The organism is Rhizobium sp. KNZ2-6A, assembly GCF_056755475.1.
The window spans coordinates 1-55,829 of sequence record NZ_JBNDIC010000034.1 but is presented as its reverse complement, the minus strand read 5'-3'; the positions used below and the strand labels follow the sequence as shown (position 1 = coordinate 55,829).

The 55,829-nt window shown below is 60.0% G+C and carries 53 protein-coding genes and 1 tRNA gene (1 of these 54 running past the window's edge); 23 read left to right on the top strand and 31 right to left on the bottom strand.

Annotated elements, in window-relative coordinates:
* The 4 genes in view from ACPYOP_RS21910 to ACPYOP_RS21895 are tightly spaced (at most 4 nt apart) and all read left to right on the top strand, a layout consistent with a single transcriptional unit that may run on beyond the window.
* Positions 1 to 467, top strand: the 3' portion of a protein-coding gene (locus ACPYOP_RS21910; RefSeq protein ID WP_481412414.1) for a MarR family winged helix-turn-helix transcriptional regulator. 10 nt of this gene lie to the left of the window's left edge; only the last 467 of its 477 coding nucleotides appear in the window; its start codon lies beyond the left edge, outside the window; the stop codon is at positions 465 to 467.
* Positions 464 to 2,536 carry an FUSC family protein gene (locus ACPYOP_RS21905; protein ID WP_481412413.1) on the top strand — a complete coding sequence of 691 codons (2,073 nt, stop codon included), beginning with the start codon at positions 464 to 466 and terminating at the stop codon, positions 2,534 to 2,536. The genes ACPYOP_RS21910 and ACPYOP_RS21905 overlap by 4 nt, the downstream gene beginning before the upstream one ends.
* Before the next feature lie 4 nt (positions 2,537 to 2,540).
* Entirely contained in the window at positions 2,541 to 2,750 is a 210-nt protein-coding gene (locus ACPYOP_RS21900; protein WP_481412412.1) for a DUF1656 domain-containing protein, read from the top strand.
* Entirely contained in the window at positions 2,747 to 3,637 is an 891-nt protein-coding gene (locus ACPYOP_RS21895) for an efflux RND transporter periplasmic adaptor subunit (RefSeq protein ID WP_481412411.1), read from the top strand. The genes ACPYOP_RS21900 and ACPYOP_RS21895 overlap by 4 nt, the downstream gene beginning before the upstream one ends.
* A 30-nt stretch (positions 3,638 to 3,667) precedes the next feature.
* Here the strand turns inward: ACPYOP_RS21895 and msrQ are convergent, their stop codons facing one another.
* Positions 3,668 to 4,324 (bottom strand): protein-methionine-sulfoxide reductase heme-binding subunit MsrQ, encoded by a 657-nt coding sequence (gene msrQ, locus ACPYOP_RS21890; RefSeq protein WP_481412427.1) that lies wholly within the window; start codon positions 4,322 to 4,324, stop codon positions 3,668 to 3,670.
* Entirely contained in the window at positions 4,321 to 5,271 is a 951-nt protein-coding gene (msrP, locus tag ACPYOP_RS21885) for a protein-methionine-sulfoxide reductase catalytic subunit MsrP (protein ID WP_481412410.1), read from the bottom strand. Before msrP ends, msrQ begins: the two co-directional genes overlap by 4 nt.
* 340 nt (positions 5,272 to 5,611) lie before the next feature.
* Here msrP and ilvD point away from each other — a divergent pair, with 340 nt between their 5' ends.
* Positions 5,612 to 7,450, top strand: a complete 1,839-nt coding sequence (ilvD, locus tag ACPYOP_RS21880; protein WP_481412409.1) for a dihydroxy-acid dehydratase — start codon at positions 5,612 to 5,614, stop codon at positions 7,448 to 7,450.
* Between the two features lie 226 nt (positions 7,451 to 7,676).
* On the opposite strand, the gene ACPYOP_RS21875 is transcribed toward ilvD, so the two are convergent.
* Entirely contained in the window at positions 7,677 to 8,024 is a 348-nt protein-coding gene (locus ACPYOP_RS21875; RefSeq protein WP_481412408.1) for a lysozyme inhibitor LprI family protein, read from the bottom strand.
* A gap of 174 nt (positions 8,025 to 8,198) precedes the next feature.
* Between ACPYOP_RS21875 and ACPYOP_RS21870 the strand changes: the two genes are divergently transcribed.
* On the top strand, positions 8,199 to 9,602 hold the full coding sequence (locus ACPYOP_RS21870) for a DegQ family serine endoprotease (protein WP_481412407.1): 1,404 nt from the start codon (positions 8,199 to 8,201) through the stop codon (positions 9,600 to 9,602).
* Positions 9,599 to 10,915, top strand: coding sequence for a replication-associated recombination protein A (locus tag ACPYOP_RS21865; protein WP_481412406.1), 1,317 nt, complete (start codon positions 9,599 to 9,601; stop codon positions 10,913 to 10,915). The genes ACPYOP_RS21870 and ACPYOP_RS21865 overlap by 4 nt, the downstream gene beginning before the upstream one ends.
* A gap of 9 nt (positions 10,916 to 10,924) precedes the next feature.
* Here the strand turns inward: ACPYOP_RS21865 and ACPYOP_RS21860 are convergent, their stop codons facing one another.
* The 6 genes from ACPYOP_RS21860 to ACPYOP_RS21835 form a co-directional block, all read right to left on the bottom strand.
* Entirely contained in the window at positions 10,925 to 11,257 is a 333-nt protein-coding gene (locus tag ACPYOP_RS21860; RefSeq protein ID WP_481412405.1) for a DUF1883 domain-containing protein, read from the bottom strand.
* Between the two features lie 97 nt (positions 11,258 to 11,354).
* Positions 11,355 to 11,624, bottom strand: a complete 270-nt coding sequence (locus tag ACPYOP_RS21855) for a hypothetical protein (protein ID WP_481412404.1) — start codon at positions 11,622 to 11,624, stop codon at positions 11,355 to 11,357.
* A 33-nt stretch (positions 11,625 to 11,657) separates the two neighbouring features.
* The gene (locus ACPYOP_RS21850) at positions 11,658 to 11,852 is read right to left on the bottom strand and encodes a hypothetical protein (protein WP_481412403.1); all 195 of its coding nucleotides are present in this window, start codon (positions 11,850 to 11,852) and stop codon (positions 11,658 to 11,660) included.
* 144 nt (positions 11,853 to 11,996) lie between these two features.
* Positions 11,997 to 12,938, bottom strand: a complete 942-nt coding sequence (dapA, locus tag ACPYOP_RS21845) for a 4-hydroxy-tetrahydrodipicolinate synthase (RefSeq protein ID WP_481412402.1) — start codon at positions 12,936 to 12,938, stop codon at positions 11,997 to 11,999.
* Between the two features lie 8 nt (positions 12,939 to 12,946).
* Positions 12,947 to 13,174, bottom strand: a complete 228-nt coding sequence (locus tag ACPYOP_RS21840; RefSeq protein ID WP_481412401.1) for a hypothetical protein — start codon at positions 13,172 to 13,174, stop codon at positions 12,947 to 12,949.
* A gap of 179 nt (positions 13,175 to 13,353) precedes the next feature.
* Positions 13,354 to 14,370, bottom strand: a complete 1,017-nt coding sequence (locus ACPYOP_RS21835) for a ketopantoate reductase family protein (protein ID WP_481412400.1) — start codon at positions 14,368 to 14,370, stop codon at positions 13,354 to 13,356.
* Positions 14,371 to 14,611: 241 nt separating this feature from the next.
* On the opposite strand from ACPYOP_RS21835, the gene ACPYOP_RS21830 reads away from it, so the two are divergent.
* The 5 genes from ACPYOP_RS21830 (at position 14,612) to ACPYOP_RS21810 (ending at position 20,905) form a co-directional block, all read left to right on the top strand.
* A complete protein-coding gene (locus tag ACPYOP_RS21830) occupies positions 14,612 to 16,531 on the top strand; it encodes a hypothetical protein (RefSeq protein ID WP_481412399.1) in 1,920 nt (639 codons plus the stop codon).
* Between the two features lie 190 nt (positions 16,532 to 16,721).
* On the top strand, positions 16,722 to 18,170 hold the full coding sequence (locus ACPYOP_RS21825) for a hypothetical protein (RefSeq protein WP_481412398.1): 1,449 nt from the start codon (positions 16,722 to 16,724) through the stop codon (positions 18,168 to 18,170).
* Positions 18,148 to 18,966: a hypothetical protein gene (locus ACPYOP_RS21820; RefSeq protein ID WP_481412397.1), complete on the top strand. Its 819-nt coding sequence runs from the start codon at positions 18,148 to 18,150 to the stop codon at positions 18,964 to 18,966. The genes ACPYOP_RS21825 and ACPYOP_RS21820 overlap by 23 nt, the downstream gene beginning before the upstream one ends.
* Positions 18,966 to 19,898: a hypothetical protein gene (locus ACPYOP_RS21815; protein WP_481412396.1), complete on the top strand. Its 933-nt coding sequence runs from the start codon at positions 18,966 to 18,968 to the stop codon at positions 19,896 to 19,898. Before ACPYOP_RS21820 ends, ACPYOP_RS21815 begins: the two co-directional genes overlap by 1 nt.
* Complete coding sequence (locus tag ACPYOP_RS21810; RefSeq protein ID WP_481412426.1) at positions 19,892 to 20,905, top strand: OmpA family protein; 1,014 nt, start codon at positions 19,892 to 19,894, stop codon at positions 20,903 to 20,905. The genes ACPYOP_RS21815 and ACPYOP_RS21810 overlap by 7 nt, the downstream gene beginning before the upstream one ends.
* 18 nt (positions 20,906 to 20,923) lie before the next feature.
* Here ACPYOP_RS21810 and ACPYOP_RS21805 read toward each other — a convergent pair whose 3' ends face one another.
* Positions 20,924 to 22,546, bottom strand: a complete 1,623-nt coding sequence (locus ACPYOP_RS21805; RefSeq protein ID WP_481412395.1) for an ABC-F family ATP-binding cassette domain-containing protein — start codon at positions 22,544 to 22,546, stop codon at positions 20,924 to 20,926.
* 332 nt (positions 22,547 to 22,878) lie between these two features.
* Here ACPYOP_RS21805 and ACPYOP_RS21800 point away from each other — a divergent pair, with 332 nt between their 5' ends.
* Positions 22,879 to 23,643, top strand: coding sequence for a class I SAM-dependent methyltransferase (locus ACPYOP_RS21800; RefSeq protein WP_481412394.1), 765 nt, complete (start codon positions 22,879 to 22,881; stop codon positions 23,641 to 23,643).
* 302 nt (positions 23,644 to 23,945) lie between these two features.
* Positions 23,946 to 25,013, top strand: coding sequence for an alpha/beta fold hydrolase (locus ACPYOP_RS21795; protein WP_481412393.1), 1,068 nt, complete (start codon positions 23,946 to 23,948; stop codon positions 25,011 to 25,013).
* A gap of 34 nt (positions 25,014 to 25,047) precedes the next feature.
* Here the strand turns inward: ACPYOP_RS21795 and ACPYOP_RS21790 are convergent, their stop codons facing one another.
* The 5 genes from ACPYOP_RS21790 to ACPYOP_RS21770 all read right to left on the bottom strand — a co-directional run bounded on the left by ACPYOP_RS21790 (position 25,048) and on the right by ACPYOP_RS21770 (position 33,618).
* Positions 25,048 to 26,049, bottom strand: a complete 1,002-nt coding sequence (locus ACPYOP_RS21790) for an acyltransferase family protein (protein WP_481412392.1) — start codon at positions 26,047 to 26,049, stop codon at positions 25,048 to 25,050.
* A 443-nt stretch (positions 26,050 to 26,492) separates the two neighbouring features.
* Positions 26,493 to 30,299: a vitamin B12-dependent ribonucleotide reductase gene (locus ACPYOP_RS21785; RefSeq protein WP_481412391.1), complete on the bottom strand. Its 3,807-nt coding sequence runs from the start codon at positions 30,297 to 30,299 to the stop codon at positions 26,493 to 26,495.
* Between the two features lie 770 nt (positions 30,300 to 31,069).
* Entirely contained in the window at positions 31,070 to 31,567 is a 498-nt protein-coding gene (gene gpt / locus ACPYOP_RS21780; RefSeq protein WP_120663721.1) for a xanthine phosphoribosyltransferase, read from the bottom strand.
* Between the two features lie 316 nt (positions 31,568 to 31,883).
* Positions 31,884 to 32,729: a universal stress protein gene (locus ACPYOP_RS21775; protein WP_481412390.1), complete on the bottom strand. Its 846-nt coding sequence runs from the start codon at positions 32,727 to 32,729 to the stop codon at positions 31,884 to 31,886.
* Between the two features lie 115 nt (positions 32,730 to 32,844).
* Positions 32,845 to 33,618, bottom strand: a complete 774-nt coding sequence (locus ACPYOP_RS21770) for a competence/damage-inducible protein A (RefSeq protein WP_481412389.1) — start codon at positions 33,616 to 33,618, stop codon at positions 32,845 to 32,847.
* Positions 33,619 to 33,867: 249 nt separating this feature from the next.
* Here ACPYOP_RS21770 and wrbA point away from each other — a divergent pair, with 249 nt between their 5' ends.
* A complete protein-coding gene (gene wrbA / locus ACPYOP_RS21765; RefSeq protein WP_481412388.1) occupies positions 33,868 to 34,467 on the top strand; it encodes an NAD(P)H:quinone oxidoreductase type IV in 600 nt (199 codons plus the stop codon).
* 224 nt (positions 34,468 to 34,691) lie between these two features.
* On the opposite strand, the gene ACPYOP_RS21760 is transcribed toward wrbA, so the two are convergent.
* From ACPYOP_RS21760 to ACPYOP_RS21750, 3 genes are all read right to left on the bottom strand, one after another.
* The gene (locus ACPYOP_RS21760) at positions 34,692 to 34,973 is read right to left on the bottom strand and encodes a hypothetical protein (protein WP_481412387.1); all 282 of its coding nucleotides are present in this window, start codon (positions 34,971 to 34,973) and stop codon (positions 34,692 to 34,694) included.
* Positions 34,963 to 35,316: a hypothetical protein gene (locus ACPYOP_RS21755; protein ID WP_481412386.1), complete on the bottom strand. Its 354-nt coding sequence runs from the start codon at positions 35,314 to 35,316 to the stop codon at positions 34,963 to 34,965. The genes ACPYOP_RS21760 and ACPYOP_RS21755 overlap by 11 nt, the downstream gene beginning before the upstream one ends.
* Positions 35,317 to 35,524: 208 nt before the next feature.
* Positions 35,525 to 35,610, bottom strand: a tRNA-Leu gene (locus tag ACPYOP_RS21750).
* 355 nt (positions 35,611 to 35,965) lie between these two features.
* Here ACPYOP_RS21750 and ilvA point away from each other — a divergent pair.
* Positions 35,966 to 37,216: a threonine ammonia-lyase gene (ilvA, locus tag ACPYOP_RS21745; protein ID WP_481412385.1), complete on the top strand. Its 1,251-nt coding sequence runs from the start codon at positions 35,966 to 35,968 to the stop codon at positions 37,214 to 37,216.
* Positions 37,217 to 37,253: 37 nt separating this feature from the next.
* On the top strand, positions 37,254 to 37,592 hold the full coding sequence (locus ACPYOP_RS21740; RefSeq protein WP_481412384.1) for an HlyU family transcriptional regulator: 339 nt from the start codon (positions 37,254 to 37,256) through the stop codon (positions 37,590 to 37,592).
* Between the two features lie 112 nt (positions 37,593 to 37,704).
* Here ACPYOP_RS21740 and ACPYOP_RS21735 read toward each other — a convergent pair whose 3' ends face one another.
* A complete protein-coding gene (locus ACPYOP_RS21735; protein WP_481412383.1) occupies positions 37,705 to 38,481 on the bottom strand; it encodes an SDR family oxidoreductase in 777 nt (258 codons plus the stop codon).
* A gap of 105 nt (positions 38,482 to 38,586) precedes the next feature.
* Here ACPYOP_RS21735 and ACPYOP_RS21730 point away from each other — a divergent pair, with 105 nt between their 5' ends.
* Positions 38,587 to 39,168: a TetR/AcrR family transcriptional regulator gene (locus tag ACPYOP_RS21730; RefSeq protein ID WP_481412382.1), complete on the top strand. Its 582-nt coding sequence runs from the start codon at positions 38,587 to 38,589 to the stop codon at positions 39,166 to 39,168.
* A 53-nt stretch (positions 39,169 to 39,221) separates the two neighbouring features.
* Here ACPYOP_RS21730 and ACPYOP_RS21725 read toward each other — a convergent pair whose 3' ends face one another.
* Positions 39,222 to 39,836, bottom strand: a complete 615-nt coding sequence (locus ACPYOP_RS21725; protein ID WP_112340986.1) for an FMN-dependent NADH-azoreductase — start codon at positions 39,834 to 39,836, stop codon at positions 39,222 to 39,224.
* A 136-nt stretch (positions 39,837 to 39,972) separates the two neighbouring features.
* On the opposite strand from ACPYOP_RS21725, the gene ACPYOP_RS21720 reads away from it, so the two are divergent.
* On the top strand, positions 39,973 to 40,941 hold the full coding sequence (locus tag ACPYOP_RS21720) for a LysR family transcriptional regulator (protein WP_481412381.1): 969 nt from the start codon (positions 39,973 to 39,975) through the stop codon (positions 40,939 to 40,941).
* Positions 40,942 to 40,987: 46 nt separating this feature from the next.
* On the opposite strand, the gene ACPYOP_RS21715 is transcribed toward ACPYOP_RS21720, so the two are convergent.
* Positions 40,988 to 42,976 (bottom strand): bifunctional 2',3'-cyclic-nucleotide 2'-phosphodiesterase/3'-nucleotidase, encoded by a 1,989-nt coding sequence (locus tag ACPYOP_RS21715; protein ID WP_481412380.1) that lies wholly within the window; start codon positions 42,974 to 42,976, stop codon positions 40,988 to 40,990.
* Positions 42,977 to 43,113: 137 nt separating this feature from the next.
* Positions 43,114 to 43,473, bottom strand: coding sequence for a PilZ domain-containing protein (locus ACPYOP_RS21710; RefSeq protein WP_481412379.1), 360 nt, complete (start codon positions 43,471 to 43,473; stop codon positions 43,114 to 43,116).
* 162 nt (positions 43,474 to 43,635) lie between these two features.
* Between ACPYOP_RS21710 and ACPYOP_RS21705 the strand changes: the two genes are divergently transcribed.
* Positions 43,636 to 44,439, top strand: coding sequence for an endonuclease/exonuclease/phosphatase family protein (locus tag ACPYOP_RS21705; RefSeq protein WP_481412378.1), 804 nt, complete (start codon positions 43,636 to 43,638; stop codon positions 44,437 to 44,439).
* A gap of 6 nt (positions 44,440 to 44,445) precedes the next feature.
* Here the strand turns inward: ACPYOP_RS21705 and ACPYOP_RS21700 are convergent, their stop codons facing one another.
* Positions 44,446 to 44,907: an Lrp/AsnC family transcriptional regulator gene (locus ACPYOP_RS21700; RefSeq protein WP_481412377.1), complete on the bottom strand. Its 462-nt coding sequence runs from the start codon at positions 44,905 to 44,907 to the stop codon at positions 44,446 to 44,448.
* 152 nt (positions 44,908 to 45,059) lie between these two features.
* Between ACPYOP_RS21700 and ald the strand changes: the two genes are divergently transcribed.
* Positions 45,060 to 46,178: an alanine dehydrogenase gene (gene ald / locus ACPYOP_RS21695; protein WP_481412376.1), complete on the top strand. Its 1,119-nt coding sequence runs from the start codon at positions 45,060 to 45,062 to the stop codon at positions 46,176 to 46,178.
* 6 nt (positions 46,179 to 46,184) lie between these two features.
* On the opposite strand, the gene ACPYOP_RS21690 is transcribed toward ald, so the two are convergent.
* The 5 genes from ACPYOP_RS21690 to ACPYOP_RS21670 form a co-directional block, all read right to left on the bottom strand.
* Positions 46,185 to 46,694, bottom strand: coding sequence for a DUF1203 domain-containing protein (locus tag ACPYOP_RS21690; protein WP_481412425.1), 510 nt, complete (start codon positions 46,692 to 46,694; stop codon positions 46,185 to 46,187).
* 79 nt (positions 46,695 to 46,773) lie between these two features.
* Positions 46,774 to 47,388, bottom strand: a complete 615-nt coding sequence (locus ACPYOP_RS21685) for a GNAT family N-acetyltransferase (RefSeq protein WP_481412375.1) — start codon at positions 47,386 to 47,388, stop codon at positions 46,774 to 46,776.
* Entirely contained in the window at positions 47,343 to 48,200 is an 858-nt protein-coding gene (gene sseA, locus ACPYOP_RS21680) for a 3-mercaptopyruvate sulfurtransferase (RefSeq protein WP_481412374.1), read from the bottom strand. The genes ACPYOP_RS21685 and sseA overlap by 46 nt, the downstream gene beginning before the upstream one ends.
* A 66-nt stretch (positions 48,201 to 48,266) precedes the next feature.
* Positions 48,267 to 49,004 (bottom strand): alanyl-tRNA editing protein, encoded by a 738-nt coding sequence (locus ACPYOP_RS21675; protein ID WP_481412373.1) that lies wholly within the window; start codon positions 49,002 to 49,004, stop codon positions 48,267 to 48,269.
* Positions 49,005 to 49,008: 4 nt separating this feature from the next.
* Positions 49,009 to 50,049 (bottom strand): cysteine synthase A, encoded by a 1,041-nt coding sequence (locus ACPYOP_RS21670; protein ID WP_481412372.1) that lies wholly within the window; start codon positions 50,047 to 50,049, stop codon positions 49,009 to 49,011.
* A 295-nt stretch (positions 50,050 to 50,344) separates the two neighbouring features.
* Here ACPYOP_RS21670 and ACPYOP_RS21665 point away from each other — a divergent pair, with 295 nt between their 5' ends.
* Together ACPYOP_RS21665 and ACPYOP_RS21660 are read left to right on the top strand one after the other, a co-directional pair.
* Positions 50,345 to 51,175 (top strand): SDR family NAD(P)-dependent oxidoreductase, encoded by an 831-nt coding sequence (locus ACPYOP_RS21665; RefSeq protein WP_481412371.1) that lies wholly within the window; start codon positions 50,345 to 50,347, stop codon positions 51,173 to 51,175.
* 246 nt (positions 51,176 to 51,421) lie between these two features.
* Positions 51,422 to 52,534 (top strand): sn-glycerol-3-phosphate import ATP-binding protein UgpC, encoded by a 1,113-nt coding sequence (locus tag ACPYOP_RS21660; protein WP_481412370.1) that lies wholly within the window; start codon positions 51,422 to 51,424, stop codon positions 52,532 to 52,534.
* Between the two features lie 159 nt (positions 52,535 to 52,693).
* On the opposite strand, the gene ACPYOP_RS21655 is transcribed toward ACPYOP_RS21660, so the two are convergent.
* The 3 genes from ACPYOP_RS21655 to ACPYOP_RS21645 all read right to left on the bottom strand — a co-directional run.
* Positions 52,694 to 53,608, bottom strand: a complete 915-nt coding sequence (locus tag ACPYOP_RS21655) for an ABC transporter permease subunit (RefSeq protein WP_481412369.1) — start codon at positions 53,606 to 53,608, stop codon at positions 52,694 to 52,696.
* 7 nt (positions 53,609 to 53,615) lie between these two features.
* Entirely contained in the window at positions 53,616 to 54,500 is an 885-nt protein-coding gene (locus ACPYOP_RS21650; RefSeq protein ID WP_481412368.1) for an ABC transporter permease subunit, read from the bottom strand.
* Between the two features lie 100 nt (positions 54,501 to 54,600).
* A partial coding sequence (locus tag ACPYOP_RS21645; RefSeq protein WP_481412367.1) for an extracellular solute-binding protein occupies positions 54,601 to 55,829 on the bottom strand: 1,229 nt, incomplete at its 5' end.

Genomic DNA, 55,829 nt, shown 5'->3' with positions numbered 1-55,829 from the left:
CAAACGCCCTGCAACGCATATTCACCGCCAACTTGTTAACCACCGGCCGTCAATGGCGCCGGGCTGTCGATCTTGCGCTGAGCTCCCACGGCATATCCGAGGCGGTGGCCGCGCCGCTGCTTTGGATCGGCCGCCTGGGGGGAGGCGTGCGGCAGGTGGTGCTCGCCACTTATGTCGGCATCGAAGGCCCGTCTCTGGTTCGGCTGATCGATCACCTCGAAAGCATGGATCTCGTCATCCGCAAGGATGATCCGACGGATCGGCGCGCCAAAGGCCTGTGGCTGACGCCGGAGGGCGAAAAGCTGGCGTCCCGCATGGAAGATGCGCTCGATGAGCTGCGCGGCAGGATTCTTGCCAATGTCGACCCTGCAGATATCGAAGCTGCGGTTCGCGTCCTAAAGGCGTTCGAAGAATTCGAATCGCCGAAGACCGGCGATGCGGAGCCGGAGCGGGAGAAGGTCCTATGAACATCCCATCCTGGCGCGATTGGCTGTTTTCCTTCAAAGCCTTCACGGCGGCGATCATGGCGCTGTTCATTGCGCTGTCCCTGGACCTGCCGCGTCCCTACTGGGCGATGGCCGCCGTCTATGTGGTTGCCAATCCCCTTGCCGGAGCAACGAGCTCCAAAGGGCTCTATCGTGCTCTCGGCACGCTCATCGGCGCCACTGCATCGGTGATCCTCGTTCCGCTCTTCGTCAATGCGCCGGAGCTGCTCTCCGTCGTCGTTGCGCTATGGACCGGCACCTTGCTGTTCATTTCGATGCTCGATCGTACCTCGCGCAGCTATGTCTTCATGCTGGCCGGCTATTCGCTGCCGCTGATCGCGCTGCCGACCGTCGGCGCGCCCGAAACCGTCTTCGATGTGGCGCTTGCCCGCTCCGAGGAAATCATCATCGGTATCGTCTGTGCAAGCGTCGTCAGCACCATCATTTTTCCGAGCAGCGTCGGCACGGTGCTCGGCCAGCGGATAAGCTCCTGGCTGGATGATGCCGGCACCTGGGCGGATGAGATCCTGCGCGGCGAGGGGGCTTCGCCCGCCACTCCCTTGAAGCGCCAGAAGCTTTCCGCCGACGTTTCCGGCCTCGATCTCGTCATCAGCCAGCTGCGTTATGATGCCGGCAGCCGCGATATCGTCAGGCATTCGCGCGAGCTGCGAGGCCGCCTGCTGATGTTGCTGCCGCTCTTCTCGTCCCTCGCCGATCGCCTGCACGCGCTGAAAGCCGGCGGAAAACCGCTGTCGCAGGAGCTTGTCGCGGTTTTGAACGATGTGGCCGATTGGCTCGGGCAGGGCGGTCGTTGCAAGGCCGACGATACCGCCGATGGACTATCGGGGAAGATCGAGGAATTGCAGCAGAGCGACATCGATCTCGGTTGGGATGATCTCGTCCGGTCGAGTGCTCTCGATCGCCTGAAGGAAATCGTCGATCTCTGGCAGGACTGCCTGACGCTGCGCGACCAGATCGTCTCCGGCCAGCAGGTCGGCACATGGCGTCCTGCTTTCCGTCACCGCAACGTCGTCGCTCACATCAGGCACTATGACTATGGCCTGCTGGCCTTCTCGGCCGGTGCGGTTATCGTCGGCATTGCCGTTGCCTGCTTCTTCTGGATCTATTCGGGATGGCAGGATGGCGCGGGCTTCGTCACCATGGCGGCGGTTGCCTGTTCGTTTTTCGCCTCGCTCGATCGGCCCGCACCCTTCATCACCTCGATGTTCGTCTGGTGCGCCGTGAGCCTCGTCATCGCTTGCGTTTATATCTTCGGCATATTGCCGTCGATCTCAGGCTTCGAAATGCTGGTGTTGGTCTTCGCGCCGCCCTTCTTGGTGATGGGGCTGTTGATACCGCGGCCGCAGACCAACATGCTCGCCATGCTGCTGGCGGTGAACGGCGCTACCTTCATCGCGCTGCAGGATCGCTATACGGCCGATTTCGCCAGCTTCGCAAATAGCGCCGTTGGGGCTCTCGCGGGCGTGGGCTTCGCTCTGGTCTGGACCTTGCTCACTCGCCCCTTCGGAGCCGAACTTGCCGCCTGGCGGCTGGTAAGGGCCGGCTGGAGAGATCTGGCCGAAACCGCGGCGGGCATCCGTCGTGCCGACCATGAGCGCCTGTCCGGCCGCATCCTCGACCGCCTCGGCCAGCTCGTGCCACGTCTCGCGGGCATCGAGGATCGCGAGCTAAAGAAGGTCGACGGTTATGCCGATGTCCGTCTCGGCTTCAATGTGCTGATGCTGCAAAAGGAGCGTGGCCAATTGAAGCCGGCCGCTGCCGCATCCGTCAGCGAAGTCCTGATCGGCGTATCGGATTTCTATCGCTCGAGATTGAAGGCCAAGCGGGCCATCGATCCTGCCAACGACCTGCGCGTGTCGATCGATCATAGTCTCGAGGCGGTCGCGCAGGAAAAGCGCCACTCCAGTCGGGCGAGCCTCGATGCGCTGGTCGGCCTTCGCCGCGCGCTCTTTCCGCACGCCGAACCGCCGGCGAGTTGGCGACCGCCCTTATCGGATATAACCCAACCTCATCCCATTGCCGCCGAGTAATATCATGCCCGCAGAATTCGATCTTTATGGCGTCTATATCCCGCGCCTTCTCGTTCTCATGTTTGTGACGCTGTTTGCCGTCATCGTCCTTCGACGCCTACTCGCCTGGATCGGAGCCTACACTCTGGTCTGGCATCGCGGCCTCTTCGATCTCGCCCTTTACGTCCTGCTGCTCGGCGCCGTCTCCTCCGTCTCTCGTTGGTACTTCACATGAACGCGTTCAAACTCATCGGCCGCGTGGCCGTCACTCTCTTCTTCGTCGTTGCCGCCGTCTATGTCGGCCGCCAGCTCTGGGGCCATTACATGGACGAACCCTGGACGCGCGATGCGCGCCTGAGGGCCGATGTCGTCGGCATTGCGCCAGATGTCTCAGGTCTGGTCAGCGAAGTCCTCGTCAAGGACAACCAAATCGTCAAAAAGGGCGATGTCCTCTTCCGCGTCGATCGCGATCGTTTCGCCATCGCCCTCGAGCAGGCGGATGCAGCCCTTGAAAGCAGCAAGGCCGCTCTCGATCAGGCGCGCCGCGAGAACCAGCGGCAGGCGCGCCTCGGCGATGCTGCCTCCCTCCAGCAGAAGGAGCAGGCGCAGACCACCGAACAGCAGGCTGAAGCCGCTCTCCGTCAGGCGACCGCCAATCGCGATCTCGCACAGCTGAACCTAGACCGTTCCGAGATCCGTGCGACCGTCAACGGTACGATCTCGAACTTCGGCCTGCGCCCGGGGGACTATGTTTCGGCCGGCACCGCCAAGGTGGCGCTGATCGATACTGATTCTCTGCGCGTCGAAGGCTATTTCGAGGAAACCAAGCTGCCGCGCATCCATGTCGGCGACGAGGTCTTCATCCACCTGATGGGGCAGGCCGAGAAGCTGACCGGCCATGTCGAAAGCATCGCCTACGGCATTGAGGACCGCGAGCGTACCTCCGGCAGCCTGCTTGCCAATATCACGCCGACCTTCAGCTGGGTGCGCCTGGCACAGCGCGTGCCGGTGCGCATCGCGCTCGACAAGGTGCCCGACGGCACGAAGCTGATTGCCGGCCTGACGGCAACCGTCGAGGTGCAGGAGCAGGGCCAGGCAAAGATCGCCAGCACCGCTGAATGACCATCACTGGAACAGGCAGAGCGGCCGCCTTCAGGCCGCTCTGGAACTGGAAGCCGCGGCCGGCCTGCGCGCGGCCCGGCGTTTCTCCATCATGATCGGCCTGTAGGATCTGTAAAGGATCATGGCGATCAGCAGGCCGATATAGATGAACTGTTCCAGCGATAGCACCTTGGTCGATAGCGCAAAGTGCAGGGCACCGCAGGCGGCGATGATATAGACGAGGCGATGCAGCCAGATCCATTTCTTGCCGAGCCGTTTGATCGAGAAATTGTTCGAGGTCACGGCAAGTGCCAGCAGCATGACGAGCCCCGCCATGCCGAACATGATGAAGGGCCGCTTCAGAACATCGTCGATGACAGCCTGCACATCCAGCGCCTGGTCGAGGACCATGTAGACGGTCAGGTGCATCAGCGCGTAGTAGAAGCAGAGCAGGCCGAGCGCGCGACGATAGCGCAGATAGTTCCAGCCGAAAAGATCGCGGAACGGCGTGACCACAAGCGTCAAAAGCAGGAAGCGGATCGCCCATAGCCCTAGGAAGAGCTCGAAGGTCTTCACCGCGTCGGCGCCGAGCTGGTCCGTCGCGCCGAGATAGAACTCCCATGCGGCCGGCAAAAGCCCGACAAAATAGAGCGCCCAGACGGAGGCGGATTGCCAGCGCTTGGGCAGAGCGAAGGAGAGGGCCATCAGAAATTCACCCTGAGATCCATGCCGGTATAGAGGCTGGCGACCTGGTCGGCATAGCCGTTGAAGGGCAGGGTGGGGTGGCGATTGGAGCCGAAAAAGCCGCCTTCGCCGATGCGACGCTCGGTCGCCTGGCTCCAACGCGGATGATCGACGGCCGGATTGACGTTGGCGTAGAAGCCGTATTCCTGGCTATTGGTGGCCTGCCAGGTATTCAGCGGCTGCTTGTCGGTGAGCGTGATGCGGACGATCGACTTGATGCCCTTGAAGCCATATTTCCAGGGCACGACGAGCCGGATCGGCGCGCCATTCTGGTTCGGCAGGGTCTCGCCGTAGAGCCCGACGGCAAGCAGCGTCAGCGGGTTGCGCGCCTCGTCCAGACGCAGGCCCTCGACATAGGGCCAGTTCAGGGATTGCAACAGGCCTGATTGCCCCGGCATCTCGTCTGGTCTGACAACAGTCTCGAAAGCCACGAATTTGGCGCTGCCCTGCGGTTCCACCTTGTCGAGCAGGGCGGAAAGCTGGAAGCCGTCCCAGGGAATGACCATAGACCAGGCTTCGACACAGCGCATGCGATAGACGCGCTCTTCCGGCGGAAATTCCTTGATCAGCGCGTCGATATCGAAGGTGCCGGGCTTGTTGACCATGCCGTCGACCTTGACCGTCCAGGGACGCGGCTTGAACTTGCCGGAGAGGCTGGCAGGGTCGGACTTGTCGAGGCCGAATTCGTAGAAGTTATTGTAGGTGGTGACGTCCTTGATCGGCGTCAGCTTCTCATTAACCGTATAATTGCTCTTGGTCGCCGCCAGCGCCTCGGCCATCGCAGCCTTGCCGCCGATGGCCGCCATGCCGATGCCGGCGGCTGCCGCCGTCAGGAAGCCGCGGCGCTTGAGATAGATCGAGTGGGGTGTGATCTCGGAAGATGCGATTTTGGGCGGGCGATAGGCAGCCATGGAACAATTCCTCTATGCGATAGCAGCTTGGATATAAGCGATACGCAGCAGACGCGGATTTTGTTACACTCTTAGGCCGGCATTTCTTTGGAAGTGAAAGCAACTTTTTGTGTGCGCTTGTGATCGGGCTGCTTCGTCCCCAATTGTGGTCGTACGACTTGTTTGCCCGGACTTGGCCCTTGCCAGGCAGCGTACCGGATTCGCTTGAGTTGATAGTGACAGTATCGCACGATTGGATTAGGACAATTCCAAAAAGCGGAGTTGCCGGCGTTCCCTTCGGCCCTAAACCTCGGGCCCTGCCGACGCCGCGCAAATTCCAGGATGACGAGGAAGAGACACCATGCCAGCTTATCGTTCCAGAACCACCACCCACGGCCGTAACATGGCCGGTGCGCGCGGCCTTTGGCGCGCCACGGGTATGAAGGACAGCGATTTCGGCAAGCCCATCATTGCGGTGGTCAACTCCTTCACCCAGTTTGTGCCCGGCCACGTCCACCTCAAGGATCTCGGCCAGCTCGTCGCGCGCGAAATCGAAGCGGCTGGCGGTGTTGCCAAGGAATTCAACACCATCGCCGTCGACGACGGCATCGCCATGGGCCATGACGGCATGCTCTATTCGCTGCCCTCGCGCGAGCTAATCGCCGACAGCGTCGAATACATGGTCAACGCCCATTGCGCCGATGCCATGGTCTGCATCTCCAATTGCGACAAGATCACGCCCGGCATGCTCATGGCCTCGCTGCGCCTGAACATCCCGACGGTCTTCGTGTCCGGCGGCCCGATGGAAGCCGGCAAGGTCGTCCTGCACGGCAAGAAGCATGCGCTCGATCTGGTCGACGCCATGGTTGCCGCTGCCGACGACAAGATCAGCGACGAGGACGTCCAGGTCATCGAGCGCTCCGCCTGTCCGACCTGCGGCTCGTGCTCGGGCATGTTCACCGCCAATTCGATGAACTGCCTGACCGAGGCGCTGGGCCTGTCGCTGCCCGGCAACGGCTCGACGCTCGCCACCCATGCCGACCGCAAGCGCCTCTTCGTCGAAGCCGGCCACCTGATCGTCGATCTCGCTCGCCGCTACTACGAGCAGGAGGATGCATCCATCCTGCCGCGTTCCGTCGCCTCCAAGCAGGCCTTCGAGAATGCCATGGCGCTCGATATCGCCATGGGCGGCTCCACCAACACGGTTCTGCACATTCTTGCCGCCGCGCATGAAGGCGAAGTCGATTTCACCATGGCCGATATCGACGCGCTGTCGCGTCGCGTGCCGTGCCTCTCCAAGGTCGCGCCGGCGAAGAGCGACGTCCACATGGAAGATGTGCACCGCGCCGGCGGCATCATGTCGATCCTCGGCGAGCTCGATAAGGGCGGCCTGATCAACCGCGATTGCCCGACGGTTCACGCCGAAACGCTCGGCGACGCCATCGACCGCTGGGACATCACCCGCACCAACAGTGAAAGCGTGCGCGAATTCTTCCGCGCGGCTCCGGGCGGCATTCCGACCCAGGTTGCCTTCAGCCAGAACGCCCGCTGGGAGGAGCTCGACACCGACCGCGAAAACGGCGTCATCCGCTCCGTCGAGCATCCCTTCTCCAAGGATGGCGGTCTTGCCGTCCTCAAGGGCAATCTGGCGCTGGATGGCTGCATCGTGAAAACAGCCGGCGTCGATGAATCGATCCTGAAGTTCTCCGGCCCGGCCAAGGTCTTCGAAAGCCAGGACGCTGCCGTCAAGGGCATCCTCAGCAACGAGGTCAAGGCCGGCGACGTCGTCGTCATCCGCTACGAAGGCCCGAAGGGCGGTCCCGGCATGCAGGAAATGCTCTATCCGACGAGCTACCTGAAGTCGAAGGGCCTCGGCAAGGCCTGTGCGCTGATCACCGATGGCCGCTTCTCCGGCGGCACTTCCGGCCTCTCGATCGGCCATGCTTCGCCGGAAGCGGCCAATGGCGGCACGATCGGCCTGGTGCGTGAGGGCGACATGATCGACATCGACATCCCCAACCGCACGATCAACCTGCGTGTCGATGACAAGGAGCTTGCCGCTCGCCGCGAAGCCCAGAACGTTAGGGGTTGGCATCCGGCCGAACCGCGCAAGCGCAATGTCACTACGGCGTTGAAGGCTTATGCGGCCTTCGCAACCAGTGCGGACCGCGGCGCCGTTCGCGATTTGGGCGGAAAATAACCAAGTCTCTTCGCCCCGTCCTGAGCTTGTCGAAGGGCGGGGAGAAGTTGGACTCGAACGGCAGAGCATGGCTCGGCTGTGAGAGGACGGATGAGGGGCTTCGAGCTTTATCGCAACGGCAGGGTTTGCCTGTCCCTGCGTTTGCCCCTCACCCTAACCCTCTCCCCGCAGGCGGGGAGAGGGGACTTGCCCAATGAAACTATCAAAACCATTGCAAACCAAGCCCTTACAGCGGCCGATTGATCTGCTTGTACGCGTCGTTCAGCTCTTTCTGGCGCTCCTGGTAGGACACAGTCAGGCAGCCGACATCGGCTCCGCAAGCCTGCCGCTTCTTCAACCATTCCGTCTGCTGGTCCTGCATCGTGCCGCGCGCGCCCATGGCAAGAAGGCCGGAGAGCAGGTCGAAGGTCGTGACCATCCTCACGTCGGCATCGTTGAGCGCCCGTACCTCGCATATGGTCTTTTCGTCCGGCTTCAGGTTCTGCGCCTCGCAATCGAAGCTGGCGGCATAGGAGGTGCCGGCCATAGCGGAGGAGATGGCGAAGGTGGCGGCGGCAAGATGGATCGATCGCATGTTTGGCTCCCTTTGACGATTCCCAACGCGAAATGCATGACAGCATGTTTTTGTTCGGCGAGCCTGTTTTTTATCGCTGCAAACTTCCATTTGTGCTTCATGGTTCCGCCCTCTTTTCTTTCTAGCGTCGGGCGCTACAACGTTGTTTAAAGAGAATTAAAAAGGGAAATTTCCATGCATGTCCTCCTGAAGCGCACTGCCGTTTCGATGATTGCTCTCGTCATGGCGATGCCGCTTTCCGCTGAGGCTCAGACGGCAAAGACGCTGCCGGAAAGCCAGACGCAGATGCAGCTTTCTTTCGCCCCGCTGGTCAAGCAGACGGCCGGCGCTGTGGTGAACGTCTATGCCGAGCGCGTCGTGCAGCGTCAGTCGCCCTTCGCGGGCGATCCCTTCTTCGAGCAGTTTTTCGGCCAACGCATGCCGAATCGCACCGAGAAGCAGTCTTCGCTGGGCTCCGGCGTTATCGTGGAGGCGAATGGCACCGTTATTACCAACAACCACGTCGTCGATGGTGCCGACGACATCAAGATCGCCCTTTCGGACGGCCGCGAGTTCCCCTGCAAGGTCGTTCTGAAGGATGATCGCGTCGACCTCGCGGTGCTGAAGATCCAATCGAAGAATGAGAGCTTCCCGGTTCTGCCGCTTAGCGATTCCGATGGTATCGAGGTCGGCGATCTCGTGCTCGCGATCGGCAATCCCTTCGGCGTCGGACAGACGGTGACCAGCGGTATCGTTTCGGCGCTTGCCCGCAATCAGGTAAAGAACGAAGTCGGCTTCTTCATCCAGACCGATGCTTCGATCAACCCCGGCAATTCCGGCGGTGCGCTCGTCAACATGACGGGCCAGCTGATCGGACTGAATACGGCGATCTTCTCCCAGGGTGGCGGCTCCAACGGTATCGGCTTTGCCATTCCCGCCAATCTGGTCAAGGTCTTCCTTGCCGCCGCCGATCGTGGCGACAAGTCCTTCGAGCGGCCCTATATCGGCGCCACTTTCGAGCCGGTAACATCCGACGTCGCCGAAGCGCTGGGCCTGGACAAGGTGCGCGGCGCATTGGTGACCAAGGTGGTCGATGGCGGCCCGGCGGCCAAGGCCGGCCTCAAGCCGGGCGAGGTGATCACGGCGCTGAACAATATCTCTATCGAGCATCCCGATGCGCTCGGCTATCGCCTGACGACGGCCGGCCTCGGCGCGACCGTATCGCTGACCGTGCTCGATAACGGCAAGGAACATCAGACCACGATGACGCTTGCCGCCGCGCCTGAATCCATCCCGCGCGATGAGCGGGTGATCGAGGGCAACAATCCTTTCTCCGGCGCAACCGTTGCCAATCTTTCGCCGCGGGTTGCCGATGATCTGCATCTGCCGCCGGATTCCACGGGCGTCGTCATCGAAAGCCTGAAGCAGAACTCGCCGGCCGATCGGCTGGGATTTGCCGCGCGCGATATCGTTATTTCCATCAATGGCGTGGCGATCAATACGACCGAGATCCTGCAGCGGACCGTCACGTCAAACCCAAGCTTCTGGCGCGTCGAGATCGAGCGTGACGGCCAGCGCATCCGGCAGTTCTTCCGATGAGCGATGACCTGTTTGCACCGCGGATACCGGAGGAGGTCGCCAACAAGCGGCCTCTCGCCGATCGTCTGCGACCGCAAACGCTGGCCGAAGTCACCGGCCAGGCCCATCTGACCGGCGAGGACGGCGTGCTGCGCCGGATGATCGAGGCGGGTTCGCTGGGATCGATGATCTTCTGGGGGCCTCCCGGCACCGGTAAGACGACCGTTGCCAGGCTGCTTTCGGGCGAGGCTGGTCTCGCCTTCGAACAGATTTCGGCGATCTTCTCCGGCGTCGCCGACCTGAAGAAGGTATTCGAGGCAGCGCGGTTGCGCCGCATGGATGGCCGCCAGACCCTGCTGTTCGTCGACGAGATCCATCGCTTCAATCGCGCCCAGCAGGATAGCTTCCTGCCAGTCATGGAAGACGGCACCGTCATTCTTGTGGGGGCGACGACGGAAAATCCCTCCTTCGAACTCAATGCCGCTCTCTTGTCCCGCGCCCGTGTCCTCACATTCCGCTCCCATGACGAGGAAAGCCTGGAGGAGTTGTTGCGCCGGGCCGAAACGGTGGAAGGCAAGCCGCTGCCGTTGACGGACGATGCGCGCGCGAGCCTGATCGGCATGGCCGATGGCGATGGCCGTTCGGTGCTGACGCTGGCCGAAGAGGTCTGGCGCGCCGCGCGCAAGGACGAGCTTTTCGATCCCGACATGCTGGTCAAGATCGTCCAGCGCCGCGCCCCGGTCTATGACAAGGCGCAGGATGGGCACTACAATCTGATATCCGCGCTGCATAAATCGGTTCGCGGTTCCGATCCGGACGCCGCTCTCTATTATCTCGCCCGCATGTTCGATGCCGGCGAGGATCCGCTCTATCTCGGCCGCCGGCTGGTGCGCATGGCGGTGGAGGATATCGGGCTTGCTGATCCGCAGGCGCTTGTCATCTGCAATGCCGCCAAGGATGCCTATGATTATCTCGGGTCGCCGGAGGGTGAGCTGGCTCTGGCGCAGGCCTGCGTCTATCTCGCGACCGCCCCGAAATCCAATGCGGTCTATACTGCCTTCAAAGCTGCAATGCAGGCCGCCAAGCAGAATGGTTCACTGCTGCCGCCCAAGCATATCCTCAATGCGCCAACCAAGCTGATGCGCACCGAAGGCTATGGCGACGGCTATCGCTACGACCACGACGAGCCCGACGCCTTTTCAGGTCAGAACTATTTTCCGGAGAAGATGGGCCGCCAGACCTTCTACGATCCGCCGGAACGCGGTTTCGAGCGGGAAATTCGCAAGCGGCTGGAGTGGTGGTCGAAGCTGCGCAAGGAACGCGGCGAGCGCTGAGGTCCGGTATCACCGGCCGCTGGCGGTTTCCTGTGGTGCTTTCTGCATGCGGGGAGCCGGTGCCGCATCGACGATCTTCACGCTCGATTCAGCCAGTCCATTGTGGCCTTCCATGTCGACGACGAGATGCCAGTGGCCGGATTCCGGAATGGTGAGCCGAATCGGGGATTTCTTGGCGACGCCGCCGATAAACTGATGCTTGAGGGTTTCCGTGAAGCGCTCGAAATTCGCGCCATTCATCAGCCTGACATTGGCGATGGCCGAGAGGGTGATTTCAATCACCGTTCCCACGCGCTGTTCCCTAAGATCGTAGTGGCTGTAACGGAAAGCAGGCTTCGACATGGTTTTCTGTTCTTTGGATATCTGGCCGAGAGTTTAACTGAGGGCGGGTTAAGGAAGCGTTCGGCGGGATACTGTCGAAGCCTGCTAGGGGCTAAATTTAGTGCAGATTGGACGAGGCTGGCGCGAAACCGTCCAGGTCGAGGATAGCGCCTTCGGGCGCATGGCAGATGTCGGCAGGATTGTGGTTGCATTCCTCGGCGGCGAAGTGCAGGGCCGCGGCCTCGTTGCGGAACAAGCCGCCGACGAGGCCCTGTCGATCCTGAACGATCCAGCTGCCGCGGCGGTCGCGCCCAATGATGAAGCGGGCCGGAGCCGGCGAAATCGGGTTATGAGCCGAGCGGCGCTGAATATGCTGTGCGTTTGCCATTTCTTCTTTCCTCTTGGATCTCTTCGGTTTCGCTCAGTGTCCGGTCAGGTGCAGCACAATTTGCAGTGCGCCGGCGATCAGGAGGACAAGTCCGAGGCGCGGAGCGACGGAGCGAAGCCCGTTCAGCAATGCGTCCGAAGAGATGGGCCACTCGCTTCTTGTGATGGCCGCCCTGCGAGGGCGTTCGAGGGGATCGGCGGATAGGCCGGTATGCATATGGCGTGACATCATAGCTCCTTTCAGTGTCACCAGCACCGCCGGTCCGATAAGGCCAATTCCGGTGCTACGCTGTTGAATCTATGGGGGAGTTGCTAGGTTTTCCATTTGCCTGAAACGGCAAAAATATAAAAATCTCATAGGGATTGCGCAGTTTCACAATCCCAGGCGATAGGCATGGCGCGAGGCGAAGCGGCCGCTGCCGTCGAGCTGAAACGGTGTGATTGCCGCTTGGATGGCCGAAGCCGTCTCGCTGGTGACGCCGACCAAGGGCAGGCGTACGTCCGCCTCGATATCCCTGACCAGTGACAGGGCGTGCTTGACCGTCGCCGGTTCGCTTTCGCGGGCCAGCGCACTGAACAATGGCTGCAGGCGCTCGTCGATGGATTGAGCTGCGCTGGTGTTGCCGCACGCAGCCGAATGCTGCATGGATCGAAAGAGACGCGGAACGATATTGGCCGCACTGGAAAAGCAGCCATGGCCATGCGCAGCGGTGAAACCGAGCGCGCTGGCATCGTTCGACGTAAAGAGCCCGAACCGTTCCGGCAGCATGGGCCGCCAGAGATCGATGCGCGAGACGTCACCGCTGCCGTCGGCGATTCCTATGATTCCTGGAATCTCCGCCAGCCGTCCGACCGTTGCCGGAGCAAGGTCGGTCGCCGTATGCGATGGCTGATTATGGACGATGATGGGCAGCTCCGTTTGCGCAGCAAGCTGCTCGAAATGGTGGGTAATCCCTTTCTGTGTCGGCTTGGAATAATAGGGAACCGTCGCCAAGGCTGCATCGGCGCCAAGCCGCTGCGCCTGTATCGTTTCCTTTATGGTCGTCGCCGTATCGTTGGTTCCCGTTGCAACAATGACGGGCACCTTGTCTTCGGAAAGTTCGACGCAGATTTCAATGGCGCGGGTTCGCTCGGCTTCCGTCAGCGTCGGGCCTTCGCCCGTTAGCGAACAGACCAGCAGCCCGTCGATGCCGCTCAATAGCTGCCATTCCACATGCGCCATCAAGGCGACGCTATCGAAAGCGCCATCATGAAACGGGGTAATAAGGGCGGTGATCACGCCGCCGATGCGTCTCTGAAACGTCGGACTGCCCATGCTGTGTCTCAGAGGTAATGCAGTACGATGAAGAGCTCCAGGCCGCCGAGAAGCAGACCAAAGGCGAACATGGCCTGAAAGGTGCGCTTTTCCCGGACCTGGCGATTGCCAAGCGGGCGCTGGCGCCGGCCTTTTATGCTTGGGGTCGATGCCGCAACGCGGTGATGTCTCTCATCGCTGTTGTGAACGAGGACGCGGATGGATTCCGTCAGATTGGGTGCGTGCGTGTCGAGCATGGGTCTATCTCCATATTCCACCGCAAGCGTAACGCCGGCCTCCATAGGAAATCCATTCGAGGTGAAAGGCGAAGAAGTAAGTGAAATATAAAGATGCGGCCTCCCCGGATTTTGCCCGGCAACTGGCCCGTGGCCCGCTGCCGGAAAGGAGGATGTCGTTGGCGGCAGTCGACCGCCAGCTAGGCAGCATCCTGCTGGTTCTTTTGGTCGAGCTGCGTCACCAGCGCCAGGATGGTCGCCGAGACAGGCGTCGGCACACTGGCGAGCTTGCCGAGCGAAACGACGACACCGACGAGAGGCGTGATTTCCAGTGCCTTGCCAGCAAGCAGATCCTGCAGCATCGAGGTGCGCACAGGCCCGATCTGCCGCGAGCGCTCGAGGCGCTCCTCGACCGACATGGCGATATGCGATCCTAAAGCCTCAGCGACAGCTTTCACCTCCCTCATCACCTGGCCGACCATGGCTGCCAGCGCCGGATCATCCATAATGTCCGACATCAATCCGCGGGTCAGCGCGCTGATCGGGTTGAAGGCGGCGTTGCCCATCAACTTGCTCCAGATATCGTCGCGAATGCGCGTGGAAATGGAGATGTTGACGCCTGCCCTCTGCAGCAGTGCCGCGATGGCTTCTATATCGGCCGTCGTCTCGCCGGATGGCTCGCCCAGGATGAAATGGCCGTTGTTTGCGAGCTTGATCTCACCTGGCCCGACGACTTCCGCGCCTTGATAGGCAACGCAGCCGATCACACGCTTCGGCCCGATCAGGCGCCAGAGATCGCCGTTCGGATCGAGCTCCTCCATCTGGTGCTCCGCATGGCCGCTCTGCCTGTCCCGGTGAAAATACCACCACGGCACGCCGTTGAGGATCATGACGACGCGGGTGCCCGAATGCAGCAATTTCGCAATGCCGGGGACGGCTGCGGCAAGCTGATGGCCCTTGAGCCCCGTGATGACGAGATCCTGCGGCGGCAGCTCGCCCGCATCGGCCGTTGCCGTCATCCGCGCCACGAGAGGGCTGTCTGCGCCGGCTTCCCAGAGGCGTATGCCGCCAGCGCGAATGGCCTCCAGGTGAGCTCCGCGTGCGACGACAGAGATCTGCGTCTCTGCTCCCTGGGAGGAAGCGAGCTTTGTGGCGATGGCGCCACCCAGCGCGCCGGCGCCGTAGACACAGATGTTCTTGAAGGGAGAGGATGTCATGGCTTCATGCTCCGAATGAGATCGCGTGCTCAGAAGAGATATATCGCGCTTTCGATTTGGCGAAGGGTCTTTCCGGTTTCAGGCAATTGGAATTGAAAATCGCCGAACCTTCCTCCACACTACGAACTTATGGAAATTTCACTATGCTCGCCCGAGCGCGAGTGAAATCAATCCGGCAAATGAAACTGCTTCCCGGTTTTTTCTGCCGGCATCGGTCGATGCGGATGTCGTGAACAGGATCATGTTTTCACTGCATACATTTGGCGGCCTCAGGCTCCTGGGCAGCGACGGTCGCCAAGTCGCCTTTCCCGAAAAGGGCCTGTTGATCCTGACCTACCTGATGGCGGAGCCGGCGGCGCGCGCGTCGCGCAGCGCGGTCGCCCGGCTTTTATGGGGAGATGACAATAGCGGCGCGCAGGTCAATCTGCGCAAGCTGGTTTCGCGGATAAGGGGCCGCCAGGCAGCTCTCGGCAGGTCGTTCCTTCGTTTCAGCGAAACGATCGTCGAGCTCGAAGCACCTCCGGAAGCTATAGACTTGCCGCTTGCAAACGCGGAGCAGGCCGCGCCGGTCACTGCGCGGCTAAAGGTGCTGATGAAAGCGCTCGAGGCGGAGTTCCTGCCGGAGGTCGATTGTCAGAGCGCGGTTTTCTTTCACTGGCGAAAGGCGCAAAGGCGCCGCCATGTCGATATGCTGAAGGAAACGCTGACTGCCGCTGAGGCCCAGGTGAGCACCAAGAAGAATGCCGCACTGGTGAAGGAGGCCGCGCTTCTGATCCTCGGCGTCGATCCGGAGGATCGGAATATCCATCGCATCTTGTTGCGGATATTCGAAGCCACCGGGGAGGTGGAGCACTTCAGGCGAATATTCGAGCAGCGTTCAGAGTTGTTGGCGTCATGGTCGGCGCGGTGGCGGGACGCTTCGGCAGGTGAGGTCGCCGCAGGCGCTCTTCCCAGCAGTCGGGTGTCGGGCAGGGCGCCGAAGGCGCGCATCCCCCTAATTCTCCTGCCATCCTCGGAAAAGCAAGGCGCAGGATACGACGCCTCATCGCTGGTGGGCGATATCACTGTCGGCTTCTGCGCCTTGGAGAGTCTCGATATTGCGGATCGCTGCACGGCGGTCCGGGTCGGCAGGGTTGGGCAGCGTGCCGTCGCAACGTTCGATCGATGGGATCGCTCCTATAGTATCGAGATGCGCCTCAGCGCTCGTGATGACGGACCATTGTTGTTTTCGCAATTGGTCGATGCCGCCAGCGATGAGGTCGTCTGGGCGGAGCGCATCAATCTTGGACAGTCCTCTCCGGAACAGCAGAGGCAGACGATCACGCGCCATATCGTGCTGTCCCTGGCAGGGCAGATCGAACGCCGGGAGATGATGAGGTCTCACTTCGAAAAGGACCTGACGGCCCATCGGCGCTATCTCGCCGGAAAGCGCCACCTTGCTCGTCTCTCGGTGCCGAGCCTGCAGGAAGCACGGGTGGAGCTCAAAGCCGTGCTGGAAAGCAGCGGCCATTTCGCCCCTGTCTTGAGTTCCATTGCGCGGACCTATTCCAAGGAATGGGTGCTGACATCGGGTAGCGACGCGGCCCTGCTGGACGAGGCCGAGGACTATGCGCTACGGGCCATTGCGGCCCGTCGCGATATCGCCGACGGCTATCGCGAGTTGGGCATGACGAAGACCTTAAAGCGGGCAGACGACGAGAGCATAGAAGCCCTGAAACTGGCCGAAGCCCTCAATCCGGGTCACGCCGGCATCATTGCCGACCATGCCGAAGCATTGCTGCATTCCTCGCGGCCGGATCTTGCGCTGAAGAAGATCGAATGTGCCATCGCGCTCAACCCGGCCAGTCCCGACACTTATTTCTGGACCGCTTCGGTCGCCAGCTACACGCTCGGCCGCTTCGAGGCTGCTCTCGATTATATCGGCCGGATGGCCGATTCACGCTTGGCGGACAGGATTTCCGCGGCGAGCCTGGCAATGCTCGGAGAAGAGGAAAGGGCGGGCTTCTTCGTCCGGCGGGTTCATAATACCTATCCGGATTTCGATATCGATCGCTGGATTTCCGTCGTGCCGTTCAAGGAGCAATGGCAACGCGATATCTATCGCGAAGGGCTGCAACGCGCCGGTTTCTGGAAACCTGTTTCGAATTCGGTCCAGGCGTAGCAGCGATCCTTCGCGCAAGGATGATTGCCGCGATTGATATAAGTGTTTTCCTATCACTATTAGGCTCGGGCTAGTCTTTACCACAATCGCATCCTAACCTTAGCTAGATCGCGCTGGACCAAGGACAACCGGTGCGGTATCGATTTCTCAATTGTCCTTTCTAAGTTGATGAATTCGCCGGGGAAGATCGTTGCGTTTCGAAGCCCTCAACCGTCTCTGGGACAGCGTTCGGGAGACCAGCCATGATTTCCGCGCCTCGACAGACGTTTTTCCCGTCGTCGACATCGAAAAGCTCGGTGCGACCCTTGATCTGAAGGAAAAGGGCGCCGCCGCCGGGCGCCAGAACAGGCCGCCGCCGGATGCGCAGTCGCATGACGAGACGGAGCAGCGCGTCGTCGCTTGGGTCGAGGCGGAAAAGAAGAGTTCCTACCAGATCCTCGAAGACCAGTTTCAGACCTTCGACAGCCGTCTCCGCAACCTCGATTTCGAAGGCCAGTTCGGGTTGATACGCCAGGCAAATGCTTCCAGCATATCCGATTTCAAGGCGGAGGTGGCAAGTGGCGTCGACGAGCTGCATGGCCTGCGCCGCAAGCTGAAAACCGCCGAGGACGAAATGGTGAGCTTCAAGGCCACGCACAAGCTGCAGCGCGCCGCAAAGGTTTCCAGCAGGGCGGCATGGGGCTTCAAGGTTTCGCTGATCGTCTTCCTCGTGCTTATCGAAATGGTGATGAACGGCAGCTTTCTCGCCAAGGGAAGCGAGCAAGGCATCGTCGGCGGCGTGACGGAGGCGGCCGCCTTCGCCTTCCTGAATATCGGCACGGCGCTGATGTTCTCCTTCTTCTGCGTCCGCTTCCTCGTGCATCGGTCCTTCGCGCTGAAGCTGCTCGGTCTGCTCGGGCTTGTCGCCTATGTCGCCCTGGCATTAGGCATCAACATCGTGCTGGCGCATTATCGCGAGGTCTCGGCCACGATCCTGAGCGGCGCCGGCGCCGAGGTGATACAGCGCCTGAAGGTAGCACCGCTCGGACTGCAGGAGCTGAATTCCTGGATGCTCTTTGCCATTGGCCTGATGTTCTCGCTCGTCGCCTTCATCGACGGCTGCTATCTGACCGATCCCTATCCGGGCTTTGCCGGCGTACAGAAGCGTCTCGACGCGGCGAGGGACAATTATATCGACCGCAAGCTCGATCTGATCGAGGACCTTCGCGAGATCCGCGACGAGCACAATAGCAAGATCGAGGAGATCATCCGCGACCTCTCGCTGCGCCGGCAGGAGACATCAGCCATCGTCGCCCATCGCGCGAGGACCGCAGGCCTTTTTGCTGAACATCAAAACCATCTCGAGCGCGCCGCCAATGTGCTGCTCACCTCCTACCGCGATGCCAACCGGGCTGCACGTACCGAGCTGGAGCCATCCTACTTCAAGGATGCCTACAAGATGGAGCGCCTGACGCCTGTCATACGCAGCGAAGAGGAATGGGACGACAAGGTTCTGGGCTCGCGCATCCAGGGTGCGCAGACGGAGCTTTCAGAGCAGATCAAGCGGATTGGCGAGGAATTCGAGCGCGCCATCGAGAAATACCACCAGCTCGATAATCTTTTCCCGGAGAGCATCCTTGGCTCGACGCAAGCGGCGTAGCCGGCGCGGCGGATCCGCCGGTCTCATCATTGCAACGGTTTGCCTCGCGGTCCTGTCCCTCGGGATCGTCGGCGCCTATGGCTGGCTGCGCTACAAGGCGAGCGGCAATATCGCCATCGACCAGGCGTCGCTCTGCCCGGTGGACGGCCCAAAGGCGGAAACGGCCATCCTGCTCGATGTCACCGATCCGATAGCAGACACGACGGCGCTCGATCTACGCAACCAGTTCCAGAAGATCGTGACTGATGTGCCGATCGGCGGCGCGATCGATATCTATGCGCTCACCGAGAAGGAGGGCGAGCTGATCCAGACCTTCCACGGCTGCAATCCGGGAAGCGGTGCCAATGTTGACGAATGGACAAGCAATCCGCGTCTGGCACAGGCACGGTGGGAGAAGGGGTTCCAGAAGCCGCTCGCCGATATCGCCGGCAAGCTGACCGCGGGCGAGTCCGGCAGGCTGTCGCCCATCATGGCGGCCATCCAGAAGATCAACCTGGAAGTCTTTGCCAATGCGCCCTCCGGCCTGCCGAAGCGCCTCTACATCGCCTCCGACATGATCGAGCACACCGCCGCCTTCTCGAACTACCGGGATGGCGTCTCCTATCAGAAATACCAGCACAGCCCGGCAAACGACCAGTTTCGCACGTCGTTGAATGGAGTCACGGTCAAGATCCTTGCCTTTCAAAGGCCGAACATGAAGTTCAGCATGGAGGATCTTGCGGACTTCTGGGCGCAATGGATCAAGAACAGTAACGGTGATTTCGGCGGTTTCGTGCGGTTGGAGGGGATACGCTGATGGCTGGCACCGACGCCAGATATCTCATCCGGGATTATGGGCCGATGGCGCTTTTCGCCTCCATCACCATCGGCGGCATGATTTTCATCTGGTCATCGAAGCTCATGGGCTGGTCGCTGCCTGTCGTGACCGGCGTGCCGCTGGTGTTGATGGGGATCTACTTCCTCGTGTCGCTGGCGGTCGCAGGGTTCCGGCTGCATAACGAGCAGGCGGGCGACAATCTCTACTACATGGGTTTTCTCTTCACCCTCTCGAGTCTCGGCGTATCGCTCTATCTCTTTGCTGGCGAAACATCGATCGAGACCGTCGTCCGCAATTTCGGTATTGCCGTTACCTCGACCATCGCCGGCGTGACGCTGCGCATCCTCTTCAACCAGATGCGGCGCGACCCGCTCGACATCGAGCGCAGCGTCCGCCATGAGCTTGCCGAGATGACGCGGCGTGTACGCACCGAACTCGACTCGTCGTCTCGCGAATTCTCCCACTACCGGCGTGTCAGCAACCAGATGCTGTCGGAAGGGTTCGAAGAGATCGCGCGGCAGGCCGAGCGCAACGGCCAGGAGATCAACAAGATCCTGGAAATGCTGGCAAAGCAGGCCGTGACCCCGATCAACGACGCCGCCGCGCAGTTGACGGCGACGACTTCGCAGCTGTCCGAAATCATCGGTACCTTCGGTGCCGCCGTCGAGAATGTCGGCAGGAAGCTGGAGGAGATCCGCTCGCCGGAGGACGTCGTGCGCGCCGAGCTGACGCCGGCGATTGTCGCCATCAAGGAGATGTCGGAGGCGCAATTGCAGCCGCTGCGCAACATCGAAGTGGCACTCGGCCGCATGGCGGAGGCGATCGGGCAGGCGTCGCTGCCAAAGGCCGACGGTGATATCGCTGCCGAGCCTGTGGCTCTGGCGCGAAAACGCTGGTGGCATCTATGGTAGCAGGAGGCTCGGACAACAAGCCGAAAATGGAGCACAAGGGCTACAATCGTGGCCTGATCCTCGGCCTGACGATGGCCGAATCCATGCTGCTTCTGGTCTTCTGCCTGCTGCTTGTGGCGGCTGCCCTGATTTCCGCCGAGAGACACAAGCGCTATGAGGTCGAGCGCAAGCTCGAAAAGGCGGAACAGCAGGTCGCCATCCTGGAAAAGAAGCGAGCCGAGCAGGCCGCCGAGATTGTACTGCTGCAGTCCAAGGTCGTCTCCGGCGATCTTTCCGCCGCCGACAAGGCCGTGGTGGACAAGCAATGGCGAGAGCTGGTGCTGGCGAAGGAGACACTCGACAGCATCAAAGACCAGGGCGCGACGGCGGCCGATCTGCAGTCGCTTTCCAAGGTTGCCGCCATTTTGAAGGAACACGGCATCTCGCTTAACGCAGCACCCGATGAGGTCAATAAGCTTCTGGCAGAAAATGGGGGCGGGAAGGGCATGCACGACTGGCCGCCCATCATCAATCTCGACGATGCCAAGAAGAATTATTTCCAATCGGGAAGCGCCGAACTCACCGGCACCTTTTCACAGCTGCTCGGCACGACGATCACAGATGAAATCGCAAGTAACTTGAGCCTCTATGGCGCCAATATCGTCGAGGTGATCGGCCATACGGACGAGCAGCCGGTGGCGCGCGAAAAATCCAACCTCGATGATACGATCATCAACGCAATGGACGGCAAGCTGCCGGTATCGGCCCTGCTGCCCGCAGACAATGCCGGGCTCGGCCTTGCCCGCGCCATTGCCGTTGCCAACGTGCTCAAGGCCAATCCCAAGCTGAAGAATGCCACCATCCTGCCGATGTCCGCCGCGCAGCTGATCCTGCCCGGCGATACGGTCACATCGGGCCAGCGCGGCGCCGTCGAGGCACGCCGCCGCATCGAAATCCGCGTGCGTGGCAGGGCGGCACCGGTTGCCGTAATCAATGCCGGTGCCGCGCCTTCGACCAATACGCAATAGCGCCGATACGGCGAGCTATCAGCTTTTCAAGCCGGGCGCCTCGTAGCCGGTGCGCTCCACATATTCTGTATAGCCGCCGGTGTACTGGTGAATGCCGTCCGGCGTCAGCTCCAGCACGCGGTTGGAGAGTGCCGCGAGGAAATGCCGGTCGTGCGAGACGAATAGCATCGTGCCTTCATATTGCGACAGCGCCTCGATGAGCATCTCTTTCGTGTCGAGATCGAGATGGTTGGTCGGCTCGTCCAGCACCAGCAAGTTCGGCGGATCGAAGAGCATGATCGCCATGACAAGCCGCGCCTTCTCGCCACCGGACAGGACCCGGCATTTCTTTTCGACATCGTCGCCGGAGAAACCGAAACAGCCGGCAAGCGCGCGGAGCGAACCTTGACCTGCCTGTGGAAAATCGTGTTCGAGCTGCTGAAACACGGTGCGCTCGCCATCAAGCAGATCCATGGCATGCTGGGCGAAATATCCCATCTTGACGCTTGCGCCCAACGCAACGCTGCCTTCGTCCGGCTGCGTCGAACCCGCGACCAGCTTCAGAAGTGTGGATTTGCCGGCGCCGTTGATGCCCATGATGCACCAGCGCTCGCGGCGCCGCACCATGAAGTCCAGCCCCTCATAGATGCTGCGGCTGCCATACTTTTTGTGCACGTTCTTCAGCACGGCAACGTCTTCGCCCGAGCGCGGCGCCGGCTGGAATTCGAAGGCAACGGTCTGACGGCGTTTCGGCGGCTCGACGCGGTCGATCTTCTCCAGCTTCTTCACGCGGCTTTGCACCTGCGAGGCATGCGAGGCGCGCGCCTTGAAGCGCTCGATGAACTTGATTTCCTTGGCAAGCATCGCCTGCTGGCGCTCGAACTGCGCCTGCTGCTGCTTCTCGTTCTGAGCGCGCTGCTGCTCGTAGAACTCGTAGTCGCCCGAATAGCTGGTCAGGTTACCGCCATCGATTTCGATGATCTTGGTGACGATGCGGTTCATGAACTCGCGGTCATGCGAGGTCATCAGCAGCGCGCCCTCATAGCCCTTGAGGAATGCTTCCAGCCAGATCAGGCTCTCGAGATCGAGATGGTTGCTCGGCTCGTCGAGCAGCATGACATCGGGGCGCATCAAGAGGATGCGGGCGAGCGCCACGCGCATCTTCCAGCCGCCCGAAAGCGCGCCGACATCGCCATCCATCATCTCCTGGCTGAAGCTCAGGCCTGCCAGAACTTCGCGGGCGCGGCCCTCCAGAGCATAGCCGTCGAGCTCCTCGTAGCGCGCCTGCACCTCGCCATAGCGCTCGATGATCTCATCCATCCTGTCGGCCTGATCCGGATCGCTCATGGCGGCTTCCAGCTCACGCAGTTCGGCGGCAACTGCGCTGACCGGGCCTGCGCCCTCCATGACCTCGGAGACGGCGCTGCGCCCCGCCATTTCGCCGACGTCCTGATTGAAGTAACCGATGGTCACGCCCTTATCGACTGAAACCTGCCCTTCGTCGGGCAGCTCCCGTCCGGTGATCATCCGAAAAAGCGTCGTCTTACCGGCGCCATTGGGACCGACAAGCCCGATGCTCTCGCCCCTGTTGAGCGCAGCGGACGCCTCGATGAAGAGGATGCGATGGCTGTTCTGCTTGCTGATATTCTCGATACGAATCATGGTTACGCGTTGTCCGAAGAAAGTTTTTCGGGGGCCTTATGCCACGGGTTATCGTCTCTGTCGCAGGTTTTTGGGCAGGTGAGTGCAACATCTGCAATCTGGGTCGCGAATGCGCTGAGCCTTTTCTGATTCAGCTTTCTTTGATGATGCGGTTTGCGCGTCCCAATACGTATAGCTCGGACGGTTTCCGGCTGGCATACCCCTCAGGTCGTGGGGATAGTGTGCCCTCCGGTATTGTGTCGAGTTGGCGGCACGGATGCTGGGAAACTGATGACCGGTGCCTTGTTGGAAGGCGCTTTGAGCTGCAGTTCGTGTGCAATAAGGGGGCACATATGCAAATGGTTGCGGAAGCAAGCGAAGTCGATGTCCTGGATGCAACTTTAAGGCGTTCGTGGAATGAGGTTCAGGGATGGGTTGGTGATAGAATACCGCATATCCTGAAATTTATCCGCGAGTTGCACGATACTCAAAAGGTGGAAGGCGACATCCTGGAGATTGGCGTCCATCATGGCAAATTGTTCTTCCTGCTCTCTGCCATGTCACGAGACAACGAGCGTTGCATTGCAGTTGACCTGTTTGAGGATCAGCAGAAGAACCTCGATCACAGCGGCAAGGGATCGCTAGCCATATTCAATCAGCATCTGCAGGAGCTTTTTCCCGATTATACCTCGCGAGTGACGACGATCTCGGCCGACAGCATGTCATTGACACCGGCGACTGCGCGGGAACGGCTTGGCGTAACCGGAGTGCGCCTGATGTCGGTGGATGGCGGGCATACCATCGCTCACGTCGTCAATGATATGCAGATCGCCCAGGAGCTTCTCGTTCCCGGTGGCATCGTGCTGCTCGACGATTTTCTGGGCGTGCACTGGCCGACGGTAACGGAGGGATTCTATCGGTATATGCAGATTGCCAATCGACGCTTGGCGCCATTTCTGATCTTCCAGAACAAGCTGTTTCTTACGACCTTTTCTGAGCAGCCTGAGACCCTGACAAAATTACGCGGCTTCCTGGACCGGACTTTGCCGAAGGAGATTCACTCTGGACGCTGGCGCTATGCAACCGTCGGCGATCATAGCGTCCTTTCGTTCGCGTAGCCGCCAGCACGCAGGGGGAAAACATGGGCTTCAGGTAGGGTGATCTGCCTGAAGTTATGGCTTTTATTGCGCGAAATCCCTCTGCGTTCGAGAGATTTTTTTCGGGATTGCGACGGATTTTTCGCTGCGCCATCGTTCAAGCAGCGGGCTCATCGGTTGACGCATGATCAGATGAGCATGTTCAATCAAAGCGCGGTAACCATACGATGCCGTCCATTTCCACCTATCTTAGCCGAATCTTGTGCTCGGGCATGCAGCAGAGCTCCAGGAATTTAGCCTGCATCATATTATCCGGAGCAACATTGATCGCCGCCGGCGCATCATCCGAGGCATGGTCGGCAAATGGAGTCTCCCGCCATGCGAAGCTTCATCGACCGGTCAAGCAGATCGCGGATCAACGGCTGCTCATCGACACGCCTGATGGAAAGGGGGAGCTGCCCATCTACGCCGATCATGCGATCGATACGGTAGCACCCGACGTGACGAAGGTGCTGATCGTGATCCACGGTACGCTCAGAAACGCCGATGCCTATTATGCAACCGGGCAGGGAGTGCTGGCAAAGGCGGGCGATCTGGCGAAGGGAACGATGGTTGTCGCGCCGCAGTTTCTGATAAGGCCGGATATCAAGGCATTCTCGTTGTCGGCCCAGACGTTGGCCTGGACGCAAAACGGATGGAAGGGCGGAGAAGCCGCGCGCCAGCCAGCGCCGATCAGTTCCTTCTCCGCGCTCGATGCCTTGCTGCGGCATTTCGCCGATCGCCGCTTGTATCCTTCACTGTCGACCATCGTCGTGATGGGGCATTCGGCGGGAGCGCAATTGGTGCAGCGCTATGCGGTGGTCGGGCGCGAGGCGGAAAGCCTGGCGAGCGCCGGCGTCTCCGTTCGCTATCTCGTCGCCAATCCTTCGAGTTACCTCTATTTCGACAATGAGCGGCCAGCCTTGCCGGCGGATCAATCGGCGGCTTCCTGCCCGCGCGCAACGCAATGGCGATACGGCCTGACCTCCGCGCCGTCCTACGTGTCCTCGCAAGATCCGAAGGTTCTCGAAGCTCAATATGCCGCGCGCAACGTCGTCTATCTGCTGGGAGAGGCGGACACGAACCCACGCACCCATTTCATCGATCGCTCCTGCGCTGCCATGGCGCAAGGGCCGTACCGGCTTGCACGAGGATTGACCTATTTCGGCTATATGAAAAAGCGGCATCCGTCCGACCTCAATCAGAAGGTCGTTGAGGTGCCCGGCGTGGGGCATGACGACGAGGCGATGTTCACCTCCGATTGCAGTATTTCGGTCCTGTTCGATCGACCGATCCCACAATCCTGCCCGGTTATCGCCGGCACCGCAAAAGGGGCGGGAGCGCACCCGTAGCATTCTTCGAGCGATCAGCCTCGTCCCATATGCGTCAGCCGCGATATGCCGGTCGCGGGTGCGCGGGTCGCGTTTTCCGGAGGATCGGCCGTTCTATGAATAGGTAACAAACGATGGCAAAAGCCAACGAACCCAATGCGATGAACACGGGCTGCGCGTCGTGCGGCACCCCGATACGCAACAGCAGAGCCGTTACCATGACGGCCATGAGCACGTGCCAAACGTAAATGGAATAGGAGGCATCCCCCAGGAAATGCAGGGTGGCCAGTTTGGGCATGTCCCGCTCCCGCTCTGCGAAAACGGCGCCCGATAATAGCAGCACCGCGGGTATGCCCCAACGGATCGCCCGGTCGACATGAGGCATCAGGTCACTCGCCAGCAACAGCACGAAGCCGGCGATCATCAGGCCGATGGCGGTGTAAAAAGGCAGGCGAAAGTCCTGCTTCCACAGATGTCCGATAATGATTCCCGCCGCAAATTCAAGAATGACCGGCTCGGTGAAAACACCCAAATAGCCGAGAGGCAGCAGATAGTGCGCAATGACGATCGCCACCAATGCCGCCATCAGGAACCATAGCCGCCTGAGCTCCGGCAAGAGCAATGAAATGGAGAAGATGAGATAAAAGAACATCTCATAGGACAAGGTCCATCCCTGCTCCACAACGGGATGCAGCACTTCGTCCTTCATGGTGGGCAGGAAAAGCAGCGAGCCGATCAAATTCTCGGCGCTCGCGTTCGTGTTGAAGAAGAACTGCGGTTTCAAAACGGCGATGACGAATGTCGCCGCCGTCGCGATCCAATAAAGCGGCACTATCCTGATGAGCCGGCGCAACATGAATTGTTGCGGCCCCACAGATTTTCCCGCGGTCGTGACCCACATGATGAAGCCGCTGATGACGAAGAATATATCGACGCCCGCGGCCCCGATCTGGAATCGAAGGCCGTACGCCTCGCTGATATGGAAGCAAAGCACCGAGATCGCGGCGATAGCGCGCAGATATTGAATGCCTGTAATATCGCTGCGGATTTTCAACACGGTGCCTCACGCGACTGGAATGCCATCGCCAAGACCTTACGGGCCGATTTGGCGATAGGAGTGAGTCGAAAGGCCGGACACTCACGCAGAACGGATTGGAGAGGGCGCGGCGGACCGAATATTGCCGGCAGCAACAATTCCAATGAAAATGGATGATTTCCCGTCGGTTTCGTGACCGAAATCGGGCATTTCGGCTTGGCGCGCCTGTAGGGGCAAATTCGGAGGCTTCATTGGCCTCTTCCGCGCCATCTCGCTTGCGCGACCTTTCGCGCAGATGGTTGTTCTTTGTTTGTTCTCATATATAATTTCAGGCGGTCTAACCGCCTGAAATTATATGTTTTGGGCTCGCAACCGCGTTTGGCCCGTCGGGCTTCGGTACTGGCCAGAATTAATTGGGCCTGGCCAGTACCAACTTCGTGATTTCGACCGGATCAGCCGAACACTCAGCTGCAGCCGCTGGTCGCCCCACACGTATCGCACTTCTCGCAGGTTCCATTCCGGACCATCGTGAAGTTCTGGCACTCCGTGCACATATTGCCGGTGTAGCCCTGCATGATGGAGCGGGCGCGGCGTTCGGATTCGAGCTTCTTGGCTTCCGTCTTGGCCGTTGCCGCGTCACTTGCGGCCTTGTCGGTGAAGAGGCCGGTGGTTTCAGCGGTTTCGTTCGCCAATTCCTCGGCGATCTCTTCGGCCAATTCCTTCGCGCGCTCCTCATAGTCGCGCTTGAAGGCGACCACTTCGGAGGTCGAGACCGCACTTGTCGGCTCCAGCTTGCGCACCGTGTTGCCGGCAAAGGCGGTGACGGTCGAGAGCGAGGCTGCGCGAGCCGGGGCGGCGGTTGCCGAACCCTTGATCTCTGCTGCCGGACGCTCGCCGCTGGTCGGAACCAGCGTCGGCTTGTAACCGCGGGTCAGGCCCTTGGAGAAGACATCGGCCTTGCCTTCGGAAACGCCGCGGCCGAGCGCCGTGTTGCTGAAGTCCGAAGTGTCGACATGGGCAAGATCGTGACGGCCGAGATAGGAGATCGCCAATTCACGGAATACGTAGTCGAGGATCGACGTCGCATTCTTGATCGCGTCGTTGCCGGTGACGATGCCGGCCGGCTCGAACTTGGTGAAGGTGAAGGCGTCGACATATTCCTCGAGCGGCACGCCATACTGCAGGCCGAGCGAGACGGAGATTGCGAAGTTGTTGATGAAGGCGCGAAGTGCTGAGCCTTCCTTGTTCATATCAAGGAAGATTTCGCCGAGACGGCCATCGTCATATTCGCCCGTGCGCAGGAAGATCGTATGTCCGCCAATCTTGGCCTTCTGGGTGTAACCCTTGCGGCGGCCGGGGAGCTTTTCCTGCGTGCGCACGACCTTCTCGATCACGCGCTCGACGATCTTTTCCGTGATGGTGACGGCCTGTGCGGCTGCCGGCGCCTGCAGGAATTCCTCCAGCGCATCCTCGTCGCTGTCATCCTCGATCAGCGAGGCGTTCAGCGGCTGGCTGAGCTTGGAGCCGTCGCGGTAGAGCGCGTTGGCCTTGAGGCCGAGCTTCCAGGAGAGCATGTAGGCGTTCTTGCAATCCTCGACGGTTGCTTCGTTCGCCATGTTGATCGTTTTGGAGATCGCGCCCGAGATGAAGGGCTGAGCGGCAGCCATCATGCGGATATGGCTTTCGACCGAGAGGTAGCGCTTGCCGATCTTGCCGCAGGGATTGGCGCAATCGAAGACGGCGAGATGTTCGTTCTTCAGGAACGGCGCGCCTTCCAGCGTCATCGCACCGCAGACATGGATGTTCGCGGCCTCGATGTCCTTCTTGGAGAAGCCAAGATGGTCCAGCAGGTTGAAGCTCATATCGGCCATCTGCTCGTCGGAAACCTTCAGCGTGCCCTTCAGGAAGTCGGCGCCGAGCGTCCACTGGTTGAAGACGAACTTGATGTCGAAGGCGCTCTTCAGGGCGGCGTTGACAGCATCGATCTTCTCGGCGGTAAAGCCCTTGGCCTTCAGCGACGACGGGTTGATGGCCGGCGCCTGGTTCAGGTTGCCATGGCCGACGGCATAGGCCTCGATCTCGGCGATTTGGCTTTCGGAATAGCCGAGCGTACGCAACGCTTCCGGAACGGCGCGGTTGATGATCTTGAAGTAGCCGCCGCCGGCAAGCTTCTTGAACTTCACCAGGGCGAAATCCGGTTCGATGCCGGTCGTGTCGCAATCCATGACGAGGCCGATCGTGCCGGTCGGCGCGATCACGGTTGCCTGCGCGTTGCGGTAGCCGTGCTTTTCGCCGAGTTCCAGCGCCTTGTCCCAGGCGGCCTTGGCGTGAGCGACGAGATCCTGGTCCGGGTTGTCCGAGTGGATGAGCGCCACCGGATTGACCGACAGGCTCTCATAGCCCGAGGTCTCGCCATAGGCGGCGCGGCGATGGTTGCGGATGACGCGCAGCATGTTTTCGCGGTTCGGCTTGAACATCGGGAAGGTTCCGAGTTCGGACGCCATTTCGGCTGAAGTGGCGTAGGCGATGCCGGTCATGATCGCGGTCAGCGAGCCGGCGATGGCGCGGGCTTCGTCGCTGTCATAGGGAATGCCCGACGACATCAGCAGGCCGCCGATATTGGCATAGCCGAGGCCGAGCGTGCGGTATTCATAGGAGAGCTCGGCGATGCGGCGCGAGGGGAATTGCGCCATCATCACGGAGACTTCGAGAACGACGGTCCAGAGGCGGACGGCATGCTCGTAATCGGCGATGTTGATGCGCTTCGTCGCTGCATCCTTGAAGGTCATCAGGTTCAGTGAAGCGAGGTTGCAGGCCGTGTCGTCGAGGAACATGTATTCCGAGCACGGGTTGGAAGCGCGGATCGGGCCGGCAGCCGGGCTGGTGTGCCAGTCGTTCATCGTCGTGTTGAAATGCAGGCCCGGATCAGCCGATGCCCAGGCGGCATAGGAGATGGACTCCCAGAGATCGCGGGCCTTCAGCGTCTTGATGACCTTGCCGTCCTTGCGGGCGGTCAGGTTCCAGTCGCCGTCATTCTCGACAGCGCGCAGGAAATCATCCTTGATGGAGACGGAGTTGTTGGAGTTCTGGCCGGATACGGTCAGGTAAGCTTCCGAATCCCAGTCTGTGTCGTAGGTCTTGAATTCAAGATCCTTGTAGCCCTGGCGGGCGAACTGGATAACGCGCTGGACGTAGTTTTCCGGAACCTGGTCCTTCTTGGCGGCGCGGATCTCGCGCTTCAGGGCAGGGTTCTTGGCCGGATCGAAGCAGTCCTCGTTATCGCCTTCGCAATTGACCGTGGCCTTCATGATCGCCTTCAGGTGCTTGGCGACGATCTTCGAGCCGGTCACGAGAGCGGCAACCTTCTGCTCTTCCTTGACCTTCCAGTTGATGTATTCCTCGATATCCGGATGGTCGATGTCGACGACGACCATCTTGGCGGCGCGGCGTGTCGTGCCGCCCGACTTGATGGCGCCGGCGGCGCGGTCGCCGATCTTCAGGAAGCTCATCAGGCCGGAGGAACGGCCGCCGCCGGAAAGCTTTTCGCCTTCGCCGCGCAGCATCGAGAAGTTCGAGCCGGTGCCGGAGCCATACTTGAAGAGGCGGGCTTCGCGAACCCACAGATCCATGATGCCGCCTTCGTTGACGAGATCGTCCTCGACCGACTGGATGAAGCAGGCATGCGGCTGCGGATGCTCATAGGCCGATTTGGACTTGGTGAGCTTGCCGGTGAAGGGATCGACGTAGAAATGGCCTTGGCCGGGGCCATCAATGCCATAGGCCCAATGCATACCGGTGTTGAACCACTGTGGCGAATTCGGAGCGACGCGCTGGGTGGCGAGCATGTAGGCAAGCTCGTCGCGGAAGGCAGAAGCATCTTCCTCGGTCGAGAAATAGCCACCCTTCCAGCCCCAATAGGTCCAGGTGCCGGCAAGGCGGTCGAAGACCTGGCGCGCATCGGTTTCGGAGCCGCTCTGCTGCTCTTTCGGTAGGTCCTTCATGGCCGCATCATCGGGCACCGAACGCCACAGGAAGGAAGGAACGTCGTTTTCCTCGACCTTCTTGAGCTTGGCGGGCACGCCGGCCTTGCGGAAATACTTCTGCGCGAGAATGTCGGCGGCAACCTGCGAGAACTGCGCGGGCACGTCGATGTTTTCGAGGCGGAAGACGATCGACCCGTCGGGATTCTTGATCTCGCTCGTCGCCTTGCGGAATTCAATCTCCGCATAGGGTGACTGGCCGGCCTTCGTAAAACGGCGTTCGATGCGCATAGTCCCAATCCTCATTCGTTGGTGCGCGCCCGCATGAAAGCAGGGCGCAAAAATTCTCATTCCGGCATCGCGATTTCAACGCGCAGCCAGCTTTCAATCCGCTTTCTGACAGGGGTGTCACCCGGAGATGAGCTTCCTGTATCTTGTGGTGATGGTGGCTGCAAACACTAAATATAGTATTAACAGCTTGTTGCCGCCAGTCCCCGCATATATTTTTTCGACGGCATCGAGATCGACACAAAAAACCCCGCGGCGGTCACCGGCAAAGGTGAAACGCCTTGAATCAAGATCCGATTTCGAATTGAGAACCAGCCCTCATTAACCCGCCTGGTCCAGTCGCCGCCGCGACGTCGTCCATTAACTTTGAAAGACCCGATTCCGTCAAGGGGTGGTTTGCGATGGATTGTTAACCACAATATCTTGTGGGCTTGCCTGTGGAAATTGGGGAAACGCCAGTAGGCTAGAAGAATCAAGAGCTTGGTGGGATATGCTCGCCCTTTGTGCAACCGAAGACGGTGCAGGCCCCATCACTGCCGGAGTCAAAAACGACAAATTTGTGACCGTGACCGGGATGCCATTGGCAAGGCAGAAAAATCATGCCGTAGCGCATCATGATTCGCGCGGAAACCCTTGAATCCCGCGCATTCCAGCTATTGTGACGCCTACTAAATCTAGTGGGCGCCGCAGCGCCCACCTCTATTACCGTCTTCCGGCTCTATTTCGATACGCAGCAGAATCAGCAGGTGATTCGCAAAGCGAAATGGGCGGAGTTAGCCGCGCTGACCCTTGGCGATCGGCTCCTGATAGGTGAAGCCCATGTCCCAGGGGAAGTAGATCCAGGTGTCCTGGCTGACTTCGGTGATGAAGGTGTCGATGGTCGGCACACCCTTCGGCTTGGCATAGACGCAGGCGAAATGCGCCTTCGGCAGCAGGTTGCGGACTTCGACGGCGGTCTTGCCGGTATCGGTCAGGTCGTCGATGACAAGTACGCCTTCGCCGCCATTGACGGTCAGTTCCGGCGCGATGCCTTTCAGCAGGTTCATCTCGCCCTGGCTGGAATAGTCGTGATAGGAGGCGACGCAGACCGTCTCGATCAGCCGGATATTGAGCTCGCGCGAGATGATAGCGGCCGGCACGAGGCCGCCGCGGGTGATACAGACGATTGCCTTGAATTCGCGGTTGAGGCCGGCAAGCCGCCAGGCAAGCGCGCGCGCATCGCGGTGGAACTGATCCCAGGATACGGGAAAGGCTTTATCGGGCAGGGACATGGCAGAAGCTCCGGGGCATGGAATGATAACGCGCCGGCAATGCCGGCGACCCTGAGCAGAACCCGCGGCGGGCGCAGACCATGAACCAAATCCGGAACGCGATTCGCTTGCTATCTGCTTGAACAGGATCTCATCCGGGAAAAAGCCATATGCTTTTTCGGGACCATGCTCCGTCGACCGCGCGAACGGTTCCCTGGCGGGAATTCTGTCATCGGTCGCTGCTTTCTGCTGGATTTGCCGGCAAAAGGCAATAGCCGCAAAGCCCGCAATCGGTGCACATCTGCACCGGGAACCATTTGATTCGAGCTTTCGCGGCTCAACGGGCCAGGAGCGTCATCGCCGTCATCGATTGCAGCAAGGTGCGCGTCGTGCCGCCGAAAATCATCTGCCACAGCCAGGAATGGGTATAGGCGCCCATGACCAGCAGGTCGATGCTGTCATCCGCCAGGCGGTTTTCGATGACCTGCGATGGCGTCGACTTGCCGGTGCAGGCCGCCGTCTCGAACCTGGCGCGAACACCATGGCGCGTCAGCGCCGCGGCGATGCGAACGCCGGTTTCTCGCGATGGATGGCTTTCCTTCTCGGAGGTGCTGACCGAGAGGATCTCGACCGAATCCGCGGCCTTGAGGAAGGGCAGGGCGTCGAAGGTGGCGCGCGCCGCTTCCTTGGAGCCGTTCCAGGCGATCAGCACGCGTCGGATCGGTTTCGGAGCGGTCAATATATAGGGGATCAGAAGCACCGGGCGGCCACTGTCGAATAGGAATGTTTCGACGTCGACCTGGGAGTCGCCGTATTTGGACGGGTCTGGCTGTACGGCAACCAGCAGATCGGCGCTGCGGGCGCTTTCGATCAGCGGTTCGGTGCCGTAGCCGATCGTGCTGGCAAAGCTGTGCCATTCGTAGTCGAGGCCGGCGCTTTCCATCTTCGTGCGGAACAGCCGCTCGATTTCGACTGCCTGGTTATGGGCGACATCCTGAAGAGCCTGCACGGCGACGGGATCCGGGATTTCCATCGGCGCCACCAGCGGCACGGTCGAGACGATTTCCGCATGAAGGCCGACAATGTGGGCGTCGTATTCCTTAGCCAGCGCTGCCACAAAATCGGCGGCGATACGCGTGTTGGCGGGATTGTCGAGAACGGTCAATATGGTCTTGTACGACATGACGTGATCTCCCATGCGGAGGGGTTGGATCTGCGCATTATATCTCCATTCCGCAATAAATTAATGCGCTTCGATCGCCTCTGGTTCCCCAATGGATGCACTTATTCGTTGAGCGTCATGCCCCAGCCGACTGATTTTCCTTGGCTTTCGACTGGCGGATGGCTTCGATCATCGCGCGTACTTCGGCTGCGACATTTTCAACTAATTCGGCGGAGCGGCCCCTCACGACGATTTCCGTCGAGAAGAACTGGCCGACATAGCGCGGATAGGAGCCGATGCTGGTGTCCGGATGCGCCTTCTGGATCAGCCCGAGCGGCGTGCCGATCTCGCCCTCGCCGTAAGGGCAGGAAATGGCGGTCGACAAAACGTGCGCCCCGGTCTTGAGCGTCGGTATGACATTGTCGAGCATAGCCTGGAAAACCTGCGGCACGCCGGCCATGACATAGACATTGCCGATGTTGAAACCGGGAGCCGTCGAAACCGGATTGGCGATGTGCTTCGATCCCACAGGCATGCGGGCCATGCGCTGGCGTGCCTCGGTGAACTCCATCTCGCGCCGGGTATACATTTCGCCCATGATCCGCATAGCTTCGGCGTCGTGCTCGCAGGCCACGCCGAAGGCCTTGGCGATGGCATCGGCGGTGATGTCGTCATGGGTCGGGCCGATGCCGCCTGATGTGAAGACATAGTCATACTGGCCGCGCAAGGCATTCAGCGCCGACACGATGGCATCCTCTTCATCGGCAACGATGCGAACTTCCTTCAGGTCGATGCCGGCCAGCAGCAACACATCGGCAAGATGGCCGATATTCTTGTCCTTCGTCCGGCCGGAAAGCAGTTCGTCGCCGATGGCCAGCATGGCGGCTGTGACAATGGTATCGTTTGACATGAGGAGATCCATGAAATTGCGCATCGGCGCGTTCGCAAAAAGTCCGAAATAGGTAGCGCCGTTTTCCGCGAATGCAAACGGTCGATTTCGGATCGCCGGCAATCGTCAGCAATCATAGGAAAGCGACACGAACGGATTTTCGTTCACAGGGGATGAACAGTGCGTTCTGGGCATGGGGGCTGCGCTGTTGTCGCATCGCTGATACAACACGCCTCGACAATCAACGCGTCCAACAAATGGGAGACGTTCATGGCTAAGGTTCTGGTTCTCTATTATTCCTCTTACGGTCATATCGAGAAGATGGCCTATGCCGTCGCGGAAGGCGCAAAGTCCACCGGTGCGGAAGTCACCGTCAAGCGCGTGCCCGAACTCGTGCCGGAAGAGGTTGCCAAGGCCTCCCATTTCAAGCTCGACCAGGAAGCCCCGGTCGCGACGCCGGATGAGCTGGCTGACTATGACGCCATCATCGTCGGCGCCGGCACGCGCTTCGGCACGGTCGCCTCGCAGATGCGCAATTTCTGGGACCAGACCGGCGGCCTTTGGTTCAGCGGCAAGCTCGTCGGCAAGGTCGGCTCTGTCTTCACCTCGTCCGCCACCCAGCACGGCGGTCAGGAATCGACCATCCTCGGCTTCATCCCGACTTTCCTGCACCAGGGCATGGTCGTCGTCGGCCTTCCCTATGCTTTCCAGGGCCAGATGGGCACCGAGGAAGTCAAGGGCGGCTCGCCCTACGGCGCCTCCACCATCACCAACGGCGACGGCTCGCGCCAGCCGTCGGAAATCGAGCTGGAAGCCGCAAAGTACCAGGGCGCCCATGTCGCCAAGATTGCTGCTAAGCTATCGGCTTGATTTGAATTCAGGATATTGATTGAGAGAGGCGCGGCGAAAGCTGCGCCTTTTTTCGTTAGACTTTGATGATATTTGATTTTGGTGCAGTGAGCGGCAGAAAGTTCGAACCAAATATGGTTGGCGGTCGTCCAAATGTCGATGTGGGCTGACGTCCTAACAAAGATGAGCCCACCCTAGGATCGACACATATGGGAGCAGGCGGGGGACGTCGTCAGGTGGATGATTTAGTCTTTCCAGACCACTGCTTGTGGCTCAAGCGTTTCCGGCATTTCATCAAAGCTATCAACTTGAACGTAAACGATAGTCCCTTCCGCGTAGACACGCGAGATATCAAAACCGCCCGGGACGCTCGCAGCCATCTCTATGCGACCGCTCTTTTTCAGTAACGCCGGTCCAAGCAGAGTCCCCATTGTAGCGATTTGAAGTTGTTGCACCATTTCCTCCAACAAGCATTTAAAATCAGACCACCAAGGGTTGCCTTCGGATGGTGGCTCTTTAGGGCGCATGCAGGTAATCGCCAAGCCGCTTTGCATTAGCTTGGAGCTTTTTTGTCACGGGCGTGTAGTAAAGGACTGTGAGCGTTTCGCCACTATCCTTATCTTTCACCTGCCATCGCATAACGCGGTCAGTCTTAAATGCGCGCAGAGTAGCGGAACCTAGCTTTCCGATTTCCCATCCCTGCTTCTGCTTCTTCGAGACGTGATCCCACACCTCCAGATACTCTCTCATCCGTGTTTCGACGGCGCACCTCAGCTCCAATGCAGCATAGAACAGGTATTTAGGCTCGTTCTGGCTCAGATTTTCTTTCGCGCGCTTGAGATAGTCCCGCGCCGACATACCGTAGCTCATGGGAAGTCCTTCTCGTTTGCCGCCGAATGTAGTCGAATCGCACAAAACACTACGTCTTGGTAGAGTTCTATGCTGCTCTATACTCGTAAAAGGACGTAGATTCGAGTTATCGGCGGGCAGGAACATTAGCGGCTCACCAGCCTGAACACATTGCCAACTAACGCTCGATTAGGAGGCCGCAGCAACCACCTGATTTAAAACGAATTTTTGGTGCGGACGACGGGGGTCGAACCCGTACAGCCAAAGGCCGAGGGATTTTAAGTCCCTTGCGTCTACCAGTTTCGCCACGTCCGCGTGCTTTTCCCCTTCAAGCACTTGAGCGATTCAGTCAAGGGAATGTTTTGGAAAGGTGGACCAAGTTGCGTCGGCGCCCAAATGGCTATTGAGAAAGCAGAGCACGAACAGGCGAGGCCCGCCTGAGCCGACGGATCGGTATTGGGGCGGGCCTCTAACCATCATCATGATGGCTGTCTCGTATTGGAGACGGGCATATCAGCTCTGTCAATTCGCAGAATTAGGGGATGAGGCGGCGGACGGCACCATTGGGAACAATATCGTTCCGGCAAGTTCGAAAGCGCGATAAACAGGCTTTCTTTGCTCATCTTTCCTGTGTCATAGCGGGGATGGATTGAAGAAGGACGGATAGACCGTGGACAAACAGAGTGTTCTCGAAGCCACCGAGGCCATGCGTGGGCTTTTTCCCGTAACGCCGCTGCAGTTGAACGAGCATCTTTCCGCCCGCTATGGCGCCGAGATCTGGCTGAAGCGCGAGGATCTGACGCCGGTGCGTTCCTACAAGATCCGAGGTGCCTTCAATTTCTTCCGCAAGGTAATTGCCGTAGGCGGCACGGGAAAGACCTTCGTCTGCGCCTCCGCCGGCAATCATGCCCAGGGCTTTGCCTTCGTCTGCCGGCATTTCGGCGTACCGGGCGTCGTCTACATGCCCGTCACAACGCCGCAGCAGAAAATCGACAAGACCCGCATCTTCGGTGGCGAGTTCATCACCATCAAGCTTTTCGGCGATTTCTTCGATCAATGCTATCAGGCCGCGCGCGATCACGTCGAAAAGATCGACGGCGTCATGGTGCCACCTTTCGATCATGTCGATATCATCGAAGGGCAGGCGACGGTGGCGGCCGAGATCGCGGAACAACTGCCTGACGGCGTTGTCCCCGACCATGTCCTTCTTCCGGTCGGTGGTGGAGGCTTGGCGGCTGGGATCACCGGCTATTTTGCCGATACGCTTGCCCGAGATGCCTTCACCTTTGCCGAACCGGCCGGAGCGCCGAGCCTGCGCCGCAGCATCGAGGCGGGGCAGGTGGTGACGCTCGCCAAGGTCGATAACTTCGTCGATGGCGCCGCCGTCGGCCGTATCGGCGAGCTGAACTTCGCCGCGCTCAAGGGCTTTGCGGCCGAGCAGGTCAAGCTCATCGAGGAAAACGCCATCTGCGTTACCATCACCGATATGCTGAATGTCGAAGGCGTCGTGCTGGAGCCGGCCGGCGCTCTGGCGATCACCGCTCTGGAAAAGCTCGATCGCGACAGCATCCGCGGCAAGACCATCGTCGCCGTCGTCTCCGGCGGCAATTTCGATTTCGAGCGCTTGCCCGACGTCAAAGAGCGCGCCATGCGCTATGCCGGGCTGAAGAAATACTTCATCCTGCGCCTGGCGCAGCGCCCCGGCGCGCTTCGCGATTTCCTCAACATGCTTGGGCCGGAAGACGATATCGCCCGCTTCGAATATCTGAAGAAGAGCGCCCGCAATTTCGGCTCCATCCTGATCGGCATCGAGACGAAGAATCCGGATAATTTCAAGCAGCTTATCGCAAACTTTGAAAGTTCCGGCATGGGCTACGAGGACATCACCGAAAATGAGATCCTGGCAAACCTGATCATTTGACTTTGCGACCCTGCAACCTTCATGCTAAAGGCGATCCATGGCTTCGTTCTTTTCAAATATCCTCTCGATCTTCACCGGTGGCGCATCGCAGGCGGGCACTGAAAAGTCCGCCGGTCCGGCTGTCAGCGTCGAGCCTCAGGTCCACGCCGGTTGCACGATCTATGCGACCCCGCAGCGCGAGGGTAATCAATTCCGCCTCATGGGCCGGATCGAGAAGGATGTGAACGGCGAGATCCTGGTGCGCAATTTCATTCGCGCCGATGTTTTCACCTCGTCGGATGATGCCGTGGAATCGGCCTTCCGCAAGGGCCAGCAGATCATCGATCAGAACGGCGCGGGCCTCTTTGGCGACGGCGAAAAGGTCCGCCAAGTCTGATACCAGGCGGATTTCCTTCATATGCGCCTGATGCAGGGGCCGCCTCCCGCATCTGCTTAGGCGGCCCATAACACTCACTGAAATCGACGGCTGGTTAGACTTTCGCCAGGGCTCAAGCCGTGCGGAACATCTTCGCGCCGGCGGGGGCATTGACGGCGCCGCCGTCGACCGTGATTTCGATCGCGGTGACATTGGCGGAATCGTCGGAGGCAAAGTAGAGCGCGGCCTTGGCGATTTCATCAGCTTCGCTCATGCGGCCGAGCGCGCTCAGGCCGCCAAACCGCGCCTGCAGCGCATCCAGGGCCTCCGGCGTGGCTGCGCGCGGCTCCCAGATCGGCGTCTTGGTGGCGCCCGGCGTCACCTGGTTGACGCGGATGCCCCGGGGCGCGAGTTCGGAAGCGAGATTGCGGGTCATGGCGCGAACAGCGGCCTTCGTGCCCGCATAGGCCGAAGCGCCGGGAATGCCGAGGACGGCATGCACGGAGCCATTCAGGATCACGGAGCCGCCATCATTCAGATACGGGAGTGCCGCCTGCACGGTGAAGAAGACGCCGGTGAAGTTGACGCGCACGACGGTTTCGAACTGCTCGAGCGTGGTCTTACCTAGGGGAGTATCGCCGGCGATGCCGGCATTGGCAAAGACCACGTCGAATCTTCCAAGCTTCTCCGCAGCCTCGGCAAAGGCCCTCTCCATCGCCGGGATATCGGTCGTATCGGCCTGCAATGCCAGCACGCCGCCGCCAAGCTGTTCCGCTGCCGCCGCCAGTGTCTTGGCGTTGCGGCCCGTTATGGCGACCTTGGCGCCTTCGGCGAGGAAGAGGCGGGCGGTGGCCAAGCCGATACCGCTGTTTCCACCGGTGATGACGGCAACCTTGTTCTTGAGACGCATATTCGTAGCTCCTGTTGGCTTTTGTCACGATCTGGATTATGATCGTTATCTATAAGGATTATGATCGTAATCCATTTTGTCAAGCCGGGCACGAAAGGATTTTCGATGGGCCGCTCACAATTGGAAAAGCAGAAGACGCACGAACGCATTGTGACGCTCGCCGCCAAGCGTTTGCGCGAGGAGGGATTGGAAGGGATCGGTGTTGCCGATCTGATGAAGGAGGCGGGTCTCACCGTCGGCGGCTTCTACAAGCATTTCGCCTCGCGCGACGAACTGGTGGCGGAAGCCGTGGAATCGGCGATCGGATCGTGGCGGCGGCAGCAAGAGGAAAAGGGGATCGACCCCGAAAGCATCCCGCTGGGCGACTACGTCGAGACTTATCTCAGCGAGGGACACCGCGATCATTGCGGCGAAGGCTGCGCCTATGCGGCGCTGACGGCGGATATGGCGCGCAGCAGCGATGCAGTCCGCTCTGTTGCGACGGAAGGCCTGCGACGGAATTTCAATGCTATGACGGCGCGCATGCCGAAGCCGGAAACTGCTGAAGCCAGGCGCAAGGCGATCATCGCGTCGTGCCTGATGACCGGAGCGCTCGGCCTCGCGCGCGTGGCGGATGACGAGGCTCTTTCGGCCGAAATTCTGGAGACCGTGAAGCAGTTCATAAAGGCGCTGCCGCAGGCACAATAGCAAAGCGGCCGGTTGAAGCCGGCCGCCTGTCAGTATCTGAATATCGCAGTCGATTAAGCGGCGAGAGCCAGTTCCGAGGCGCGGGCTTGTGCGGCACCGACGGCCTTTTCGGCAGCTTCCGGACCAAAGGCGACGCCTTCAATGTAAACGGTCTCGACATCGGTGATGCCGATGAAGCCGAGTACGGACTTCAGGTAGGGAACGGCATGGTTCAGCGGGGCAGCCGGGCCTTCGGAATAGACGCCGCCGGAGGCGAGCACGATATAGGCCTTCTTGCCGGTAGCAAGGCCCTTCGGACCGGTTTCCGTGTAGGTGAAGGTGCGGCCGGCGCGGGCGACGTTGTCGATCCAGGTCTTCAGCGAGGAATAGATGTTGAAGTTGATGAGGCCGGTGCCGATGACCAGCGTGTCGGCTGCCAGCAGCTCGTCGATCAGCGCGTCGGAAACCTTGACCAGTTCCTGCTGCTCGGGCGTGCGGGCGTCAGCCGGCGTGCGGATGGCGACCGTGAAGGGGCCATCGATGTGAGGCAGGTTGTCGGCAGCGAGGTCGCGCTTGACGAGCGTCTTGCCCGGATTGTTGGCCTTGATCTTCTCGGCCAGTTCGGTCGCGATCTTGGTGGAGAGCGAGTCCGGACGCGGGCTGGAGGTCAGAAGCAGAATGGAGGACATATCCGTTTTCCTTTTCAATGGGTTGCTAAATCGGCTGGGAGAGTCCGATCATGTTCGCCCCCATAAATAAGTCGTCAGTGCTATCGAGAAAAACTGTGATAATATGGATTGGAATTATCGATAGAATGGATGGCAGATGCTCCCCAATCCCACCCTTGACCAATTGCAGGTCTTTCTGACCGTCGCCGAGTCAGGCAGTTTCTCCGCCGCCTCGCGTGCGCTCAACCGCGCGCAGTCGGTCATCAGCTACACGATCGCCAATCTGGAGGCTCAGCTCGAAATGCCGCTGTTCGAGCGCTCCGGCTCGCGCCAGCCGAAGCTGACGGATGCGGGCAGGGTGATGCTGGAGGATGCGCGCCGCATTCTTTCCGATCTGCAAGTGATGCGCGCCAGGGTGAAGGGTTTGAAGACCGGGCTCGAGGCGGAGGTGGCCGTCGCCATCAGCGTCATGGTGCCGGTTCATGCCACCGTCGACGTGCTGCGCGAATTCCGTGATCGTTTTCCTTACGTCTCCCTGCGGCTCGACACCGGCGAACTCGGCTCGATGCTCGAGCTCGTCACAAGCGGCAAGTCGACGATCGGTATCGGCGGCTCGGTTGTGAAACAGGATGATGCTTTGGTGATCGAGCGCATCGGACATTCCTTCATGATGCCGGTTGCTGCCCCGACGCATCCACTCGCTTTGCTGGGACGGCCGTTGACGCTTGCCGATGTACGCGAAGAAGTGCAACTGGTCGTCACCGATGCGTCAAACCTCACCAATGGCAAGGATTTCAACGTCCTGTCCTACAAGATCTGGCATCTGAGCGATATCGCCACCAAACATCAGCTGATCCGGGGTGGTCTTGGCTGGGGCGGCCTGCCGGCTTCGTTCATCATGGAGGATCTGCAGAAGGGCAGGCTGGTGCCGCTGGCACTCGATGCTTACGATCAAAGCGAATATCCGCTCTATGCCATCCGCAAGGTGGATAACCCCCCGGGGCCTGCGGCTGCATGGATGATCGAGGCTTTCCGTTCGCGCCTGGCGCGGTGCCCGAATCAGGAAGACTTCAAGTCCACCATCGAGATGTTCCATCCGGGCGACAAGCGCCTGGCGGCGGAATGAGAAGATCCTCTCCCCGAAACGGGGAGAGGCCAATAGCTATCACGGATTACAGAACCAGCCGGTAGCTGCGGAAGCCGTCGGCGCCTTCACCGGCATCTTCGATCTTCACGCTCTTGACCCGGCCGAGGAAATCCTTGGCCTTTGGCGAGCTCTGGAACGTCGCCGTCGTGCCTGACAGCGGCTTGAAGGTCCAGTTGCCGTCGGCCGTCGGGTTGATCGTGCCCTGATCGTGGACGTAGCGGACGATGACGTCGCGGTTGGTATCGGGTGCCTGGTAGATGACCTTGTCCGCAGCGATCTCGGGGAAGTTACCCCCGCCACCAGCGCGATAGTTGTTGGTGACAACAACGAACTTTTGCGCGGGGTCGATCGGCTTGCCGTCGAATTGCAGGTTCTGGATGCGGTTCGAATCGGCATTCAGGACCTTGCCGTCATCGCCGAAGCGGCGCGGCTGCGAGACATCGATCTGATAGGTGACGCCGTCGATGACGTCGAAGTTGTAGGATGGGAAGCTGCCGTTGATCAGATCCGCATCCTCGGCGCCCGGCTTGACCTGGTTGAACATGGCGGCCGACATTTCCAGCCAGTTCTTGACCTGCGCGCCGTTGATGACGACGGCCTGCACCGTATTCGGATAGAGATAGAGGTCGGCGACATTCTTGATGGCGATATTGCCGGCGGGAACGTCCGTATAGTAGTCGGCGCCGTTGCGGCCGCCGCACTTGAAGGGGGCTGCTGCTGACAGAACCGGCAGGTCCTTGTATTGCGTCTCCTTCAGCATCTCCTTGATGTACCAGACCTGCGCCTGGCTGACGATCTGCACCGACGGATCGTCGGCGACCAGCGCGAAGTAGGAGTAGAGCGGCGCCGACGTCTTGCCGACGGGCGTGCGCACATAGGTCAGTGTTGCCTCATGCTCGGCCTTTGCCGCTTCCACCACTTCCTTCTTGTCGGCGACATCGGCGATGACCTTCTTCTTGTCGTCGCGGTGATAGATCGGCCGTGCCTCGGAGGTGAAGTCGACGATCTTCCAGCTCTTGCCATCCTTTTCGAGCAGCAGGTCGATAAGGCCGAGATGCGAGCCCCAGAAGCCGGCCATGACGGCGGGCTTGCCATGCAGCGTGCCCTTGACCGGATCCGCGTCCTTGATGCCATCCCAGGTCTTCGGGCCGGGGAAGACGAGATGCTGATGGCCGGTGAAGACGGCATCGATGCCGTCGACCGCAGCAACGTAGAGCGAGGCGTTTTCCATCTTCTCGCTCTGGCCGCTGCCGTCGATGCCGGAATGCGAGAGCGCGATGATGATATCGGCGCCTTCGGCCTTCATGACAGGCACCCAGGCCTTGGCGGCTTCGACAATATCGCGCGTCTGCGCCTTGCCTTCGAGGTTCTTGATATCCCAGAGCATGATCTGCGGCGGCACGAAGCCGATGAAGCCGATCTTGATCGGGCTTTCATTGCCGGAGCCGTCCTTGATCTTCTTTTCGAGGATCAGATAGGGTTTGAAGAACAGATCGTCCTTCGTCGGGTCGGAAGCGAGCTGACCCTTGGTAAGGTTGGCGCAGACAAACGGGAAGTTCGCGCCGGCCAGCACCTTGAACATGAAGTCGAGGCCGTAGTTGAATTCGTGATTGCCGAGCGTGCCCACGGAATAGCCGAGCGTATTCATCGCCTTGATGACCGGATGGACGTCGCCTTCCTTCATGCCGTGCTGATAGGCCATGTAATCGCCCATCGGATTGCCCTGCAGCACGTCGCCATTGTCGATCAGTAGCGAGTTGGTGGCTTCGGCGCGGATATTGTCGATGATCGTCGCCGTACGCGTCAGGCCCATCGTGTCGTTCGGCTTGTCGGCATAATAGTCATAGGGGAAGACGTTGACGTGAATGTCGGTCGTTTCCATAAGGCGCAGATGTGCCTGGTTACCGGCGGCGCGGGCCGCGAAAGGATGCAGCACGATCAATGCGGCGGTCGCGCTGAGGCCTTGCAGCAGGGAACGGCGCGACATGCTGGGCAAATCCAGAATGGAAGACATAAGACACTCCTTCAACGATGGGGCTATGGTCCGTCGATCATCTCTCGGGCGAGGGAGATTAGGACGATTTTCGAAGGTGTGCACCAGGAATGTGACAGGCTTATTGTGGATCGTAGCCGGCTTGCTCCGGCATTCGATCAGCGCTTGAGAACCGGCTTTATGTCCTTGTGGAAAAAGCGGAAATAGGACGCGACTTTCGCCGATGCGTTGGACGATCGATCGAATTCGATGCCGATGCGGCCATTATGAGCCCAGCGCACGAAACCATCCAGCAAGCCGATATCGTCGCATTCGACGCGTACCTTGCTGCCGGCGGCCGCATAGAGCGGCGCTTGAAGATCGAGAGCGATGCCGCTGGTGGAAATATCGACGACGCGGCCGGCGACGAGCTTGGTGAAATAGCGGACCTGACCCATCAGCCGGGCGTGATGACGCGGCGAACCTCGAGTCTTGATTTTCAGATTGCCTTGGACGAGAGATTTCGAAGAGAACTGCATGAGGTTATCCCGGCTCGCACATCTTTTTCCGGCCTTGGATAGCAGGTGTGCATTGAGCGATGCTTAGGATAATCGCTAAAATTGTAGCGGGCCGTCCCGAATCGGTACCGGAAATCGGTGCCGAACGCGGCAGGTTATGTGAATGTTGAAAGGGGGCAGGGCATGCGCATCGTTTCTTTGAACGCATGGGGCGGTCGGCTGCATGAGCCGCTTATACCCTATCTCGTCGATGTCGATACGGATGTCCTGTGCTTGCAGGAAGTGGTCCGCACGCACGACGCGCAATCCGAATGGCTTGTTTATCGCGATCACGGAATAGAGCTTCCGCAGCGGGCTAAACTCTTCGATGAACTTAAACTTGCTTTGCCGGCTTATGATGCCTTTTTCCTTCCGGTAGCCCGCGGCGACCTCTTTGACGGTGATCAGCGGTTTTCCTCTGAATTCGGCTTGGCGACCTTCGTGCGCAAGAGCTATCCGATCATCGCTCAGGCAGCAGGCTTCGTTCACGGTAAATTCTCGGCTGACGGTTACGGGGACCATCCACGCTCCCGCAACGCCCATTGCATCCGCATCTTCGATTATCAGCGCGGCTATCCCATCACCATTGCCCATATGCATGGTCTGCGGGATCTGGAAGGCAAGGGCGATACGCAAGCGCGCCGCCATCAGGCCGATGCGCTTGTCGAACTCATCCGCCAAGTGAAACAGAACGACGACCGGCTGGTCGTCTGCGGCGATTTCAATGTGCTGCCGGAAAGCGAAACCTTCGAAATACTGGGCAGCCTGGGACTAATCGATCTCGTCACCTCAAGGGGACATGACGACACGCGCACGTCGCATTATCGCAAGCAGCCCCGTTTTGCTGACTACATGCTGGTGACGCCGAATGTCGAAGTCATCAATTTCGATCCTGTCGCGGAGCCTGAAATTTCCGATCACCGCGCATTGCTGCTGGACCTGCGGTGACGAAAATCAAAGCCCGACATTCGGTCGCTCGATGATTTCGCGCAGCGCAAAGCTGGAATTGATCTTCACGACGTGCGGCAGCGCCGAGAGCCAGTCGCGATGGATGCGCTCGTAGTCTTCGAGGTCCCGTGCGGCAACGCGCACTATATAGTCGTATTCCCCGGACATGAGATAGCAGGCAAGCACGTTCGGACAGCGTTTTACCGCCGTTTCGAATTCCGACAGCGTCTTGGCGAACTGGCCGGACAGCGAAATGTGCACGAAGGCGATCATCTTATAATCAAGCGCCTTTTGCGACAGATGCGCGTGATAGCCGTCGATGATGCCGCTCTTTTCGAGGATATCGAGCCGGCGGGAGCAGGCCGAGGGTGAAAGGCCGATCTTTTCGGCCAGTTCCGCATTGGTGATCCGTGCGTTCTGCTGCAGCATCCGCAGAATCGAATGATCTATGGCGTCGAGGTCAGACATTCGAAGATCTTTCGAAAAAACTCCTGTTTGCGCAATAAATCACGAAAAATGACCGCAGCGCAAATCGTCTTTGCAAGGACATTGCGGGGCGGTGGTGGTCTGATTTCACTTGGAGAAAATGAAAGACGCAAAAGCATTCGAGGAGGAATGAAATGCGCGTTGGCTGCCCGAAGGAAATCAAGAACCACGAATACCGCGTCGGTCTGACGCCCGCGTCCGTTCGCGAATATGTCGCTCATGGCCATGAAGTCTGGGTCGAGACGAAGGCCGGTGCCGGCATCGGTGCGGACGATCATGCCTATGCCGCCGCCGGCGCCAAGATCGCCGCAAGCGCCAAGGACATTTTCGAGAAGTGCGACATGATCGTGAAGGTCAAGGAGCCGCAGCCCTCCGAATGGGCGCAACTCCGTGACGGCCAGCTTCTTTACACCTATCTGCATCTCGCGCCCGATCCGGAACAGACCAAGGGCTTGCTTGCTTCCGGCGTTACAGCCATCGCCTATGAGACCGTGACCGATGAGCGCGGCGGCTTGCCGTTGCTGGCACCGATGTCGGAGGTTGCCGGCCGCCTGTCGATCCAGGCGGGCGCGACGGCCCTGCAGAAGGCCAATGGCGGCCTCGGCATCCTGCTCGGCGGCGTTCCCGGCGTGCTGCCGGCCAAGGTCGCGATCATCGGCGGCGGTGTCGTCGGCCTGCATGCCGCCAAGATGGCGGCAGGGCTCGGTGCAGACGTCAGTATCCTCGATCGTTCTCTGCCGCGCCTGCGTCAGCTCGACGATATCTTCAACGGCCGCGTCCACACCCGCTATTCCAGCATTCAGGCACTGGAAGAAGAAGTCTTCTCCGCCGATCTCGTCATCGGCGCCGTGCTGATCCCCGGTGCCGCCGCGCCGAAGCTGGTCACGCGCGAAATGCTGTCGGGCATGAAGACGGGCTCGGTCATCGTGGACGTCGCCATCGACCAGGGCGGCTGCTTCGAAACCTCGCATGCGACGACACATTCCGATCCGACCTATGTGGTCGAAGGCGTCGTGCATTATTGCGTCGCCAATATGCCGGGTGCGGTTCCCGTCACCTCAGCCCATGCCCTCAACAACGCCACCATCTATCATGGGCTCGCATTGGCCGATCGCGGCCTGCGCGCCATCGCGGAAGACAAGCACCTCCGCAATGGCCTCAACGTTCATAAGGGCCGCATCACGAACGGTCCGGTGGCCGAGGCGCTCGGCTACGAGGCCGTTACGCCGGAAAGCATTCTGAACGTCGCGTAACCCCGATCAAATGGAGGCGCCGGCATCGTCATAGGCCGGGGCCTCCACCTTATCGATGCGGCACTGATAGCAGTTGTTGCGTGCCGAGCGGACATGGACATAGGCGATGTCGGGACGCTCAAGCAGCGAGGCCGCATAGGCTGCAATGTCATCGGTCGGCGTCACGGCGCCAGTTCCGTATACGATGCGGTCGTTCCTGCCATAGCCGCGCACGATGAAATCCCGGCTGGACGCCAGCACCGGCGGCAGGATCTCTTCCGCCTCATAACGCTTGCACGGTATCTTATGCAGGAAGATCGGACCGGTCTCCGCATAGGGCTGCAATTCCGGAAAGGGGCGATAGGCAAACACGAACAGCTCTTCGCCGGCATCGATATTGCGCAGGCAGTGGCGGCAGGGATGGCCTGGACCATCGGAGATCATGGTCTCCGGCTGGTGACCATAGGCATCGGCGGCACCCTTCCAAAGAGCTTCGGCGTCGGAGGTGGGCATGGCTGCAAAGGCGATGGAAGGCATGGCAAAGCTCCTTTCGAGATCTGCCATGTGATGCTCTTAAACGAGGCGCGAAACCACCCGATTTCTGCCCGTCGAAGAGTCAGCTTTTCTTCACGAGCTCCAGCAGTTCCTTGTCGCTTAAGGGCCGTACGATGCCTTCTCCGGTCGAGATCGGCGAGAAGCCGAACATCTGGTAGAGCTGCAATGCCCGCGGATGATCGAGATTGTTCGTCGTCGTCACGATGCGCTGCGGGTTCAGCGTCCAGATGGCGTAGAGCGACTGCAGCAGGAACCATTTGCCGATACCGAGGCCGAGCGCATTTTCGATGAGGCCGAAATGGCTGAGCTCGATCGTTTCCTCGTCCTGGCGGAAATATTCGAAGAATCCACCCGGAGCGCCGTTGACGTAAAGCACGCTGATATCGTTGCGCTGGTCATGAAGGATAGCGGCCAGTTCTTCATCCGAGAGACGAATCCGGTCCACCCAATGCCAGCGGGCGCCCACCTGACGATAGAGATAGCGATAGAAGGGCAGCGGAATATCAGGCGAACGCATGATCGCCGTCTGGATGTTGACCGGCACCGGTAGGCTTGCCTTGGGCGGTGCGGTCATTTCCAGACGGGTGATGTGGACCTTGATGGACGAGGGCGTCTTCACGGACGGGGCGCTCAATCTTGACCGGTGACGATAGGCGTATCCGCCCGGCTGCCCCATTCCGACCAGGAGCCGTCATAGAGCTTGCTGCTGTCATGGCCGAGGGATTCGAGCGCCAGTGTGATGATCGCCGCGGTAATGCCGGAGCCACAGGTCGTCACCACAGGCTTCTCAAGATCGATGCCAGCCTTCTCGATCGTTTCACGCAGTTCCGTCAGGGACTTGAACTTGCCGTTGGTGGCAAAGACGCCCGAAGGCAGGCTTCTGGCTCCTGGCATATGGCCTGAGCGCATGCCTTCGCGCGGCTCGGGTTCCGTTGCCGCAAAGCGACCGGCGCTGCGGGCATCGGCGATCTGCAGGGAACGGCCGTCGACGATCTCTCGCATCTCGTCGAGCGAAACGACGCGGTTGCCGTTGAACTTGGGCTTGAACGTCGCGGGCGCGAAGGCGGGCGGTGCCGCCTCCAGCGGCCGACCTTCCGCCTTCCAGCCATCCAGGCCGCCATCGAGCACGAAGACGTTTGGCGCATTCATGACGATGTGGAACAGCCACCAGACGCGCGGCGAGGCAAACAGGCCGGGACCGTCATAGATGACGATGCGATCGCTCTCGCTGATGCCAAGTTTGCCGACTTCTTCGGCGAAGAATTCGGGCGAGGGGACCATATGTGGCAGGTTGGTCGAATGATCCGATATCTTGTCCTGATCGAAGCGGATCGCGCCTGGAATATGGCCGCTGGCATATTCGGCATCGGCGTCGCGTTTCTGCGCCGGCAGATAGAAGGATGCGTCGAGGATGCGCAGGTCCTTGGCGCCCAGCTCGCCTTGCAGCCAGTCGGCGGATACGATGAAACGGCTCTTGTCCGCTGTCATGATGATCTCTCCCTGCTATGGTTTATTGGTCTTGATATCGGGATATGGATATAGGCGCTTGCCGGGTCAATTCTCGTCGGTCGACGTGTCGAAGCGAATGCGGAAGCGGCGGTTTTCCTTGCCCTTCTTCTCAATCTTGGCGATGTGGATCGCGCCGACCTCCTGCGTCTCGGACACATGCGTGCCGCCGCAGGGCTGGCTGTCGACGGCCGAATCCTCGCCGATGCAGACGAGGCTGACACGGCCAAGGCCCATCGGGGGGCGTACATTCTTGGACTTGACGATGCCGGGATTGGCGATCAGCTCTTCATCCGTGATCCAGCGGACGAAAACGGGATGGTTCTCGTTGACGAGCGCCATCATCCTCGCCGTCACCTCGTCCTTATCGATCGTCTCGCTCATGTCGAAATCGACGCGGCTTTCGTCCTCGCCGACGGCCGCACCCGTAATCGGATATTGGCAGACAACGGAAAGCAGATGACAGGCCGTATGCATGCGCATCAGCTTGTAGCGGCGCGCCCAGTCGACGTGCAGCACCAGTTTCTCGCCGAGGATGGGCAGGGGTTCGTCCTCGAGCGGCACGTGGATGATGATGTCCTTGATCGGCCCATGCTTTGTCTGGCCGAGCACGATCCGGGAGCCGTCGCCGCGCTCCAGAAAGCCCGTATCGCCCGGCTGGCCGCCCGAGGTAGCGTAGAAGCAGGTCTGATCGAGCTCGATGCCCCCGTCTTCGTGAATTGCGGTTACGACTGCTTCAGCGGTCGAGAGATAGAAATCGTCACGATAGAGGGCATTGACGGTCATCAGATCACGCTGTTGTTTCGTATGGGACGGCGATTTCAGCCCGCTTTTCCAAATAGTCCGGCAGTGGCAAGCCCTTCGACTTCAGGAAATCGGGATTGAAGAGCTTGGACTGGTAGCGATTGCCGTAATCGCACAGGATGGTCACGATCGTATGTCCGGGACCCAGGTCTTTAGCGAGACGAACCGCGCCGGCGATATTGATAGCTGTCGAGCCGCCGAGGCACAGGCCCTCATGCTCGACCAGATCGAAGACATAGGGAAGCGCTTCCGCGTCCGTGATCTGATAGGAGAAATCGGGCGTGAAGCCTTCCAGGTTCGCCGTGATGCGGCCCTGGCCGATGCCTTCGGTGATCGAGGAACCGGAGGATTTCAGCTCGCCATTCTTGTAGAATTCATAGAGGGCAGCACCTTCCGGATCGGCAATGCCGATCTTGATGTCCTTGTTGAAGGCATGCAGGCCCATGGCGACGCCAGCCAGCGTCCCGCCGGAGCCGACCGAGCAGATGAAGCCGTCGATCTTGCCTGACGTATCGTCCCAGATCTCCTTGGCGGTCGTCTCGATATGGGCCTGACGGTTGGCGACGTTGTCGAACTGGTTGGCCCAGATCGCGCCGTTCGGCTCGGTCTTTGCGAGCTGTTCGGCAAGCCGGCCCGAGACCTTCACGTAGTTGTTCGGGTTCTTGTAGGGGACGGCGGGAACCTCGACCAGCTCGGCGCCGAGCAGCTTCAGCGCGTCCTTCTTTTCCTGGCTCTGGGTTTCCGGAATGACGATGACGGTGCGATAGCCGAGCGCCTTGGCAACCAGCGTCAGGCCGATGCCGGTATTGCCGGCCGTGCCCTCGACGATAACGCCGCCGGGCCTCAGCAGTCCCTTCTTCTCGGCATCGCGGATGATGTAAAGCGCGGCGCGATCCTTCACCGATTGGCCGGGATTGAGAAATTCGGCCTTGCCGAGAATGGTCGAGCCCGTCGCCTCGGAGGCGCCCTTGAGCTTGATCAACGGCGTATTGCCAATTGCTTCGAGGACGGACGGATGGACGGTCATTGGAATCTGCCTTCTGTTCGCAACTACTGTAAGAACGGTCTTTTCCCTTCACAAGGCGGCATAGGCAAGAAATTCTGTTCCTCGCTGTTTGTTCGCGCCGCAAAATTCGACTTGGCAGCCTTCCCCGGCCGAGGTCTGCCGTGTGGCACGCTGGTCTCCATTCGGTGACATTGTTTTCCTCGTTGGGCCGCCAAACAGGCCGAAAGCGGCCATAATGATACGCTATTTCTAAAATGCCACGGACGGCCGCGGTAAAGCGTTTGATTCAGGCGGCCGCCAGCCAAGGAGAAGAGCCATGAGCCCGTTCATTGCACGTCCTGAACACGGTGTCGTCTGGATTACCGGCGCGAGTTCCGGTATCGGCCGCGCGCTTGCGCTGAAACTGGCGGAAGAAGGCTATAAAGTGGCCGTGACGGCCCGCAGCCACGACAAGCTCCTTGCCTTGCAGGCGGAGGCAAGCGCGCTTGCCGGCAGCATCGTCGTGCTCGACGGCGATGTGACCGACGACGAGGATATGGAACATACCGTTGCGGCCATCGAATATCAGCACGGCCCAATCGCCTTGGCGGTCCTGAACGCCGGCATCTATCTGCCCGCACGCGGCGAAGACCTCAATCACGAGGCGTTCGAGCGCAGTTTCGCCGTCAATCTCCATGGTGTCGTCAACTGCCTCGTTCCGGCGGTCCGGCATATGCGTGCCAGGGGGTATGGCCAGATCGCCCTCGTGTCTTCCGTCGCTGGCTATGGCGGCCTGCCCGGAGGCGCTGCCTATGGAGCCAGCAAGGCCGCGCTCATCAACATGGCCGAAAGCTTGAATTTCGAGCTCGATCGCATGGGCATCCGTATCCAGCTCGTCACCCCCGGCTACGTCGATACGCCGTTGACGGCAAATAACAAGTTCGAAATGCCCGACATAGTGTCGGCGCAGCAGGCGGCCGACGCGATATCAGCCGGATTGAAATCATCGGTCTTCGACATCTGCTTCCCGAAGAGCCTGGTTTTCCGGGCAAAGCTTTTGAAGTTTTTGCCCTATAGCCTCTATTTCCGGGTGCTGAGATATTTTCTCGGCATCGACCATAAGGGGAGGTCCGCCGGTCCGCGCGTGACCCCGCATCCGGCGGAATAGCGCCTATCCATCCTTTTTCGGGGACGCGTCGGCATCTGATTTGTCGGTGCCGGAACCAGCATACGATGTCTGTCGCAAAATGGTTCCACTCATGCGCGTTTCATCGCGAAATCGCACTCGCAGCTCTCGTGAGGAAATCTGGATGCGGTTTGTGATATAAGGGATGCTTGTCACTGTTCTGTAATGCAAATTCGCTAGCAGTCGACCCGATTGACGGCCCAGAATTGACAGGCGGGGAAGATTAACATGGCGGAAATCCGGATCGAACAAGTTCGCAAGGCCTATGGACGCAATCAGGTCGTCCATAGCGTCGATCTGAATTTCCGATCGGGCGAGTTCGTCGTCATCCTCGGACCTTCCGGCTGCGGCAAGTCCACGCTGCTGCGAATGATCGCCGGCCTCGAGGATATTTCCTCGGGCGAGATCGTCATCGACGGCAAGGTGGTCAATCAGCTCGAGCCGCGCGAGCGCGGCTGCGCCATGGTCTTCCAGAATTATGCCCTCTATCCGCACATGGACGTCGCCGCCAACATGGGCTACGCGCTGAAGGTCGCCGGTGTGCCTCGCGCCGAACGCGATCGCCGCATCAAGGAAACCGCCAGGATCGTCGGCCTCGAAGATTTCCTCACCCGCAAGCCGGCCGAGCTCTCCGGGGGGCAGCGCCAGCGCGTCGCCATGGGCCGCGCCATCATCCGCGAGCCGAAAGTCTTCCTTTTCGACGAACCGCTCTCCAACCTGGATGCCAAGCTGCGCGTGCAGATGCGCGTCGAAATCCGCCGCCTGCACAAGCGCCTGTCGGCGACGTCGGTCTTCGTGACGCACGATCAGGTCGAGGCCATGACGCTCGCCGACAAGCTCGTCGTCATGTACAAGGGCAATGTCGAGCAGGTCGGCACGCCGCTCGAGGTCTACAACACGCCGCGTACCCGGTTCGTCGGCTCCTTCATCGGCTCGCCGGCGATGAACTTCCTGGAAGGCACCTTCGCGGCCAATGGCGAACAATTCATCTTCGACGGCATTCCGATCGCCATCGACGCCAATATCGGCAAGCGCCACACTGGCCAGCCGGTCGCCCTCGGTGTCCGTCCCGAGCATGCGCGCCTCGTCCCCGCAGGCACGCCGGGTGCTATTCCGGCAACGGTCGATTTCGTCGAAGAACTCGGCGCCGGCCGCGTCATCCATTGCGATATCAACGGTTCGAGCTTTGCCGTCGCCGTCGCCGATCACACGACCGGTCAGACCGGCCAGTCGGTCGCGCTGGAGCTGCCGCAGCAGCACACGCATCTCTTCGCCCAGGATACCGGCCTTCGGCTGGACGCCGTCGCCTCCGTCACGCCGCTCAAGGTGCTGGCAAGCTGATTTCAAACATGACTTTTCAGTAGGTGCGCCCGGAAGTCTTTCCCGACTTCCGGGTTTTTTATTTGTGCCGCCGTAGAAGGCTCCTTCTCCCCCGCGAACGGGGATAAGGGTCTGGCTCGCCAAGGCCGCACCCCAAGCAGAGTGCGGCGGATAGTGCGCTTATTTCTCGGTGGCGATCAGGCCGCGAACGAACCAGCGCTGCATCAGCACGACGACGAGCAGCGGCGGCAGCATGACGATGAGCGTGCCGGCCATGGCGATATGCCATTCCGGAAGACCGCCGATGTTCGGGATGAGCTGCTTGAGCTCTGTTACCGCCGTCGCATGCGACGGCTCGGTGGTGACGAGCAGTGGCCACAGATATTGGTTCCAGGCCCAGAGGAACATGATGGTGCCGAGCGCCGCCATGTTGGTACGCGACAGCGGTATCAGAATGTCGATGAAGAAGCGCAGCGCTCCGGCGCCGTCCATGCGCGCGGCCTCGGTCAGCTCGTCCGGTATCGTCAGGAAGAACTGACGATAGAGGAAAGTGCCCGTCGCGGTCGCGATCAGCGGCAGAATCAGGCCGAGGGAGGAGTTAAGCAGCCCGAAATCCAGCGACACCTGAACGCCTGTCAGTTTCTCGATGAGCCAGCTGATGCCGGTGATGTCGAGAAGTCCCTGATAGGGCGACAGCACGTTCGCTATGACTGCATAGGTCGGCACGATACGCACTTCGAGCGGCAGCATCAGCGTTATGAAGATCAGCCAGAAGATGAAGTGGCGGCCCGGATAACGGAAATAGACGAGTGAGAAGGCGGTGATCGCCGAAATCATCACCTTTCCTACCGCCACACCTCCCGCAAAGATCAGGCTGTTCAGGAGCTTGGGGCCGAGATTGGCTGTCGTCCAGGCTGTCTTCATGTTGACCCAGAAGTCCGAGCCGGGAATCAGCGACATCGGCACCTTGTTGACGTCGGCGATGTTGTGGGATGCGGCGATGGCGACGATGGCTATCGGTCCCACTGCCATTATGAAGCCAATGAACAGGATCAGATGGGTGAAGAAATTGAGAATGGGTGTGCGCTCGACCATGGCAGCCTCAACGGTAATGCACGCGCTTCTCGATGAAGCGGAACTGGAAGACGGTAAGCACGATGATCAGCAGCATCAGAATGATGCTCTGCGCTGCCGCGCCGGAGAAGTCGAGGCCTTTGAAACCATCGGAATAGATTTTGTAGACCATGAGATTGGTCGAGTTGTGCGGACCGCCTGATGTCATGATGTCGACGATGCCGAATGAATCCTGGAAGCTTTCGGTGATGTTGATGACCAGCAGGAAGAAGATCGTCGGCGTGATCAACGGGAACTGGATGTCCCAGAAGCGGCGAAGCACGCCCGAACCGTCCATGGCGGCGGCCTCGATCAGCGAGCGCGGAATGGCCTGGAAGGCGGCAAGGAAGAAGATGAAACTATAGCCGATATATTTCCACGAAAAGGCGGCGATGATCGAGGCCATGGCGGCGTTGCCGTCGAGGCCCGGGTCCCAAAATCCCGGCCAATAGTGATTGACGATGGACATGAAACCGGCTTCAGGTGCCAGTATGAAGCGGAAGGCCATCGCAGACGCGGGCGCGGCGATACCATAGGGCCAGATGAGCACGACGCTGTAGAATTTTGAACCGCGCAGCTGCCGATCGGTCAGGGCCGCGAGGATCAGCGCAGCCACCATTGCAATACTGGTACTGATCGCCGCGAACGTGATGCTGATCGTGACCGAGTTCCAGTAATCTGTGTTGGCGAGGATGGATTTGAAATTGTCGAGCCCAACCCAGATGTTGCCGCCGCCCCAAGGCTGCTGCAGCGTCAGCGACCAGAAGACCGCCTGACCGGCCGGCCAATAGAAAAAGGTGAAGATGAGGAGCAGCTGAGGCACTGCGAACAGGATGCCGACGCTCCATTTGCTGAAAGTTATACGCTTTTCCATTGTCTCTTCCGGCTTGGTATTCCCGATGCCACGCTTGCTCTCATAACGAACGTCCGCCGGGAAATCCCGGCGGACGCTGTCTGTCGTGAGCTCGCGCTGCTTACGGCAGTTGCTTGCCCTTGTAGGTGGCTTCGAAGCGGTCGAGGACGGCGTTGCCGTTCTTGACCAGATTGTCGATGCCTTCCTGGACGCTGACCTTGTTGGCGAAGATGGCCTGCATCTGGTTGCCGAACTCGGCGCGGATCTGCGTGAAGTTACCGAGACGGACACCGCGGGTGATCGCGGTCGGCTCGGAAGCGGTCAGGCTGGCGATGGCGACTTCGCGGCCCTTATAGGGGGCCTTGTCGTAGAAGCCGGAGGACTTCATGAAGTCGAAGCCGGACTTCCTGACCGGGATGTAGCCGGTATTGGTGGACCAGAACAGAGCGGTTTCGGGCTTGCCGATGAAGTCGAGGAACGCTGCCGCACCCTTATATTCGTCAGCCGACTTGCCGGAGAGAACCCAGAGCGACGCGCCGCCGACGAGCGAATTCTTGCGCTCGGTACCGGCGTAGACCGGAAGTTCTGCGACATCCCAGTTCATGCCGGCCTTCTGCGTCTTGCCGACCGTACCGTGATCGCCGACCGAGGTCATGATCATCTGGCAATCGCCGGAAGCGAAGGCCTGAACCATGTCCTGGCCGAGGTCCTTGGACTTGATCTTGATGAGGCCCTGGTCATACCAGCCCTTGAGATCCGTGACGTACTTGACGAACTTGGTCTTGTTGAGTGTCAGACGGGCATCGAGGCCGTCATAGCCGTTGTTCTTCGTGGCAACCGGCTGGTCGTGGATGGCAGAGAACTGCTCCATCAACTGCCAGCTTTCATTGCCGGAGATGTTGATCGCCATTGGGCAATCATAGCCAGCGCCCTTCAGCGCCTTCATGTCTTCGGCGGCTTCTTCCCAGGTCTTCGGAGCGGCGGTCTTGCCGATCTTGGAAAACGCGTCCTTATTCCAGTAGAGCAGGGCGGTCGAAGAGTTGAACGGGAAGGAGAGCAGTTCGCCCTTGGAGGTGGCGTAGTAGCGGGCGATACCCGGGAAATAGTCGTCCCACTTAACCTTGTAGCCGTTTTCGGACATCAGCTTGCTGACCGGGTAGTAGGCACCCGAAAGCATCATGGTGGCGGTGCCGACGTCATAGACCTGGACGATCGTCGGCTGCTTGCCGGCGCGGAAGGCGGCAATGGTGTTCTGCAGCGCGGCATCGTAATTGCCCTGGCTGACGCAAGAGACTTCATAATCCTTCTGGGACTCGTTGAAGTTCTTGCACAGCGTCTGAACGACGCGTT

Bases quoted from the DNA above. Each gene is read 5' to 3' on its own strand.
- gpt (WP_120663721.1), bottom strand. From the start codon at position 31,567: ATGTCCCTGCCCGATAAAGCCTTTCCCGTATCCTGGGATCAGTTCCAC.
- ACPYOP_RS21835 (WP_481412400.1), bottom strand. From the start codon at position 14,370: ATGACATCCTCTCCCTTCAAGAACATCTGTGTCTACGGCGCCGGCGCG.
- ACPYOP_RS21720 (WP_481412381.1), top strand. From the start codon at position 39,973: ATGCTCCCCAATCCCACCCTTGACCAATTGCAGGTCTTTCTGACCGTC.
- wrbA (WP_481412388.1), top strand. From the start codon at position 33,868: ATGGCTAAGGTTCTGGTTCTCTATTATTCCTCTTACGGTCATATCGAG.
- ACPYOP_RS21700 (WP_481412377.1), bottom strand. From the start codon at position 44,907: ATGTCTGACCTCGACGCCATAGATCATTCGATTCTGCGGATGCTGCAG.
- ACPYOP_RS21770 (WP_481412389.1), bottom strand. From the start codon at position 33,618: ATGTCAAACGATACCATTGTCACAGCCGCCATGCTGGCCATCGGCGAC.
- ilvD (WP_481412409.1), top strand. From the start codon at position 5,612: ATGCCAGCTTATCGTTCCAGAACCACCACCCACGGCCGTAACATGGCC.
- ACPYOP_RS21855 (WP_481412404.1), bottom strand. From the start codon at position 11,624: ATGGCAAACGCACAGCATATTCAGCGCCGCTCGGCTCATAACCCGATT.
- ACPYOP_RS21865 (WP_481412406.1), top strand. From the start codon at position 9,599: ATGAGCGATGACCTGTTTGCACCGCGGATACCGGAGGAGGTCGCCAAC.
- ACPYOP_RS21655 (WP_481412369.1), bottom strand. From the start codon at position 53,608: ATGGTCGAGCGCACACCCATTCTCAATTTCTTCACCCATCTGATCCTG.
- ACPYOP_RS21760 (WP_481412387.1), bottom strand. From the start codon at position 34,973: ATGCGCCCTAAAGAGCCACCATCCGAAGGCAACCCTTGGTGGTCTGAT.
- ACPYOP_RS21840 (WP_481412401.1), bottom strand. From the start codon at position 13,174: ATGCTCGACACGCACGCACCCAATCTGACGGAATCCATCCGCGTCCTC.
- ACPYOP_RS21810 (WP_481412426.1), top strand. From the start codon at position 19,892: ATGGTAGCAGGAGGCTCGGACAACAAGCCGAAAATGGAGCACAAGGGC.
- ACPYOP_RS21895 (WP_481412411.1), top strand. From the start codon at position 2,747: ATGAACGCGTTCAAACTCATCGGCCGCGTGGCCGTCACTCTCTTCTTC.
- ACPYOP_RS21665 (WP_481412371.1), top strand. From the start codon at position 50,345: ATGAGCCCGTTCATTGCACGTCCTGAACACGGTGTCGTCTGGATTACC.
- ACPYOP_RS21725 (WP_112340986.1), bottom strand. From the start codon at position 39,836: ATGTCCTCCATTCTGCTTCTGACCTCCAGCCCGCGTCCGGACTCGCTC.
- ACPYOP_RS21805 (WP_481412395.1), bottom strand. From the start codon at position 22,546: ATGATTCGTATCGAGAATATCAGCAAGCAGAACAGCCATCGCATCCTC.
- ACPYOP_RS21730 (WP_481412382.1), top strand. From the start codon at position 38,587: ATGGGCCGCTCACAATTGGAAAAGCAGAAGACGCACGAACGCATTGTG.
- ACPYOP_RS21710 (WP_481412379.1), bottom strand. From the start codon at position 43,473: ATGCAGTTCTCTTCGAAATCTCTCGTCCAAGGCAATCTGAAAATCAAG.
- ACPYOP_RS21705 (WP_481412378.1), top strand. From the start codon at position 43,636: ATGCGCATCGTTTCTTTGAACGCATGGGGCGGTCGGCTGCATGAGCCG.
- ACPYOP_RS21660 (WP_481412370.1), top strand. From the start codon at position 51,422: ATGGCGGAAATCCGGATCGAACAAGTTCGCAAGGCCTATGGACGCAAT.
- ACPYOP_RS21685 (WP_481412375.1), bottom strand. From the start codon at position 47,388: ATGGGGCAGCCGGGCGGATACGCCTATCGTCACCGGTCAAGATTGAGC.
- ACPYOP_RS21690 (WP_481412425.1), bottom strand. From the start codon at position 46,694: ATGCCTTCCATCGCCTTTGCAGCCATGCCCACCTCCGACGCCGAAGCT.
- ACPYOP_RS21905 (WP_481412413.1), top strand. From the start codon at position 464: ATGAACATCCCATCCTGGCGCGATTGGCTGTTTTCCTTCAAAGCCTTC.
- dapA (WP_481412402.1), bottom strand. From the start codon at position 12,938: ATGGGCAGTCCGACGTTTCAGAGACGCATCGGCGGCGTGATCACCGCC.
- ACPYOP_RS21815 (WP_481412396.1), top strand. From the start codon at position 18,966: ATGGCTGGCACCGACGCCAGATATCTCATCCGGGATTATGGGCCGATG.
- ACPYOP_RS21715 (WP_481412380.1), bottom strand. From the start codon at position 42,976: ATGTCTTCCATTCTGGATTTGCCCAGCATGTCGCGCCGTTCCCTGCTG.
- ACPYOP_RS21875 (WP_481412408.1), bottom strand. From the start codon at position 8,024: ATGCGATCGATCCATCTTGCCGCCGCCACCTTCGCCATCTCCTCCGCT.
- ACPYOP_RS21850 (WP_481412403.1), bottom strand. From the start codon at position 11,852: ATGTCACGCCATATGCATACCGGCCTATCCGCCGATCCCCTCGAACGC.
- ACPYOP_RS21755 (WP_481412386.1), bottom strand. From the start codon at position 35,316: ATGAGCTACGGTATGTCGGCGCGGGACTATCTCAAGCGCGCGAAAGAA.
- ACPYOP_RS21860 (WP_481412405.1), bottom strand. From the start codon at position 11,257: ATGTCGAAGCCTGCTTTCCGTTACAGCCACTACGATCTTAGGGAACAG.
- ACPYOP_RS21675 (WP_481412373.1), bottom strand. From the start codon at position 49,004: ATGACCGTCAATGCCCTCTATCGTGACGATTTCTATCTCTCGACCGCT.
- ACPYOP_RS21800 (WP_481412394.1), top strand. From the start codon at position 22,879: ATGCAAATGGTTGCGGAAGCAAGCGAAGTCGATGTCCTGGATGCAACT.
- ACPYOP_RS21870 (WP_481412407.1), top strand. From the start codon at position 8,199: ATGCATGTCCTCCTGAAGCGCACTGCCGTTTCGATGATTGCTCTCGTC.
- ald (WP_481412376.1), top strand. From the start codon at position 45,060: ATGCGCGTTGGCTGCCCGAAGGAAATCAAGAACCACGAATACCGCGTC.
- ACPYOP_RS21670 (WP_481412372.1), bottom strand. From the start codon at position 50,049: ATGACCGTCCATCCGTCCGTCCTCGAAGCAATTGGCAATACGCCGTTG.
- msrP (WP_481412410.1), bottom strand. From the start codon at position 5,271: ATGGCTGCCTATCGCCCGCCCAAAATCGCATCTTCCGAGATCACACCC.
- sseA (WP_481412374.1), bottom strand. From the start codon at position 48,200: ATGACAGCGGACAAGAGCCGTTTCATCGTATCCGCCGACTGGCTGCAA.
- ACPYOP_RS21785 (WP_481412391.1), bottom strand. From the start codon at position 30,299: ATGCGCATCGAACGCCGTTTTACGAAGGCCGGCCAGTCACCCTATGCG.
- ACPYOP_RS21650 (WP_481412368.1), bottom strand. From the start codon at position 54,500: ATGGAAAAGCGTATAACTTTCAGCAAATGGAGCGTCGGCATCCTGTTC.
- ACPYOP_RS21900 (WP_481412412.1), top strand. From the start codon at position 2,541: ATGCCCGCAGAATTCGATCTTTATGGCGTCTATATCCCGCGCCTTCTC.
- ACPYOP_RS21735 (WP_481412383.1), bottom strand. From the start codon at position 38,481: ATGCGTCTCAAGAACAAGGTTGCCGTCATCACCGGTGGAAACAGCGGT.
- ACPYOP_RS21740 (WP_481412384.1), top strand. From the start codon at position 37,254: ATGGCTTCGTTCTTTTCAAATATCCTCTCGATCTTCACCGGTGGCGCA.
- ACPYOP_RS21775 (WP_481412390.1), bottom strand. From the start codon at position 32,729: ATGTCGTACAAGACCATATTGACCGTTCTCGACAATCCCGCCAACACG.
- ACPYOP_RS21830 (WP_481412399.1), top strand. From the start codon at position 14,612: ATGTTTTCACTGCATACATTTGGCGGCCTCAGGCTCCTGGGCAGCGAC.